Origin of the sequence: Rhodococcus indonesiensis, from assembly GCF_047782815.1 — a bacterium.
GTDB classification, from domain to species: domain Bacteria; phylum Actinomycetota; class Actinomycetes; order Mycobacteriales; family Mycobacteriaceae; genus Rhodococcus; species Rhodococcus indonesiensis.
The window spans coordinates 2,666,875-2,724,545 of the sequence record NZ_CP180630.1; the positions used below are offsets into that span (position 1 = coordinate 2,666,875).

Below are 57,671 nucleotides of genomic sequence, written 5' to 3' on the forward strand. Positions count from 1 at the left end.
CCCACAGCGGGCGCAGCGCCTGCTCTCGCGTGGCCTGCCCGGTGGCCGAGGCCGCGTCCGGTTCCGCGCCGCGGCCGGCGACGGTGAGGATCGCCGCGACCTGGTCGGCCGAGTCGAGGATGCGGGCGGCGCGCTCGGGCATCGAGTCCGGATAGCGGTGCCGCGCATGTTCGGCGATCTCGGCCGCGATCTGCTCCCGGGGGTCGGCGGCGCGGCCGCCGGCGCTCACGGTCAGCACCCGGCCCACCCTCGTCGCGGCGTCCCGCACCGCCTCGCGCATGGCGAACTCGGCCTCCCCGAGGCCGGGCTCGGCGGGCGGTTCGGGCACCGCCGGGACCGCGAACAGGGTCCAGCGCAGCACGTCCGGGCCCTCCACCGAGGGGACGAAGCCGAGACCGGGTGTGCCGGGTGCGCCCGCGAGCACGGCCTCGCCGGCCGCGACCGCGGCGCGGGCCAGCGCGGTGCCCGGGGGCAGGCCGCGGACGTCGCCGGGCGCGGGCAGCACCAGCCGGATCCCGTCCGCGCCGGCCGGGTCGGCCCGGCGCAGCGCGGTGAGCAGCACGGCGGCGCCGTCGACGGGGGAGTGTTCGGGCACGCCGGAGAGGTCGCCGGCGGGCTCGTCGTGGGAGACCACCAGATGCATCGGCGCCCAGGCGTGCAGGGCGTCGAGGACGTCGTCCGGCGCGGCGTGCCCGGCCAGCCAGGAACCGGCCCACACCGTCAGGGTCTGACCGGGGGAACTCACGGTTTCCGAGCATAGGCGCCGTACCGACGGCGGAGCATAGGCGCCGTCCCGACGGCGGAGCATAGGCGCCGTCCCGACGGCGGAGCATAGGCACCGTCCCGACGGCGGGGCCACGACCGGTCGGCGTGCCCTCCCGCCGCGGCGGCCACGGCGGCCCTAACGTTGCGCAGGTGAGTCCCGACATGTACGGCGGCGACATCTTCGCCGGCCATCCGCGCGCCCGTAGACCCGCAGTTCCCGAGGTGGCTGCCGAGAAGGACCTGGTGGTCGAGGACGCCGCGTCCGGGTGGTGTGGCGCGGTCGTCGGCTTCGAACGCACCTACGACGGCGACTTCGTCCGGCTCGAGGACGCCGCGCGGCGCACCCGGCTGTTCGCGCTGCGTCCGGCGGCGTTCCTCCTCGACGGCCGGCCGGTGACCCTGGTGCGGCCCACGGCGCGCCCCGCGACGGCCGGCCCCGCCCGGTCCGCGTCCGGGTCGACGAAGGTCGCCGGGCTGCGGGCGCGGGTCGCGCGCGGCAGCCGGATCTGGGTGGAGGGGGTGCACGACGCCGCCCTGGTCGAACGGGTGTGGGGGCACGACCTGCGCGTCGAGGGTGTCGTGGTCGAACAGCTCGAGGGCCTCGACAACCTCGGGGAGCGGCTCGCCGGGTTCGCCCCCGGTCCCGGCCGCCGCGTGGGGGTGCTCGCCGACCACCTCGTCACCGGTTCCAAGGAGGAGCGGCTGACGGCGAATCTCGGGCCGCACGTGCTCGTCACCGGGCATCCGTTCGTCGACGTGTGGCAGGCGGTGCGGCCGAAGGCGCTGGGCATCGAGGCATGGCCGACGATTCCGCGTGGGCAGGACTGGAAGACCGGGGTGTGCCGGGCGCTGGGGTGGGGCAGCCCGCAGGACGGGTGGCGGCGCGTCTATTCGGCGGTGTCGAGCTTCCGCGATCTCGAGGCACCGCTGATCGGGGCGGTCGAGCAGCTCGTCGATTTCGTCACCGAGCCCGCCGAGGACTGACCGCACGAGGCCCTGGCCTGGGGTTCCACCCGGGATGTCCGATTTGTGGTTGGATGGCGTCGTGTCGGCATTGATATGGCTGATCGCCGGGCTGGTGCTCGCCGCCGCGGAGGCGTTGACGGGCGATTTCGTCCTGCTGATGCTCGGCGCCGCCGCCCTGGCTACCGCGGGGGTGTCCGCCGCGACGGACCTGCCGGTGTGGGCCGACGCGTTGGTGTTCGCGGTCTCGTCGCTCGTGCTGCTGGGCGGGGTGCGGCCGGTGCTGCGCCGCCGCTACGCGCTGCCACCGGCGAAGGCGACGAACGTGGACGCCCTGCCGGGCAAGCAGGCGCTGGTGCTCGAGGAGGTGGCTGCGCACTCCGGGCAGGTGAAGCTGGACGGGGAGGTGTGGACTGCGCGTCCGCTCGACGTCACCGAGGTGTACCCGCCCGGCACGACCGTGACCGTGATGCAGATCGACGGCGCGACGGCCGTCGTGTGGAAGGGGCCGTAGATGGAAGCGCTGATCGTGCTCGCCGTTGTCGTGGCGTTCGTCGCGCTGGTGGTCGTCAAATCGGTGGCGCTGGTGCCGCAGGCCGAGGCCGCGGTGATCGAGCGGCTGGGCCGGTACTACCGGACGGTGTCGGGTCAGCTGACGTTCCTGGTCCCGTTCGTGGACCGGATCCGCGCCAAGGTGGATCTGCGCGAGCGGGTGGTCTCGTTCCCGCCGCAGCCGGTGATCACCCAGGACAACCTCACCCTGAGCATCGACACGGTCGTGTACTTCCAGGTGACGAACCCGCAGGCGGCGGTGTACGAGATCAGCAACTACATCGCGGCGGTGGAGCAGTTGACGGTGACCACGCTGCGCAACGTCGTCGGCGGCATGACCCTGGAGGAGACGCTCACCTCCCGGGACTCGATCAACGGCCAGCTGCGCGGGGTACTCGACGAGGCGACCGGCCGCTGGGGTCTGCGGGTGGCCCGGGTCGAGCTCAAGAGCATCGATCCGCCTCCGTCGATCCAGGAGTCGATGGAGAAGCAGATGAAGGCGGACCGGGAGAAGCGGGCGATGATCCTCACCGCGGAGGGGCACCGGGAGTCGGCGATCAAGACCGCCGAGGGTGACAAGCAGTCCCGGATCCTGTCGGCCGAAGGCGCCAAGCAGGCGGCCATCCTCGAGGCGGAGGCCGACCGCCAGTCGCGGATCCTGCGCGCTCAGGGTGACCGCGCCGCGAAGTACCTCGAGGCGCAGGGCCAGGCGAAGGCCATCGAGAAGGTGTTCGCGGCGATCAAGTCCGGCCGGCCCACCCCGGAGCTGCTCGCCTACCAGTACCTGCAGACGCTGCCGCAGATGGCGCAGGGCGACGCGAACAAGGTGTGGATGGTGCCGAGCGATTTCGGGGACGCCCTCAAGGGCTTCGCCCGGCATCTCGGTGCGCCGGGCGAGGACGGGGTGTTCCGCTTCGAGCCGAGCCCGGTCGACGAGCGGCTCCCGCGACCGGAGGAGGACACCGACGAGGTGGCCGACTGGTTCTCCACTGCGCGGGATCCGGAGGTCGCGCAGGCCGTCGCCGCCGCCGAGGCCGTCGCCCGCAAACCGGTCGATCCGGCGGTGCGCAACCCGACCGGCGCCGAGCGCCGGGGCGGTGAGCCCTCGTCGGCGGCGTTGCCGCCGTCGGAGCCGATCACGGGCGGATGGGTGCAGCCGCAGCCCGGGCAAAGGCACGGCGAACCCCAGTGACCGGAACCCGGGGATCCGGGCCTCGGGACCCGGACCCGGGGACCGCAGGGACGCTCAGGTGAGCAGGCCCCGTCCCACCCCGCACACCGCGACCGCCCACAGCACGCTGGTGAAGGTGCCGATGATGAACTGCTCCGAGGCCTGGGGTTCGCGCAGTTCGGGATAGCGCGCGAGGCCCTTGACGGCGAGCACGACGGCGATGCCCTCCGGCCATCCGGACAGGATCGCGGCGGCGACCGCCGCTCGCTCCAGCAGGCCGATCACCCGTCCGCCGCGCAGCGGTCCGGGCGGCGGTTCGGGTCCGGCCGGTGACGACGGGACCGGCCCCGCATCGGGTTGCCGACGGGCGATGCGGAACGAGGCCAGCACGGCGGGGGCGCCGCCGGTGACCGCCGCCGCGCTCGTGAGCACCAGGGTCGCGCCCAAGGCGACGCCACGGACCGCGGGGGTGGCGGTGGCGGCGAGCGCGGCACCGGCGAGTGCCGTCACGGCGAGTCCGGCGACGAGCCACACGGGTGTGCCGCGGCGCAGGCCCAGGGCCGGGGCCAGCGCGGCGACGGCGAGCAGAACCAGGGTGACGACGGTCAACGATCGGCCCTTTCCAGGAGACGGCGGGCGAGGGCGCGGCCGGCCGGTTCGGCCTGCCATCCGGCGGCGGCCAGACGCTGCGACACCGCCTGGGTGCTGATGCCGAGCCGCGCGGCGGCCTCGGCCTGGGTGAGCCCGCGGCGGACGAGTTCGACGGCCTCGTGTCCGGCATCGGACCGGCGGGTCACCAGCAGCGCCGTCAGGGTGAGGGCGGCGTCGGCGTCGGCGGCCGCGGCGGCGTCCGGTCCCTCCACCGCGACCCGGGCGGGCGCGTTCTTGGCGCGGTCGACGGCGCGGCGGGCATGTTCGAAGGCCGGTCCGCGGCCGGCGCGGGTCTGTGCCGGCAGGGGCTGTTCGACCGGGCCGACACCGATGCCGACGCTCCAGTGGCCGCGGCGGACGAGGTCGAGGGTGAGATCGACGACGACGGCCGGGTCGGCGGTGACGGCCTGCACCTCGTCGCCGGCGGTGCGTTCGAAGGGGCGGAGCAGCTCGGCGCCGCGCAGCTCGGTGAGCAGGTCCGCGACCCGGTCGACGTCCCGGCGGCTGCCGCGCTGGTCGACGGTCAATACGAACATTCATCAAGGATGGAGCCTTGAATGATAAAAATCAAGCTTCAGGACTTGATGACGCGGTGGCGGTGGCGGTGGCGGTGGTGGGGCGGGGCGCCGGGAGGCGGGACTCGAGCCACAGGCCCGAGGCGCCGACGGCGATGCACACCGCCGAGATCCCCAGGAGCGCGGGGTGGGTGCGTCCCGTCAGGGCGTCGCCGAGCAGGACCACCCCTATCGTGCCCGGCAGAATGCCGGCCGCGGTGGCCAGCGTGTACGGGGCCACCCGCACCGACGAGATCCCACAGCAGTAGTTGACCACCGCGAACGGCAGGGGCGCGATCAGCCGCAGCGACCCCACCGCCAGCCAGCCTCGCCGCGCCAGTCGCTCGTCGACCGCCTGGACCGTGGGGTGACTCAGATGCGTCTCGACCACCCCGCGGCCGATCGCACGCACCAGCAGCAGTGCCAGCACGGCGCTGACGGTCGTGGCGGCGACGGTCACCGCGATACCCGTGACCGACCCGAACAGCACCCCGGCGCTGAGGGTGAAGACGGTGCGTGGGAACGGAGCCACCGTCACCACGGCGTGGATCAGGAAGAACAGCAGCGGAAGCAGGGGCCCGGCCGCCTCGGCCCAGGCGCGTACCTCGGCGACGGACGGGTGGGGCAGGAGCAGGGCGACGAGCGCGAGGACGGCCAGCACGGCCGCCGCGGCGAGAATCCGCCGGTCCCGCAGCATTCTCGTCACGAACGGTCACGATACCGGGCTCCCGGGCTTCTCGCGCCGGGGTGCGCGGCCGCCGGCGGCCGGGGCGGGGTCCTTCGAGCCGACGCCTCGGCGCCCGGTAGATTCCTTAGGCGACGACATTATCGATCGCTAGGGAAATTGTGGTGATCCCCACAATAGGGGCGGCGTGTATGCGGCTAGCATCACAACGGAATCAGTTTAAGGTTTCCACGGCCGTGTTCGGCGAGCCCGCCCGCTGCGTACGAGAGGACCTCACGTGTCATTAGCTTCAGAAGCCGAGGATGCCGCGCGCGCCTACGCGCAGTGGCAGGAGGCGGTGGCGGGGGTGCTGGCCAAGTCCCGCCGCGTCGACCCCGCGGAGCTCGGACCGGAGCCGCAGCGACTGCTCGAGACCACCACCTACGACGACGTCGCCGTCGCCCCCCTCTACGGGGTGCGCGACGAACGTCCCGAGGCGCCGCTGCCCGGCTCCTTCCCGTTCGTCCGCGGCGGTTCCGCAGCCCGGGACGTCAACACCGGATGGCTCGTCAGCGCCCGCTTCGGCGACACACCGGGGGAGGTGAACGAACGCATCCTCGACGCCCTCGAGAACGGCGTCAGCGCCCTGTGGCTGCACGTCGGCGCGGACGGCATCGCGATCGCCGACCTGCCCGCCGCGCTCGACAAGGTCCTGCTCGACCTCGCGCCGCTCACCCTCGACGCCGGCGCCGACACCGCCGCGGCCGCCGGCGCCCTCTACGCGCTGCTCGATGCGCGCAGCGACGTCGCCGAGCGCGCCGCCGTGCGGCTGCACCTCGGTGCCGCCCCGCTGACCAGCGCCTTCTCGGGTCGCGCCGACGTCACCGTCGCCCAGGCCGTCGAGCTCGCCCACGCCGCCGCGGGGCGCGCCGAGACCGTGCGGGCCCTCACCGTCGACGGCACCGCATTCCACAATGCCGGGGCCGCCGACGCCGAGGAACTCGGTGCCGCCGTCGCCGCCGGACTCGAGTACCTGCGCGAGCTGACCGGCAGTCGCCAGTCCGCCGCCCGGGCGCTCGGCCAGATCGAGTTCCGGTTCGCCGCCACGGACGACCAGTTCCAGACCATCGCCAAGTTCCGCGCCGGCCGGCAACTGTGGGCCCGCATCGCACAGGTGGTGGGTGCGGCCGACGCCGGTCACGCCCCCCAGCACGCCGTCACCTCGGCCGCGATGATGACCCAGCGCGACCCCTGGGTGAACATGCTGCGCACCACCCTCGCCGCGTTCGGCGCCGGCATCGGCGGTGCGGACGCGGTCACCGTGCTCCCGTTCGACGTGGCCCTGCCCGCCGGTGCGCTCGGGGTGTCGGAGGCCTTCTCCGCGCGCATCGCCCGCAACACCCAGCTGCTGCTGCTCGAGGAGTCCAACCTCGGCCGCGTCCTCGACCCGGCCGCCGGGTCCTGGTACGTCGAGGACCTGACGGCGCAGATCGCGGCCAAGGCGTGGGAGTTCTTCCAGCAGATCGAGGCGGCCGGCGGCTACCGTGCCGCCCTCGACGCCGGCCTGATCGCCGAGCGGATCGCCGCCACCCGCGCCCGCCGCGAATCCGACATCGCCCACCGCCGGACCGCGGTGACCGGCGTCAACGAGTTCCCGAATCTGGCCGAGGCGCCGCTGCCCGCGGAGACCGCCGACGCCGGCGCCACCGTCGCCCGGTACGCCGCCGCCTTCGAGGCGCTGCGCGACCGCTCCGACGTCCACCTCGCCGCGCACGGCACCCGGCCCCGGGTGCTGCTCGCCCCGCTGGGACCGATCGCCGAGCACAACATCCGCACGACGTTCGCCGCGAACCTGCTCGCCTCCGGCGGCATCGAGACGGTCAACCCCGGCCCGCTGTCCGTCGACGACGACAGCATCGCCGCCGCCGTCCGCGACGCCGACGTCACCGTCGCCGTGGTGTGCGGCACCGACAAGCGCTACGGCGAACAGGCCGGCGCGGCGGTCACCGCCCTCCGCGACGCCGGCATCGGCACCGTCCTGCTCGCCGGGCCGGAGAAGGCCGTGAGCGAGACCGGCGGCGCCGCGCGCCCGGACGGGTTCCTCACCGCCAAGATCGACGCGATCGCCGCGCTGACCGACCTGCTGAACACCCTGGGAGCGTAAGTGAGCATCGAACACAAGATCGGCAGTTTCGCCGACGTCCCGCTGACGGATCCGGCGGCGCCGGGCCCCGCCGCCCCCACCGAGGAGCAGGCCGCGGCGCTCGTCGACTCGGTCGCCGCCGCCAACAACTACACGACCGAGCAGGTGGTGTGGTCCACGCCCGAGGGCATCGACGTCAAGCCCGTCTACACCAAGGCCGACCGCGACCGGATCGTCGCCGAGGGCTACCCGCTGGGCAGCTACCCGGGCGTCGAGCCGTTCGTCCGCGGCCCGTACCCGACGATGTACGTCAACCAGCCGTGGACCATCCGCCAGTACGCCGGGTTCTCCACCGCCGCCGAGTCCAACGCCTTCTACCGCCGCAACCTCGCGGCCGGGCAGAAGGGCCTGTCGGTGGCGTTCGACCTCGCCACCCACCGCGGCTACGACTCGGACCATCCCCGCGTGCAGGGCGACGTCGGCATGGCCGGCGTCGCGATCGACTCGATCCTCGACATGCGGCAGCTGTTCGACGGCATCGACCTGTCGCAGGTGTCGGTGTCGATGACCATGAACGGCGCGGTGCTGCCGATCCTGGCGCTGTACGTCGTCGCCGCCGAGGAGCAGGGCGTCAAGCCCGAGCAGCTGGCCGGGACCATTCAGAACGACATTCTGAAGGAGTTCATGGTCCGCAACACCTACATCTATCCGCCCAAGCCGTCGATGCGGATCATCTCCGACATCTTCGCCTACACCAGCGCGAACATGCCGCGCTTCAACTCCATCTCGATCTCCGGCTACCACATCCAGGAGGCCGGTGCGACCGCCGACCTCGAGCTGGCCTACACCCTCGCCGACGGCGTCGAGTACATCCGCGCCGGCCTCGACGCGGGCATGGAGATCGACAAGTTCGCCCCGCGCCTGTCCTTCTTCTGGGCCATCGGGATGAACTTCTACATGGAGATCGCCAAGATGCGCGCCGGCCGCCTGCTGTGGGCCGAGCTCGTCGAGAAGTTCCACCCCAAGTCGGCCAAGTCCAAGTCGCTGCGCACCCACTCGCAGACCTCCGGCTGGTCGCTCACCGCGCAGGACGTGTTCAACAACGTCGCCCGCACCTGCATCGAGGCCATGGCCGCGACCCAGGGCCACACCCAGTCGCTGCACACCAACGCCCTCGACGAGGCGCTCGCGCTGCCGACCGACTTCTCCGCCCGCATCGCCCGCAACACCCAGCTGCTGCTGCAGCAGGAGTCGGGCACCACCCGGCCCATCGACCCGTGGGGCGGCTCGTACTACCTCGAATGGCTCACCCACGAGCTCGCCAACCGCGCGCGCAAGCACATCGCGGAGGTCGAGGAGGCCGGCGGCATGGCACAGGCCATCTCCGAGGGCATCCCGAAGCTGCGCATCGAGGAGGCCGCGGCCCGCACCCAGGCCCGCATCGACTCCGGCCGCCAGCCGGTGATCGGCGTCAACAAGTACCAGGTCGCCGAGGACCACGAGATCGAGGTCCTCAAGGTCGAGAACTCCCGCGTGCGGGCCGAGCAGCTCGCCAAGCTCGAGCAGCTGCGTGCCGATCGCGACCCCGAGGCCGTGCAGGCCGCGCTGGACGCCCTGACCCGCGCCGCCGGCGCGACCGACGCCGGGCCGGACACGAACCTGCTGGCCCTGGCCATCGACGCGGCCCGCGCCAAGGCCACCGTCGGCGAGATCTCCGACGCCCTCGAGAAGGTCTACGGCCGCCACCAGGCCGAGATCCGCACCATCAGCGGGGTCTACCGGGACGAGGCCGGAAAGGCGGTCAACATCAGCACGGCAACCGAACTCGTCGAGAAGTTCGCCGAGGAGGAGGGCCGCCGGCCGCGCATCCTCGTCGCGAAGATGGGCCAGGACGGGCACGACCGTGGGCAGAAGGTGATCGCCACCGCCTTCGCCGACCTCGGCTTCGACGTCGACGTGGGACCGCTGTTCCAGACCCCCGAGGAGGTCGCCAACCAGGCGGCCGACAACGACGTGCACGTCATCGGCGTGTCGTCGTTGGCCGCGGGACACCTGACCCTGGTGCCCGCGCTGCGGGAGGCCCTCGCGGAGGTGGGCCGCCCGGACATCATGATCGTCGTCGGCGGGGTCATCCCGCCCGGCGACTTCGACGAGCTGTACCAGGCCGGTGCCGCCGCGATCTTCCCGCCGGGCACCGTCATCGCGGACGCCGCGGTGGGGCTGCTGCACAAGCTCGCCGACCAGCTCGGCCACGACCTGGGGGCCTGACCCGCAATGGGCAGCACCCCGGTCGACAGTCACACCCGCCGGCCCGCGGTCGACGTCGACGCCCTCGCCGAGGACGTCCTCGCCAACCGGCGGGCCGGGCTGGCGAAGGCGATCACCCTCGTCGAGTCCACCCGGGACGACCATCGGGAACAGGCGCAGCAGCTGCTGCTGCGCCTGCTCCCGAAGGCCGGCGGCGCGATGCGCGTCGGCATCACCGGCGTTCCCGGCGTCGGCAAGTCCACCTTCATCGATGCGCTGGGCATGTACCTGCTCGGCAAGGGGCACCGGGTGGCGGTGCTCGCGGTGGATCCGTCGTCGACCCGCACCGGCGGCTCCATCCTCGGTGACAAGACCCGTATGGCGCGGCTGTCGGTGCAGCGCGACGCCTACATCCGGCCGTCCCCGACGGCCGGCACCCTCGGGGGCGTGGCCAAGGCCACCCGCGAGACGATGGTGCTGCTCGAGGCCGCCGGGTTCGATGTGATCCTCGTCGAGACCGTCGGGGTCGGGCAGTCCGAGGTGACCGTCGCGAACATGGTGGACTGCTTCACCTTCCTGACCCTCGCCCGCACCGGTGACCAGCTGCAGGGCATCAAGAAGGGCGTGCTCGAACTCGCCGACCTGGTCGCGGTGAACAAGGCCGACGGCCCGTTCGAACGCGACGCGCGGGTCGCGGCGCGGGAGCTGGCCGGGGCCCTGCGGCTCGTGCATCCGCACGACGCGGTGTGGAAGCCGCCGGTGATCACCATGAGCGGCCTCGAGGGCGCCGGCCTGGACACGTTCTGGGACAAAGTCCTCGAGCACCGCCGGGTCCTCACCGAGGCGGGCCTGTTCGAGGAGAACCGGCGCCGCCAGCTGGTGGACTGGACCTGGACGATGGTGCACGACCAGCTGCTGCGCCGGCTCGAGACCAACCCCCGGGTGCGTGCGCTCCGTGGCGACGTCGAACGCGCCGTGCGCGACGGCTCGCTCACCGCAGCGTTGGCCGCCCAGCAGATCCTCGACGCGTTCGACGCCGCACCCTAGCCACCGAGGCCCTGGACCACCCAGGCCGCCGGATCGCCACCCCAGGCGCGGGCCGGGAACGGATAGTCCGGGTACTCGGCGAGCGCGGGCCGGGCCGTGGTCACCGCCGCGTGCGTGGCCACGGTCCGCGGCCCGGGACGTGCCGGTACCGGCGGCGGGTGCGGGTCCCGGCCGGGTGCCTGCAGCAGCCACGCCGCGGTGCGGGCCAGCGCGACCGCCACGTCGCGGCCCCGCCCGTCCCGGTGCCGCGCGGCCAGCGCATCGAGCACCGCGGCCGCCAGCAGGTAACCGCTCGCGTGGTCGAGCGCCTGCACCGGCAGCGCGCCGGGCGCGTCGCAGTCGCCCTCGGCCACCGCGATCCCGGACGCGGCCTGCACGATCGAGTCGAAGCCGCGGCGGTCCGCCCACGGCCCGGACCATCCCCACGCGCACACCCGGCCGTGCACGAGACCGGGCCGGATCGTGCCGGGCGCCCCGATCAGCGCGTCCAGCGCCCCGGGCCGGTAGCCGGTGAGCAGCACGTCGGCGTCGGCGAGCAGGCGGCGCCACGTCTCCCGGCCGGGACGAGCGTGCAGGTCCAGCAGCGCCGTGCGCTTGCCCTGCCCGTTCTCGGCGTGCTGCCAGGGGATCTCGGCGAGAGCGGGCGGATCGATGCGCAGCACCTCCGCTCCCAGCAGGCCCAGCGCGCGGGCCGCGACAGGCCCGGCGATCACCCGGGTCAGGTCCAGCACCCGGAGCCCGGCCAGGGGCCGCGCCGGGTCGTCGCCCGCGACGGTCCGGTCGGCGGTGTCGTCCCGCGCGAGAATCCGTACCAGCGGGCCCGCCGCCGCGGCCCGGCCCTGCGGGCTCGTGGCCCACTCGTGTTCGGTGCGCACCCGCACCGCGATCGCGTCGTGCCCGGCGGCTGCGTCCTCGACCGCCGCCGCCGGCAGCTGCCGCAGCCGGGCGGCGCAGCCGGCCCGGTCGGTGTCGTCGGGCAGTTCGAGGGCGCGGAGCAGGCGCGCCCGGTGATGCGGATAGTTCGCGTGGGTGCGCACCCACCCGTCGGCGGCGGGGAAGAACCCGGACAGCGCCGCGAACCCCGGCACGGGCCGGCCGGCCATGCGCAGCATCCGGTCCCCGGCGAACGACGCGGCGATCCGCTCCGGGTCGAGCCGCGCCCCCTGCGGAGCGAGTCCCTGGGTGCGGCGGTAGCGGTCGGCGGCCGCCGCGAATGCCGCCACCGCGCCCGTGGCGAGGTCGGCCACCGGCAGCCGGGCGGGGAGGAACCGCCCGGCCGGGGCGCAGTGGATGCCGGGCGCCGGCTCCACCGGGACATCGAGGCCGGCGGCGGCGAGAGCGGCACCGTAGGTGTCGAGCAGGGCGAGGGGGCGCATCGTGCGCCGAGCCTAGAACGGTGCTCGGCCGTCCGCGGCCGGTTCCCGCAGTTCGGGGCGGGCCGGCTCGAGGCGCTCGAGGGCACCGGCGGATTCGGCCCGGGTGAGCCGGGAGCGGCGCCACGAGACCGTGAGCAGCGCGATCCAGCCGGCCACGATCAGCAGGTACAGCAGCGTGGTGGCCGTGGCGGAGATCTCGAACGAGGTGAACAGCTTCTGCGCGTTGGTCAGCACGATGACGCCGCCGACCGCGGTGCCGAGCAGGGTGGCCGGTACCCGGCTGACCAGCCACGCCGCAATCGGGGCGGCGATGGCCCCGCCGAGGGCGAGACCGGCCACGACGAGCAGGTTGCCGAGCGATTCCCGGCCGAGACCGATGAGGAAGCCGATGCTCGCGGCGAGTGCGACGAGGAACTCGGAGGCGCTGACCGAGCCGATCACGGTCCGGGGGGCCGTCTTGCCGCGGGAGAGCAGGGTGCTGGTCGTGATCGGCCCCCATCCGCCGCCGCCGCTGGCGTCGATGAACCCGCCGAACAAGCCGAGGGGGGACAGGAACTTCGCCGAGTGCGGCGAGGTGCGGGCGTGCGCGACGGCGGGTGGCCGGACCGAGAACCGCAGCGCCACATAGACACCGATGGCGAGCAGGATCGTCGACGTCACCGGGATCGCGGCCTCGGTGGACAGGCTCGAGAGCACCGTGGCGCCGAGGAAGGCGCCGAACGCGCCGGGCACGCCCAGCTTCGCGACCACCCCCCAGTCCACGTTCCGGAACCGCCAGTGCGAGGCACCGGAGACGAGGGTGGTGCCGACCTCGGCGAGGTGCACGGCGGCGCTGGCATGCGCGGGACCGATGCCGCTGAAGATCAACAAGGTGGTGGCCGTGACCCCGAAGGCCATGCCGAGGGCCCCGTCGACGAGCTGCGCACCGATACCGACGAGCGTGAACACCAGAAGAGCGAACATGCAGAAGACTCCGACCACGAAGGAGCGAACCGGGGAGGGGAGAGGCGGCGCACGCCGCTCAGCAACACTCCTGGTCGAAGCACGCGCCCCGTCGGGTGGGCCAGAACGCCATCAACGCGAGCAGGGTGGCCGGAGCCGCCGCGATGCTCGTCGTCTGCACGTTCGTGTCCCTTCACCGGTCTGCCGTTCGCCGCTCATGCGACGATCCGTCCGAGCATAGCCGGTCGCGCGCGGTGGCGCCGTCATCGGGCGGCGTGTCGCCGATTCCCGCGACGGCGCCGCCGCGGTCACGGCAGGCGCCGGGCCGTGATCTCGAATCCGGCGCCGCGCAACCGGTCGGTCAGCACGTCCCCGAAGGCGGCCGCGGGGGTGAGCACCCCGCCCCCGGCGTGGAGGCGGTCGCCGCCGAGGACCAGCGACAGTGCCGACTCGCCGAGCATCACCGCGGTCGCCTTGTAGCCGGGGTCGCCCTGGGCGGCGACGCGGGCGCTGTAGCGGGCACCGGTGCTCGTCGTGGTGTAGAGGTCGATGGTGAAGAAGCCGCGCTCGCGGGCCGACTCGGACGGGCCCTGTCCCGGCGCGGGCAGCAGCTTGTCGAGCACGAACCGGGTCGGGGGGAACGCCAGTCCCGCCACCAACGCGCCGAAGCCCGCGGCGACACCGGTCGCCACGAGCGGCGACAGCCGCGACGAACCGACACTCATCGTCTCCCGGTAGCGGAAGCGCGGCCCGTACGCCCAGCCGGTGAGCGCGTTGCTGCGGCGCACCACCCGCGTGTTGTAGGGGCCCATGAAGAACGGCGCGAGCCGGCCGGACAGTTCGGGCGCGACGGACCCGCCGTCGACGGTCGCCAGGTCGTTCTGGCGCCCGAGGTCGGGTTCGCGGGACCGGTCCGGCGACAGCGAGTAGGGGGCGAGGGCGACCTTGCGGGCCGCGCCGTCCCGGCGTACCGCGTCCACCTGGGTGCGCATCGAGTCGATCGTGCCGCCGCTGACGCCGCCGCGCATGGCCCGCACCACCAGCGTCGTGTCGGTCAGATCCCCGGCGTCGTCCGCCTGCACGGCCCGGTGCAGTGCGTGCACGCCGAGATCGGAGGGAATGGAGTCGAATCCGCAGGAGTGCACGATGCGGGCGCCGGTGCGCCGGGCCACGTCGTCGAACCGGTCGATGCTCTCGCGGTGGAACAGCACCTCGCCGGTGAGGTCGACGTAGTCGGTGCCCGCCTCGGCGCAGGCCTGGACCAGCGGCAGCCCGTACTTGGCGTAGGGGCCGACCGTGGTGACCACCACGCGGGTGCGGGCGGCGAGCGCGGCGAGCGACTGCGGGTCGCCGGCGTCCGCCTCGAGTACCGGCCAGGCCTGCGCGGCGGGCCCGAGCTCGGTGCGGATGCGTTCGAGACGGGCGCGGGAGCGGCCGGCCAGGGCGATGCGCACCCCGCCAGGGGAGTGTTCGGCGAGGTAGGCGGCGGTGATCCGGCCGACGAAGCCGGTGGCGCCGTAGACGACGATGTCGAGATCGCGGGAGGCAGTCATGCGCCACACCCTACTGCCGGGTAAGTCAGGATGCGACGCGGGTCACACGGCGGCGCCGGAGCCACCACCCGAACCAGGACACAACGATGGTCACCGCGACGGCGGCCCGCACGAGTCCCACCGCCGAGTCGGGGTAGATCACCCCGGTCAGGTAGTGGTCGATGAACCCGCTCGGCGGCAGACCCTCCATCCCGGCGCGGCGGCGCGCCCAGTTCTCCAGATCGGTGAGCGGGCAGTCGAATCCGGCGAGGACGGTGGCGAACCCCCACACCACCGCCACCACGTGCAGCGCCAGCGTGCGGGGCCACCGCCACGCCAGGAAACCACCGAACGTCACATACAGCAGGAAGGCCAGGTGCACGGCCACGGTGACGTCGGCCAACAGCCGGTACGCCATACCGCCAGCCTATCCGGATCGGGCGGGGCAGCGGCCGTTCCGGACGACTACTCGTCCGCGTCGGTGCCCTTGACGACCAGGACGGGCACGGGCGCCTCGAGCAGCAACCGCTGCAGGCGCCGTTCCAGCAGGAACTTGCCGAGTGCATTGCGGTCGCGGCTGCCCACCACGAGACGTTCCGCGCCGGAGCGCTCGACCAGGTCGACCAGCGCGGCGACCGGGTCCCCGTCGTGCACCGCCGTCCGCAGTTCCCACCCGTCGGTACCCAGGGTGGCGGTGACGTCCGCGCGGACCGAGTCGAGTTCGCGCTGCCCGGACGCGCCGTCGTCGTCGACCGCGACGAGCACGAGGGTCGTGCCGTCGCCGTGGGCCGCCTCGCGGGCGGCCGCGGTGAGTGCGGCGTGTCCTTCCGGGGTGTCGGCGTGGACTACGGCAACGGGCATGGGGTCCTCCGGAGGCGGTGACGGCGTGTGCCCTCCAGTATCCCCGCCCCGGGACGCCCCGGTCGCTCCCGGCGGTGTGGAACTGGTCTCCACCTGCGCGGACGTGTCGGATGGATCTCACCCGGCCTGCCGGACGCGGTCACCACGGAGCCGGGCGGTAGTCCTTGAGGAAGCAGCCGTACAGGTCCACCCCCGCCTCGCCCTGCACGATCGGGTCGTACACGCGGGCCGCGCCGTCGACGAGGTCGAGCGGGGCGTGGAACCCCTCCTCGGCCAGGCGCAGCTTGGTGTGGTGGGGCCGTTCGTCGGTGATCCAGCCGGTGTCGACGGCGGTCATGAGGATCCCGTCGGCGCGCAGGTCCTCGGCGCTGGTGCGGGTGAGCATGTTCAGCGCGGCCTTGGCCATGTTGGTGTGCGGATGCCCGGCCCCCTTGTACCGGCGCCCGGCGAACTGCCCCTCCATCGCCGAGACGTTCACCACGTACGTGCGGCGGGCGGGGGAGGACGCCAGCGCCGGCCGTAGCCGGTTGACCAGGATGAACGGCGCCACGGAGTTGCACAGCTGCACCTCGAGCAGTTCCAGCGGCTCGACCTCGCCGACGGTCTGCACCCAGCTGTTGGTGTGCACCAGATCGGGCAGCAGCCCCCCGGCGTCGACCGCGACACCGGCGGCGATCCGGTCGGGCGTGGCCGACCCGGCCACCAGCGCGAGCGAGGTGAGCGACTCGGCGGTCAGTTGCGACGGCAGCGACCCGGCCAGCGCGGCCGGGTGCGCGTCCGAGGGTTTGCCGAAGGTGAGCACCTCCGGCCGCGGGCCGGCCGGCAGGGGCCCGGACTCGGCCTCGGCGAGGGCGGAGTACGCGCCGGGGGAGCGGCGCACGGTCTGGGCGGCGTTGTTGACGAGGATGTCGAGCGGACCCTGCGCGGCCACGTCGTCGGCCAGGGCCACGACCTGGGCGGGGTCGCGCAGGTCGATGCCGACGATCCGCAGGCGGTGCAGCCAGTCGGCGCTGTCCTCCATGGCGGCGAAGCGGCGGATCGCGTCGTTCGGGAAACGGGTCGTGATCGTCAGGTGGGCACCGTCGCGCAGCAGCCGCAACGCGATGTACATGCCGATCTTGGCGCGGCCGCCGGTGAGCAGCGCACGCCGCCCCGTCAGATCGGTACGGGCGTCCCGCTTCGCGTGGTTCTCCGCGGCGCAGCGCGGGCACAGCTGGTGGTAGAACGCATCGACGCGGGTGTACTTGTCCTTGCACACGTAGCAGGCTCGCGGCCGGATCAGCGTGCCCGCGCTCGCACCCGGCGCGTTCGAGCTCAACGCGATCCCGGCGGTCTCGTCGTCGATGCGGGTGGGCGAGCCGGTCGCCGTCGTCGCGAGCACCTGCCGGTCCGCGGCGACCTTGGCCCGGCGGGCCTCGTTGCGGCGCGCCCGCTTGAGCTTCTTGAACATGTGCCCCACGGCGCGCTGCACCGTCACCGAATCCGGGTGGTCGGCGTCGAGCTCACCCACGAGGGACAGGACGCGGAGGCAGGTGGCGAGGTCGGCCGGGTCGATACCCGACGCGTCGGTGTGCGAAGTCATGGGCCTGTTCGTCGTGTGGGGCGGTACGGACCGATGGTATCGGGCGGGCGACGCCGGCCGACCTCGTGGGACCTGTGGCTCTGCCCGCGACGCCGCGAACCTGGCAGGCTCGGGGTGCAAGCAATCCTCGACCCAAGGAGACGACGATGACCGCACGGCGCCGCCGGAAGTTCCGCGACCTGACCCCGGCGCAGCAGACACTCGTGCTCACCCTCGCCGCTGTGCAGCTCTCGCTCGCCGCGACGGCATGGGTCGATCTGGCGCGGCGCCCCGCGGATCGGGTCGCGGGCAGCAAGGCGAAATGGGCCGCGATCATCGCGGTGAACTGGATCGGCCCGATCACGTACTTCCGCCGCGGCCGGATCGGCTGAGCCACCCGCCGCGGGCGGCGAAGCGCCGCCCGTGGACGGCGAAGGCCCCGAACCTGCTCGGTTCGGGGCCTTCGGCGGCTGTCTCGACTCGGAGTGTCCGAGGGGGGACTTGAACCCCCACGTCCGTTAATAGGACACTAGCACCTCAAGCTAGCGCGTCTGCCATTCCGCCACTCGGACATGCTGATGCTCCCCGCTCCGCGGGTGCCGTTTCAGCGTAACCTACCCGGGCGCACCGTCCCAATCCGCTGGTCGACGGCTCGGCCGGCTCCGGGACGCGGCGACGATCCGGCGGCGCCCGGCGCGGCAACGGCGAAGGCCCCGAACCTGCTCGGTTCGGGGCCTTCGCCGTCTGTCTCAACTCAGAGTGTCCGAGGGGGGACTTGAACCCCCACGTCCGTTAATAGGACACTAGCACCTCAAGCTAGCGCGTCTGCCATTCCGCCACTCGGACCTGCTCCGCTCCCACGTCCGTGGGCGCTGTGAAAGAGTAACCCACCACGTCGCGGCGCCCAAATCGCCCCGCCCACCTGCGGGTTTGCCGGGATCGATGGTAGACAGGGGACCGTGTCCACAACATCGAATCCCGCCCAGCCGGCCGGCGGATCCCGCGCCGAGGCCGAAGTCGTCGACCTGGTGTCGCAGCTGATCCGCTTCGACACCTCCAACACCGGAGACCTGGCCACCACCCGCGGTGAACGGGACTGCGCGATGTGGGTGGCGGCACGGCTCGAGGAGGTCGGCTACACCACCGAGTACGTCGAATCCGGCGCTCCCGGCCGCGGCAACGTGTTCGCCCGCCTGCCGGGTGCCGACCCGTCCCGGGGTGCGCTTCTGCTGCACGGGCACCTCGACGTGGTGCCCGCCGAACCGGCGGACTGGAGCGTGCACCCGTTCTCCGGGGCCGTGGAGAACGGCTACGTGTGGGGGCGCGGCGCGGTCGACATGAAGGACATGGTCGGGATGATGCTGGCCGTCGCCCGCCGCTTCAAGGCCGAGAACATCGTGCCGCCCCGCGACCTGGTCTTCGCGTTCCTCGCCGACGAGGAGGCCGGCGGCACCTACGGCAGCCACTGGCTCGTGCGGCACCGCCCCGACCTGTTCGACGGCATCACCGAAGCCGTCGGCGAGGTCGGCGGGTTCTCCCTGACCGTGCCGCGCCGCGACGGCGGCGAACGCCGCCTCTACCTCGTCGAGACCGCCGAGAAGGGTCTCGGCTGGATGCGGCTGACCGCCAAGGGCCGCGCGGGCCACGGCTCGTTCCTGCACGAGGACAACGCCGTCACCGTCCTCGCCCAGGCCGTCGCCCGCCTCGGCACGCACACCTTCCCGCTCGTGCTGACCGAATCGGTCGCCGAGTTCCTCGCCGCCGTCGCCGAGGAGACCGGACTCGACTTCGATCCGGCCTCGCCGGACCTCGACGGCACCCTCGCCAAACTCGGGTCCATCGCCCGCATCGTCGGCGCCACCCTGCGCGACACCGCCAACCCGACGATGCTCGACGCCGGGTACAAGGCCAACGTCATTCCCCAGACGGCGCAGGCCGTCGTCGACTGCCGCATCCTGCCGGGCCGGCGCGCCGAGTTCGAACGCGCCGTCGACGACCTGATCGGCCCGGACGTCACCCGCGAATGGATCACCGACCTCGACTCGTACGAGACCACATTCGACGGTGACCTCGTCGAGGCGATGAACGCGGCCATCCTGGCCCACGACCCCCTCGGGCGGACCGTGCCCTACATGCTCTCCGGCGGCACGGATGCGAAGGCCTTCGCCAAGCTCGGCATCCGCTGCTTCGGGTTCGCCCCGCTCCAACTGCCCCCGGAACTGGACTTCGCCGCGCTGTTCCACGGGGTGGACGAGCGTGTCCCGGTCGACGCGCTGCGCTTCGGCACCCGTGTCATGGAACACTTCCTGCTGCACGCCTGAGCACACCAGCACCCAGAGAAAGGACCGGTATGGCCCACGACCCGTATGCGCCGCTGCCCGACCTGCCCACCTTCGATCTCACCAGCGAGGACATCACCGACGGTCGCCCGCTGAAGCCGGAACAGGCCAGCGGGATCTTCGGGGTGCCCGGCGGGCAGGACGTCTCCCCGCAGCTGTCGTGGTCGGGCTTTCCCCCCGAAACCAAGAGCTTCGTCGTCACGATGTTCGACCCCGACGCGCCGACCGCGTCCGGGTTCTGGCACTGGGCGGTGGCGAACATCCCGGCCTCGGTGACATCGCTGCCCGCGGGAGCCGGCGACGACACCGGCTCCGGGCTGCCCGAGGGCGCGGTCACCCTGAAGAACGACGGCGGCCTGCATCGCTTCCTCGGCGCGGCCCCGCCGCAGGGGCACGGCCCGCACCGCTACATCGTGGCCGTGCACGCTCTCGACGTGGACACCCTCGACGGGGTCGGCGCCGACTCGACCCCGGCGTTCCTCGGATTCAACGTGTTCTCGCACGCGATCGCGCGCGCGACGCTGCACGGCACGTTCGAGCAGTAGACCCGTTCGGCGGATCGCCTCCGCGCCGGAAACGGACAGGCACACACCGCCGGACGGGTGTGCCTGTCCGGCGGTGTGTGCCGGCCCGCCGCTCCGGGCGCGGCGGATCAGACGCGGACGCCCGCGCCCACCGCGTCGCCGATCGACGCGAACCCGGCTGCCCGCACCTTCCGGGCGAGGCCCTTGTGGATGCGGCGCGCCCAGAACGGTCCGCCGTAGATGAAACCGGTGTAGCCCTGCACCAGCGACGCGCCCGCGAGGATCCGCTCCCAGGCCTGCTCGGCGGTCTCGATGCCGCCGACCGAGATCAGCACCAGCCGGTCCCCGACCCGCGCGTGCAGCCGGCGCAGGACCTCGAGGGAGCGCTGCGCGACCGGGGGACCGGACAGCCCGCCGGCGCCGATCTCCGCGACCAGGGCGGGATCGGTGCGCAACCCGTCCCGCCGGATGGTGGTGTTGGTGGCGACGATGCCCGCCAGCCCGAGTTCGACGGCGAGGTCGGCGACCGCGTCGATGTCCTCGTCGGACAGGTCGGGGGCGATCTTCACCAGCACCGGCACGTGCACGGTGTCCAGCACCGCCGCGAGCAGCGGCCGCAGCGACTCGACCGCCTGCAGGTCGCGCAGCCCGGGGGTGTTGGGGGACGAGACGTTGACGACGACGAAGTCGGCGAGCGGGCCGAGCAGCCGGGCGCTCGCGGTGTAGTCCTCGGCTGCGTCCGCCGGCGCGACCACCTTGGTCTTCCCGATGTTCGCGCCGATGGGGACGGTGTGCACCCGGGTGCGCAGCCGGTTCGCGGCCTCCCCGGCGCCGTGGTTGTTGAAGCCCATCCGGTTGATCAGCGCCCGGTCCGCGGGCAGGCGGAACAGCCGGGGCGCCGGGTTGCCGGGCTGCGCCTGGGCGGTGACGGTGCCGATCTCGGCGAAGCCGAAGCCCAGGGGGCCCCAGGCGTTCACCCCGGCCGCGTCCTTGTCGAAGCCGGCCGCGAGACCGAGCGGGGCCGGGAACGTCACCCCGAACACCGTGTTGCGCAGCACCGGATCGTCGACGACGAGGACCTTGGCGATCAGCGCCCGCAGCGGCGGGACCCGGGTCGCGAGCCGCATCGCCGTGAACGCGAGGTGGTGGATCCGCTCCGGCGGCAGCAGGAACAGCAGTCGAAGGAACAAGCGATACACGGAACACTCCCTGCTGGCCCGGGCGGCGCCCGGGGTCGGCGTCAACGAACGGTGGGTTCGGGCACGTGGTGGCCGGTCTTGCGGCGGCGCAGCAGCACCCGGCGGCTGCCGTCGGGATACAGCCGCACCCGCGTCAGCTCCCACCCGTGGAATTCGGCCTGGATGGCCAGGCGCAGCGACGCGCTGACTCGCGAGACGTCGCGCGGCAGCCGCAGCGGCACGTAGTCGTACTCGTCGTTGCTGGTGTCCCAGCCCACCGGCATCCGCGTCCACCGGCCGCCCACATCGCGTGGACCTGCCATCACACACCCCCGATCGGGATCCTCTGCAGCCCGTCCCCGGTCCCGGATCCGATCACCAGGACGGCGCCGGCGGTGTCGACCACCACCGAGTTCGGTTGCCGCACCGTCGCGTACCGGCCTCGCTCCTGCGGAATCCCGGTCGACAGATCGTAGCCGACGACCTCGTTGCTCCCGGTCGAAGTGACCCACACGAGGTCGTTCGCGCTGTCGTAGGCGACGCCGTACGGGCCGTTCGGCACCGGATACCGCTGGCGCAGCACCAGCGGATCGAGCGTGTACACGTGCAGCTCCCCACCCCGGGTGTCGGTGACCAGCACCCGGCCGAACGGGTCGGTGGCCAGCTGCGTGGCACCCTCCCCGGCCCGCAACGCCAGGCCGAGATCACCGTCGGCGACATCGACCTCGGTCAGCGACGTCTGGCGACGGTCCAGCGCCGCCAGCTCCGAGCCCACGGCGGCGAGCGCGTCGACCGAGGCCAGGCCGGGAACGGTCTGCGTCGCACCCGACGCCGGGTCGACGAGAAGGGTGACGCCGGCCGCGGTGCCCACGGCCAGACGCCCGTCCGCCAGCACGGCCGCCGAGCGGGCCTCCCCGTCGACCGGCACCTCCGTGACGGTGCCCGACCGCACATCCACCCGGGCGACGACGCCGGGACCGGGGGCGAGGACCTCCCCGTCGGCACCGGGAAGCACGGTCACCGCCGCAGCGGGCAGGTCGACCTCGCGGGGCGCTGCCGCCGGGTCGGCGGCCCCCAGCAGCAGCAGCCGCGACCCGTCGCCGGCGAGCGCGGCGACCGTACTCGTGCCAGGATCGACGGCGAGGGCATCGACAGCGCGGCCGAGCGCCTGCACCGTTCCCGCCGGCGGGACGGCCGGCTCCGGCGCCACGGCCGGTGTCGCCGGGTCGATGGTGGGCAGACTGTCGCCGCTGCTCGAGGAGGAACACCCGGTGACCAGCGCCAACGCGAACCCCACCGCCGCGGCGGTCGCACGTGCTGCCGGTCTGCCCATCGTCTCGCTCCTCGTTGTCGCCCGGGGTCGGTGGCGTGCGGCACCGTCGCCGGCGGCGCACCCGACCCCCAGTGTTCCTGATCGCCGCGGCGGCGCCGCAGCCGCCTCGTCCACCCTCACCCCCGCCAGGAGGCCGATGTGACCTGGCCCACCGGTTCCGCCGACCGGCCCGCCGACGGCTTCGTCGTCGAATACCTCAGCCCGGGTGTGCACGCGCACGGGTTCGGTCGCACCGAGGAGGGCCGGCCGTTCTCGTTCCGGGTGCGCCGCGCCACCTTGCGGGTGGAGGTGTACCGGCCCGCGGGCGCGTCCACCGTGCCCACCGCCGCGGACGTGATCGCCCGGGCCCGGGCGTCGGTCGCCGAGATCGACCTCGGCGACGAACGCAGCGTGGCGGCGGCCGTGCGGGACACCGTCGCCCGCGCCCGGCCGTGCCGGTCACCGACGTGGCTCGACCGCCTGCTCGGATGGCTGCCCGGCCGGTGACGCCGCCGCGTCGCCGGCCCGCAGCGGCAGCACCAGCGGCGCGCCGGTCTCGGGATGTCGGTGGACCCGCACCGGGTAGTCGTACACGCGGGTGAGCAGCTCCCCGGTCAGCACCTGCGCGGGCGGGCCGTCGGCGGCGACACGGCCCGCGGCGAGCACGCAGACCCGGTCCGCGTACGCCGCGGCCAGATTCAGATCGTGCAGCACCACCACCACGGCCGTGCCGGCGTCGGCGCGGCGGCGCACCACCTGCATCACCGTCTCCTGATGACCCAGATCCAGGGCCGCGGTGGGTTCGTCGAGCAGCAGCGTCTGGGTGTCCTGCGCCAGCACCCGCGCCAGCGCCACCCGGGCCCGCTCACCACCGGACAGGGCCGGGAACGGCCGGTGCGCCAGGTGCGTGACGTCCGCCTCGGTCAGCGCCGCGGCCACCGTCGCCTCGTCGTCCCGGCTGCGTTCGGTGCGCGCCCAGGCCGCCCGGCCCATCCGCACCACCTGCAGCGCGGTGAAGGCGAACCCCACCGCGTGCTGCTGCGGCAGCACCGCCCGTCGTCGCGCCAGGGCGGCGGCCGAGAACTCGGCCAGGGGGCGGTCGCCGACCGTCACCGCGCCCGCGGCGACGGGTTGATCGCCGGCGAGCGCGGCCAGCAGGGTGGACTTGCCGGCGCCGTTGGGTCCGACGAGCGCGAGCACCTCCCCGACCCGCACCTCGAGGTCGACGCCGTCGAGGACGACGCGGTCACCGCGGCGGACGGCCACCTGCTCGGCGCGCAGCGTCACCGCGCCCTGCCCGGCGCGGGTGGGCACCTGCCGGTCCGGCCACGGCCGCGGCGTCACGCCCAGCCGCCCTGGCGTGCCCGGGTGCGGCGCAGCATCCAGAAGAACACCGGGCCACCGACCAGCGAGGTCAGCATGCCCAGCGGCAGGTCCGCGTTCGGCACCAGGGTGCGGGCGCCGAGGTCCGCGGCGAGCAGCACCACCGCGCCGCACAACGCGGCGGCCGGGATCAGCACGCGGTGCGCGGGCCCCAGCGCGATCCGCACCAGATGCGGCACCACGAGCCCGACGAACAAGATGATGCCGGTGAACGCCACCCCGGAGCACACCAGGACGGCGACGACGACGATCGCGGCCTGCCGCACCCGCTCGACGTCGACGCCGAGGTGGCGCGCGACGTGCTCGCCGAGGGAGAGCAGGTCCAGCTTCGGGGCGAGCACGACGGCCGCGACGACGCCGCCGAGCGCGAGCGGCGCGACCACCGACACGACCTCCCACGTGGCCCCACCCAGGCTGCCGAGCTGCCAGAACACGATCTGGTCGCGCGCGGCGGGGGTGGCGACGAACGTGAACAGGGCGATCAGCCCGCCGGCGAACGCGTTGACCGCCACCCCGGTGAGGATGACCGTGACCACCTCGGTGCGGCCCTCGGACCGCGACAGCACGTACACCAGGGTCGTGGTCAGCAGCCCGGTGACGAACGCGGCACCTGCCAGCGCCCACCCGGCGGTGAACGCCCCGCCCAGCACGATCGCCGCGCACGCGCCGACGGCGGCCCCGGCGGACACCCCGATCACCCCGGGCTCGGCGAGCGGATTGGCGAACACACCCTGCAGCAGGGCGCCCGCGCAGCCCAGCGACGCCCCCACCAGGACGGCGAGCACCACCCGCGGGAACCGCACCTCCCACAGGGTGACCTCGCCGGCCGGATGGGCCGGCAGCGGCCCGAGGTCGAGCCCGAGGCGGTGCAGCACGCTGCCGACCACCTCGGCCGGTGAGGTGGGCACCTGCCCGAGGCACGCCGAAAGCACCGCCAGCACCACCAGGGCGACCGTCAGACCGGCGACCACCGTCGCGGTGCGGCCGCGGTGGGCGGCGGGCAGCCGGACGGGGGCGGGGGAGTCGACGGCGCTCATGCCGGCGCGGCCGGGTAGAGCGCCGCGGCGAGCGCGGCGAGCACCCGGCCGGTGTCCGGGCCGAAGCCCAGCAGCACCGAGTCGGCCATGTCGACGATGTTGCCGTCGCGCCCGGCCGGGGTCTGGGCGACGCCGGGCAGCCGGGCGAGACCCTCCGGCCCGCCCACGGAGGCCAGGCTCTCCGTCATGATCAAGATCACGTCCGGGGCGGCGGCGATCATCGCCTCGCTGGTGATCGGGGTGAACTCGGACGTCAGGCCGGCGACGGTGCCCGCATCGCGGCCCCCCAGCGCCTCGACGAGCGCGTCCGCGCCCGACCCGGGACCGCCGAGCATCTTGATCGCCGACCCACGCAGATACAGGAACGCCACCGTCGGGGGCGCACCGTCGTCCGGCACCGCCGCGCGGGCCGCGGCGATCTCGTCGCCGGTGCGCTGCGCGAGGGCCTCACCCGCCGCGGGCACACCGAGCGCCCGGGCGACGAAGCGGATCTGCTCGCCCACGGTCGCCAGGGTGCGGCGCGGGTCGACGAACACCACGGGCACCCCGGTGGCCCGCAACTGTTCCTGCACCGCGAACGGCCCGACCGACGTGTCGGTGAGCACCACCGTCGGGGCCAGCGCCAAGATCGCCTCCGTCGAGAGCCCGTGCCCGCCGGGGGTGACGTTCGGCACCTGCTCGACGGCGGGGAAGCTCGCCGTCGACCGTCCCACCAGCCGGTCCCCGAGACCGAGCGCGAACACGGTCTGGGCGAGGGTGCCCGACCGGTCGGCCGTCACGATGCGGGAGGCGTCGGTGACGGTGACCTCGACCCCGTCGACGCCGCGGACCGTCACCGGCAGCGCCGGCACGGGAGCCTCCGCGATCGGCCGCGGATTCGGATCGCCCACCACGGCGGTGCGCGCCCCGGTCCCGCTCCCGGTCGGGGCGGTCGAACACCCGGCGAGCGCCGCGGCGAGCGCGAGCACCGCGGCGAGGAACGCGTAGCTGCCGCGTCGCGTCATGGCAGGGCGGCGGTCGTGCGGTACCGGTCCAGTTCGGCGGCCAGGTCGGCGAACAGGTCACCGTTGAGCCCGAACACCAGGTTCGCCTCGTCGATCACCGTGCGCCGCTGTTCCTCGTCGAGCGGCGCCGCGTCCAGCTTCGCCCGGTAGGCGTCCTTGAACGGCTTGGGTTTGGGAATGTCGTCGAAGATGTAGAACCGCAACCCGTCCCGGTCCAGCCCGTACGCCCGCTCGAGCATGCGCCGGATGATCTGACCACCCGACAGATCCCCCAGATACCGCAGGTAGTGGTGCGCCAGGAACACCTCCGGGCGCACCGCGGCCACCTGCTCGAGCCGCGCGACGTACCGCTGCGCCGCGGGTAGCGGCGCGATCGTCTCCCGCCAGCGCGGGCCCAGCAGGAACGTCAGGTCCGCCTCGAGCGCCGGCGTGCGCAGCAACGCGTCGTCCAGGAACGGCCCGGCGATCGGGTCATCCGCGTGACCGCGGCCGACCCGCTCGAGCGCTTCGTAGACGAACCACGACTGCGCGAGCAGCGCCGCATACCCCTGCCGGGTGAGCCGGCCGGCCAGCAGTTCGGTGACGAACTGCGCGTTCTCGGTGTCGCTGTGCGCCTGCGCGGTCTCCCGGCGGAGCCGTTCCGCGAACCCCGCGGCCTCGATCGCGGTCATCGACCGGTCCCTCCTCGTGCCCGCCGTCCGGTGCCGGTGCACCGACCTCGACCACAGGCTAACCTGACTCCGCCGCCGGGTTGCAGGCCCAGGTGCCCGACGTCACGCACTGACGTCGTCGAGCGCGGCCGCGATCGCCGCCGGCAACTCCAGCTCCTCCGCCACCAGCACCCCGGTCAGCTGCGCGAGATCCCGCGCCCCCACCACCGTCGACGCCACCCCCGTCCGGTCCCGCACCCACGCCAGCGCCACCGCCAGCGGGGAGGTCCCGAGCCCGTCCGCGGCCGTCGCCACCGCCTCGACCACTCGCGCCGCCGGCTCGGTCAGATAGCTGCGCACCTCCTCGGTGTGCAGGTCGTCGGCGCCCCGCGAGTCCGCCGGGATACCGTCGCGGTACTTGCCCGTCAACACGCCGCCGGCCAGCGGCACCGCCGCGAACACCCCCACCCCGTGGTGCAGGGCCGCCGGGATCAGCTCCTCCTCGACCCCGCGCGCGAGCAGCGAGTACTCCACCTGCGTCCCCACCAGCGGCGCGTGCCGCGTCGCCACCGACGCGGCCGTCGCCAGCTGCCACCCCAGGTATCCGCGCACCCCCACGTACCGGGCGCGGCCGCTGGTCACCGCGAACTCCAGCGCCGCCGCCACCTCGTCGACCGGCGTCCGCGGATCCCACGTCGCCACCTGCCACAGATCGAGATGGTCGGTGCCCAGGTCCCGCAGCGTGCGGTCGAGCTGCGTGAGCAGACCCGCGCGGGAGCAGTCCACCCGCCCCGCCCCGACCTTCGACGTGTCGATGCCCGAGCTGCCGGACACCACCAGCTGATCGCGCGGCACCACGTCGTCGAGCAGCTCCGCCAGGATCCGCTGCGCCACCCCGTCACCGTAGGCGGGGGAGGTGTCGACCAGGGTGCCGCCGGCATCGACGAACGCCGACAGCTGCGCTGCGGCCTCGTCCCCGTCCGTGCCGCGTCCCCAGCTCAAGGTGCCCAGGCCGAGCCGCGAGACCCGCAGCCCGCTCGCACCCACCGTTCTGTGTTCCATATCCGCCCGCGCCTCGTCACGATCCGACCGACGGGGTCGAGCCGCCGTCACCGCGACCGCCGCCCCTGACTCAGCACCCTAGTGCCGCGAGGCCGCGGAAACCGTTCCGCCGCGCCGCGTACCCTCGCCCAGGTGAAAATCGACCCCACCCCCGGCGACCGTCCCCACGAGCACCCGGAGGTCGCCGCGTGATCGGCGAATCCATGACCTGGCTGCAGGCCCTCGTCCTCGGTCTCGTGCAGGGCCTGACCGAGTTCCTGCCGATCTCGTCCTCCGGCCACCTGCGGATCGTCTCCGAGATCTTCTTCGGCACCGACGCCGGTGCCTCCTTCACCGCCGTCACCCAGCTCGGCACCGAGGCCGCCGTCCTGGTCTTCTTCGGCAAGGACATCGTCCGGATCGTCGCCGCCTGGTTCCGTGGCCTCGCCCACCGCGAACACCGCAGCGACCTCGACTACCGCATGGGCTGGTACGTGATCGTCGGCACCATCCCGGTCGGCGTCCTCGGCTTCCTGTTCAAGGACCAGATCCGCACCGGCGCCCGCAACCTGTGGCTCATCGCCACCATGCTCATCGTGTTCGCCCTCGTCATCGCCGCCGCCGAACGCTACGGCCGCAAGACCCGCAAGCTCGACGAACTCACCCTCCGCGACGGCATCGTCATGGGCTCCGCGCAGGCCCTAGCCCTGATCCCCGGAGTGTCCCGCTCCGGTGGCACCATCAGCGCCGGCCTGTTTCTCGGCCTGAACCGTGAGGCCGCCGCCCGGTACTCGTTCCTGCTCGCCATCCCCGCCGTCGTCGCGTCCGGCCTGTTCAGCCTCCCGGACGCGTTCGAACCCGCGGGGGAGGGCCTCAATGCCTCCGGCGCCCAGCTGTTCGTCGCCACCGCCGTCGCGTTCGCCGTCGGCTACGCCTCCATCGCCTGGCTGCTCAAGTTCGTCGTCGACCACTCGATGTACTGGTTCGTCGGCTACCGCATCGCCCTCGGCGCCCTCGTCCTGGCCCTGCTCGCCACCGGCACCATCTCGGCCACCTGAGACCGCGACCCCGCCGGGCCCGCTCGTCGGGCGCCCGGCCCATTAGGCTGGCTTCATGACGGTCATCCTGCTGCGGCACGGGCGCTCGACGGCGAACACCTCCCGGGTCCTCGCCGGACGCACCCCCGGCGTCGAACTCGACGAGGTCGGCCACATCCAGGCCAAAGGCCTCGTCGCGCGGCTCGCCGGCCTCACCATCGCCGAGATCGTGCACTCGCCGCTGCTGCGCTGCCACCAGACGGTGACGCCCCTCGCCGCCGACCGCGGCCTGACTCCCCTCGTCGACGACCGCCTCGTCGAGGTGGACTACGGCCGGTGGACCGGCCGCGAACTCGGCGAACTCCTGCAGGAACCGCTGTGGAAGGTGGTCCAGCAGCACGCCTCGGCCGCCGTGTTCCCCGACGGCGAAGGCCTCGCGCAGGTCCAGGCCCGCGCCGTCACCGCCGTCCGCGAACACGACAACCGTCTCGCCGCCGCCCACGGGGGTGACGTCGTCTGGATCGCCTGCACCCACGGCGACGTCATCAAGTCCGTCCTCGCCGACGCGCTCGGCACGCACCTCGACGGCTTCCAGCGCATCGTCGCCGAGCCCGCGTCCCTGAGCGTCGTCCGCTACACCGAGACCCGTCCGTTCGTGCTGCGCGTCAACGACACCGGCGCGGACCTGTCCGGGCTCGCACCGCCCGCCCAACCGGCGCCCGCGCCCGGCGGGGAGGTGGCCCCACGCGGCGGATAATGGGGGAGCGACACCGGATGGATACGACAACGAGGAGGTGCGATGGCCCGCGCGATACATGTCTTCCGGACCCCGGACCGGTTCGTCGCCGGCACCGTCGGTGAACCCGGCGACCGGGTGTTCTATCTGCAGGCCGTGCACGCCTCCCGGGTGGTGAGCGTGATGCTCGAGAAGCAACAGGTGCAGATCCTCGCCGACCGCATGGGTCTGCTGCTCGAGGAGGTGCACCGCCGCTTCGGCACCGACCTGCCCGAGGACCCGGATGTCGACATCAGTCCGCTCGTCACCCCCATCGACGCGGAGTTCCGCGTCGGGACCATGGGTCTGGGCTGGGACGCCGACAGCGGCAACGTCGTCGTCGAACTGCTCGCCGTCACCGACACCGAGGTCGACGAGTCCGTCGTCCTCGACGACGCCGAGGAAGGACCGGACGCCGTCCGTGTCTTCCTCACCCCCCAGCAGGCCCGCGACTTCGCCGCCCGCTCCGAACTCGTCGTCGCCGCCGGCCGCACCCCGTGCCCGCTGTGCGGCGAACCGGTCGGCGGCGGCCACATCTGCGTCCGCACCAACGGGTACCTGCGCACCGAGGGCTTCGACCCGGCCGCCTGGCTCGGCGAGGAGACCTGACCCGGTGGGCAGCCCCGACGTCCGCACCGTGCTCACGGACGGCGAGCTCACCGTGGTCGGCCGCGTCGTGCACGCCAGCAACGCCACCCTCGTGTGCGACGCCACCCTCGGCGCGACCACCGTGCGCTGCGTATACAAACCCGTCCGCGGCGAACGGCCCCTGTGGGACTTCCCCGACGGCACCCTCGCCGGCCGGGAAGTCGCCTCCTACCTCGTCTCCGAAGCCCTCGGCTGGGGCGTGATCCCCACCACCGTGCTGCGCGACGGACCCTTCGGGACCGGCATGGTGCAGCAGTGGATCGACACCCCCGAGCCCACCGATCCGCCCGACCCCACCGGCCGTCTCGACCTGGTCGACCTGTGCCCGACCGACGCGGTCCCCCCCGGCTGGCTGCCCGTCCTGCGTGCCCGCGACCTCGACGGCACCGACGTCGTCCTCGTCCACGCCGACGACCCGCGCCTGCAGCGCATGGCCGTGCTCGACGTCGTCCTCAACAACGCCGACCGCAAGGGCGGGCACGCCCTCGAAGGCGTCGACGGCGGCGTGTACGGCGTCGACCACGGCATCTGCCTGCACCAGGAGAACAAGCTGCGCACCGTGCTGTGGGGCTGGGCCGGCAGCCCGATCGACCCGTCGCTCCTGGTCGACCTCGACAAACTCGCCCGCGAACTCGACGGCGAACTCGGGCGGCAGCTGGGCACCCACATCACCGACCGCGAGGTCGCCGCCCTGCGCGCCCGCATCGCCGCCCTGCTCCGCCGCCCCGTCATGCCTCGCCCCGTCGGCGAGCGGCGCATCCCCTGGCCGGCGTTCTGAGGACCCGGCCTCCGTCCGGAGCGCTCTGCGCCCTCCACTAGGCTCGTGCGCATGCTGTCATGGTCCGACATCGCGCTCCCGTCCGTCCCCGGCCAGGGCCCCCCGCTGCGGCTCTACGACACCGCGGACCGCGCGGTCCGCCCCGTCACCCCGGGTCGCACGGCCACGATGTACGTCTGCGGCATCACCCCCTACGACGCCACCCACCTCGGCCACGCCGCCACCTACCTCGCCTTCGACCTGGTCCACCGGGTGTGGCGCGACGCCGGCCACGACGTGCACTACGTCCAGAACGTCACCGACGTCGACGACCCGCTGTTCGAACGCGCCGCCCGCGACGGCGAGGACTGGATCGTGCTCGGCATGCGAGAGACCGCGCTGTTCCGCGAGGACATGGAGGCGCTGCGCGTCCTGCCGCCCCGCGACTACATCGGCGCCGTCGAATCCGTCGGTGAGGTCGTCGAACTGGTCGAGAAACTCGTCGCCTCCGGCGCCGCCTACATCGTCGACGACGCCGAGTACGCCGACGTGTACTTCCGCGCCGACGCCACCGAGCAGTTCGGCTACGAGTCCGGCTACGACCGCGCCACCATGGAACACTTCTTCGCCGAACGCGGCGGCGACCCCGACCGCCCCGGCAAACGCGACCCGCTCGACGCGCTGCTCTGGCGCGCGCAACGGCCCGGCGAACCGGCCTGGCCGTCCCCGTTCGGCGACGGACGTCCCGGCTGGCACATCGAATGCGCCGCCATCGCCCTCAACCGGATCGGCAGCGGCTTCGACGTCCAGGGCGGCGGCAGCGACCTGATCTTCCCGCACCACGAGTTCTCCGCCGCCCACGCCGAGGCCGTTACCGGCGAGCGCCGCTTCGCCCGGCACTACGTGCACACCGGGATGATCGGCCTCGACGGCGAGAAGATGTCCAAGTCCCGCGGCAACCTCGTCTTCGTCTCCAAACTCCGCGGCCAGGGCGTCGACCCCGCCGCCATCCGACTGGGTCTGCTCGCCGGGCACTACCGCACCGACCGGGCCTGGACCGACCAGGTCCTCGCCGACGCCCAGGCCCGCCTCGCCCTGTGGCGCAACGCTGCGGCCCTGCCGTCCGCAGCTTCGGTCGACGACACCGTCGCCCGGCTGCGCCAGCACCTCGCCGACGACCTCGACACGCCCAAGGCCCTCGACGCACTGGATGCGTGGGCGAAGTTCGCGGTCGAGCGCGGCGGCGACGACCCCTCGGCGCCCGCCGTATTCGCGGACGCCGTCGACGCCCTGCTCGGCATCCCACTGCGATAGAGCGCCTTTCGAGTGTGCACATCTCGTCGCGACACGCCGAGGCGTAACGACGAGATGTGCACGCCCGACCCTCTATACATGGGTGACGGATGAGAGCGAGAGGTGCGGGGGCAGGTGCAGAGTGACCGCTGGGTCGAGGTCAGTCCCTCCCCGTTCGACCACGAACGCGAAGGACTCGAACGGATCAAGGAGATCCTTCCCGACGCCCCACCGTTCCGGGCGTGGTCGAACTTCGAGTTCCGCGACAACCGCGGCCGCTGGCACGAGGTGGACCTACTGGTCCTCGCCCGCGACACCCTGTACCTGATCGAACTCAAGTACTACAGCGGCATCTTGCGCGGCAACGACCACGTATGGACGCGCGGCAATCGCTCCGAGGATTCGCCGCTGCTCCTCACCCGTAAGAAGGCGCAGTACTTCTCGTCGCTGCTCAAGGACCGATTGGCGGAGAAGACCGGGCAGAAGAACCTCAAGGGCATCATCCCGTTCGTGCAGGAACTCGTGTACCTGCATCATCCGGACTTCGTGTGCGCACTGCCCACCAGTTCCAAGATCAACCTCTACGGCATCGACGGAAACGACGACCGCAGTCGACTGCCAGGGATCAGCGAGCGGCTCCTCGCCCCGGCCAAGCACGGGCCGGTGTCCGAGGAGAAGTCGCTGCTCATCCGCGACCTCATGGCCGCGATCGGCCTCGCCCCGCGCCGCCAACGCGAGGTCGGCTCATGGGTGATCGACGACCAACCCCTCGGCGACGGCGACGGCTGGCAGGACTGGCCCGCCTTCCACCACGTCGACATGGAACGCGCCGCCCGCATCCGCTTCTACCTGCCCAAACCCGGTGCCACTTCCGCGGAGGAACACGCCCGGGGGCGCGGGGTCGAGCACGAATACAAGCTGCTGTCCCGGCTCAAGCACGACGGCCTCCAGGTCCCTGTCGACGTGGTCAAGGACAAGGAACTCGGCATCGGCCTGGTGTTCCCGAAATCCGATACCGACGTGCGCCTGGACCTGTGGCTCGCCGACCACCACGGCGAGATGACCCTCGAACGGCAACTCGAGTTGCTCACCGAGGTGGCCGAGGTCGTCCACTATGCGCATCGGCACCGGGTGGTGCACCGCACCCTCAATCCGCGGGCGATCGTGGTTCGCGACCGCAAGTCCGGTCCGCAGACGCAGGTCACCGACTGGGACACCGCCGGGGTGCTGCCCGCCAACGCGGAAACCGGGGTGACTCGCCTGTCGGCGGGACCGCTGAGCCTGATGGCGGGCAGCCTGAGCGACCAGGCCAAGTTGTTCACTTCCCCCGAAGGTGTGAACCCCATCGACCCCGCCCGCATGGACGTCTTCGGGCTCGGTGCTCTCGCGTTCTACCTGCTCACCGGCGGGCAGTCACCGGCGACGGAACGCGGCGAACTGCTCGACCGGTTGCGCCGCGACGGCGGTCTCGACCTGGCGGTGGAACTGCCGCAGGTCCCGTCGATTCTGCGGCAATTCGTGCTCGACGCCACCGATCCCAGCCCCGCAGAACGGATCTCGTCGGTCGCGGACTTCCTCGAGCGACTCGAAGCGGTGCGCTCGGATCTGTTCCGCGCCGAAGGCGAAACAGATCCGCTCGAAGCGAAGCCGGGCGACGAACTCGGTGACGGCCGCTTCGTCTACAAACGCCGCCTCGGTGCGGGGTCGACCGCGGTCGGCATCCTGGTGGTGGACCGCAAGGCCGGCGACCACGAGCGTGTCCTCAAGGTCGCGCGCGACGACGAGGCCGCCGCCCGCCTGCACGCCGAAGCGCAGGTGCTCGGCAAACTCGACGACCCCCGCATCGTGCAGCTCGCCTCCGAAGAGAACGTCGGCGGCCGCACCGCCCTCGTCGTGCACTACGCGGGCCGCACCACCCTCGCGGAGGAACTGGCCGCCAAGGGTGGACGGTTGTCGATCGACCTGCTCGAACGCTGGGGCACCGACCTGCTGCAGGCGCTCGTCGCCCTCGAACGGGCCGGGGTGGTGCACCGCGATCTCAAGCCGTCGAATCTCGGTGTGCATCAGTCCAGTCCGCGTGCCGACGCGCATCTTCGACTTTTCGATTTCTCGATGGCCGGGGTGGATCTGCGCAACACCGACGCCGGAACCCCGCCCTATCTCGACCCGTTCCTCGGAGTCGGTGGCCGCACCCAGTACGACACGTCCGCCGAACGCTACGGCGCCGCCGTCGTCCTGTTCGAGATGGCGACCGGCGCCGCGCCGCAGTACGGGCCCGACCCGCAGGCGAACCCCGCCACCGTCGACGACGACGTCACCATCGAACCCGGCATGTTCGAGTCACCCGTGGCAGCCGGTCTCACCGCATACTTCACCTCTGCGCTGTCCCGCGATGTCGCTACCCGCCCCGACACCGCCGAGGAGATGCTCCGCGACTGGCGACGGGTGTTCACCGACCTCGACGCCGCTCCGGCGAAGCCCGAGACGTCCGCTCGCGCAGCGAAGGTCGATGCGACCACCACCCTCGTTGCCGCGGGGTTGAGTGCGCGCGCCGTGTCGGCGCTCGCTGCGGCCCAGGTCACCACGATCGGCGAATTGCTGGCGCTCGACTCCACCCGGCTCAACCGCCTGGTCGCGAAGGAAGCGAAGGCCACCCGCACCGAGATCCGCGACCGGCACCGTGCGTGGGTGAAGGAACTCGGCCGATCCGCCGCTAAGCCGCCGGCACAGCAGGGTCTGCTCGGTCTCGACGACGCCGTCGCCCTGTTGGTGTCGGCGGTCGGCACGGGGCGGGCCAGTACTCGTCGCAGCGCCGCGGAACTGCTCCTCGGAGTCACCGGCACCTTCGACGCGTTCGCGTCGGGCAACGAACTGGCCTCGGCGCTGAAGAAGAGCAGCCCCCGCGGAAACCAACTGCTCAAGGAACTGCAGTCCGACTGGGCCGAGAATCCGGCCACCCGGGAACTTCTCGACGAACTCCTCGACCTCGCCGACCAGGTCATCCGCGATTCCGGTGGGGTAGTGGCGATCTCCACGCTCACCGCCGAGATCCGGGCGAGGCTGCCCCAGGCTCCGGCCGGTGCTGCCGACGCTCTGGCCCCGCGTCTCGCGGAGCGCGCCGCGGCGGGGTTGCTGCGCGTGGCGTTGGATCGACTCACCGAGCACGAAACTGCGGATGGCGCCCGCCGGTGGGTGCGGCGCCGCCACGGCGGCCGACTTGCCCTGATCGCCGACGACGAACTCCTGCTCGCCGGAGCCGAAGCCGCGGCCCGCCGCGCCGACGACCTCATGGTCGCCACCCCGATGTCCCAGGTCGTCCCGATGGGTACCGCGGCACGTGAGCTACGCGGCGCGTTCACCCGCGCCTACACCGCCGCGGCCGGACCGGACGTGCCGGTACCGCTGCCCCCGGACGGGCGGCTCGTGCGCTTGGCGGCCGCGATCTCCAAGTTCGCCGCAGTGTCCGGCCGCGGGGAACTCCACAGCCGCAGCCTCGGCCCGTCCGATGCGCTGAGCATCGCCCTCGCCGGCCTCGCCCAGACCGAAGCGCTGTCGCCGACGGAGATCCGGGCTCGCGTCGCTGCACGGTTCCCGGAACTCGACCGGCTTCCCGGCCGGCCTGCTCTCGACGCGTACATCGACCGTGCCGGGCTCGGTCTCACCTGGGACGGCACCGCCTACCGCTACGAGCAGGCCGCGCCGCCGAGCGAAACCTCCCTGCACACCCGCACGGCCACGCACACCGGTCCGCCCGCTGGCACAGTCGCGTCCGCCGCGATCGGCGACGGTGGCGCCGCGCGGAACTCGCTGGTGACGCGATCCCTGGCCGAGAACGGCTTCCTGGTCTTCGGGGTGCCCGTCCGCCGACCCGGCGACCACCAGATCGTCGCGCAGGAACTCGTCGACGCCCACGACGCCGAGGCCGTCGACGTCACCGGAGCAATCATCGACGCGATGCGCACCTTTTCGTCGGAGCGCGGTGTGTCGTGGGATCTCGTGCGAAGCGCCGATGCTGCCGCGCCGGGAAGCAAGGACGCGCGAGGCCTGCGTGCGGTGCTCGAACAGGTGATGCCGCGCGTGTGCGCCGGCCTCGAGGATCGGGTGTTCGGCGACGCCGCGCAGCCCACACCGTTGGTTCTCACCGAGCTGTCGCCCCTGGCCCGTTACGGCTACCTCGACGTGTTGGCGCGGTTGGCGGATCTGTCGGCGCCGCGCCGACGTCCGGTGTGGGTGGTGTTGCCGCAGATGCGTGGCCAGCGTGGCGCGTTGGTGGATGGTCAGCCGATCCAGTTGGGTTCGCCCGGTGGACAGTTCGTTGTGTACCCGGTTTGGAAGACCGGGGCTGTTGAGAGCGAGAAGGTGTGATGGCGGACTTTTCCGCGACCGAGTTGGTGAAGGCGCTGCGCAAGCAGGTCACGGTTCTCGAGGACGATCTGCGTGCCCGCGTCGACGGTGCGGACGTCGACACCCGCCAGCCCGGGGTGGAGCAGCGGTGGCGCGCCGAGTACACCGCCGCGCTGCAGGCACAGCGGACGGCCGCGTCGTGGCAGGCCTGGCGCGACGAAAGGGTGACGCAGGCCGCGGTCGATTGGGTGCTGCTGACAGTGTTCGCGCGCTACTGTGAAGACCACGCACTGGTGTCGAAGGCGTGGATCGGCGGCCCGGACGCGGATGCGCGGCAGCAGGCACTCGACGCCCGACACGCCTATTTCACCGAGTTCCCGGAGCACACCGACCGCGAGTGGCTCGAAACGATCATCGCGCATTTCGCCAAGATGGAAGCCACCCGTGGGCTGGTCGACAGCTACTCGCCGATGCACCAGGTGGCGCCGTCGGGTGACGCAGCGCGCGGTCTTCTTGAATTCTGGTGGGACAAGGACGCGTCCGGCGAACCTTTGTGGAGCTTCGCCGGTGTCGATACCCGTTTCCTGGGTGACGTGTACCAGGACCTCTCAGAATTTGCGAAGAAGACGTACGCGCTGCTGCAGACGCCGGAGTTCGTAGAGGAGTTCATCCTCGACCAGACCCTCGAACCGGCACTAAAGGAGCGCCCCCTCGAGGGCTTCACGGTGATCGACCCGACCTGCGGGTCCGGTCACTTCCTGCTGGGTGCGTTCCACCGACTGCTGGAGCGGTGGGAGAACGAGGCCCCCGGACTCGGTCGTCGCGTGTTGGTGCAGAAGGCACTCGCTTCTGTATTCGGTGTGGACATCAACCCGTTCGCTGTGGCGATCGCGCGGTTCCGGCTGATGGTCGCAGCCTTGGACGCGAGTGGGGACAAGTCGATCGAGAGGTTGATCGACATCGAGTTGAACCTCGCGGCGGGTGACTCGTTGCTATGGGGTGCGCGGCAGCAGGCGCTCGCGGACGACCTGTGGTCCACGGGATCCGAGCAGATGGCGTACGCGACGGAGAACGCGGACGCGCTCAAGGCGATCCTGCAGCGGGAACACGATGTGGTGGTGGGTAATCCGCCGTATATCACCGTCAAGGACTCGGCGCTCAACGCGACCTACCGGAAACTCTACTCGACGTGTCATCGACAGTATGCGCTGACTGTGCCGTTTATGCAGTTGCTTTTCGACTTGGCCAAGAATGATTCTGACGGCAAGCCAGGGTGGGTCGGACAGATCACCTCGAACTCGTTTATGAAGCGAAAGTTTGGGGTGAAGCTTATCGAGGACTTCCTGCGCACAAGGGATTTGAGAGAAGTGGTTGACACTTCCGGCGCCTACATACCCGGGCACGGTACTCCAACAGTGATTTTGGTCGGGCGCAACTGTTCTCCGCTCGGTGAAACTGTTGGTGCAGTATTGGGTATTCGTGGTGAGCCTGGGCGGCCGACGGACCCGTCCAAAGGAATTGTGTGGTCTGAGATCGTGAACCACGTGGGCGATCGTGAGTATGAGAGTCGGTGGATCAGCGTAACCAGGGTTTCTCGGGGAGTCTTGTCAACATATCCATGGAGTCTCACGGGCGGTGGTGCAGCAGCGCTCCAGTTAGTGGTGGAACAGTCGTCAGTAGGTACGCTGGGGAGACTTGTCCGGCGTGTTGGCTACTTTGGAGACAGTCACGCTGACGAGGTGTTCTTCCTCCCAACGGAGTATGCGCGCAGGCTAGGTTCGCCGAACCAATATCTACGTGCGGCATCGCGCGGCGAGGATATTCGTGACTGGGATGCTATCGATTCTGAGACGGCCTTCATCCCGTACGATGAATCGGTATCTCTGCTGCCCCTCGATTCTCTTACCGCAGAAGTGCGCATCGTGCTTTGGCGGGTGCGGGAAGTGCTGGGAAGCCGGTCTACTTTTGGCGGAGAGACCTACTATTCGAGTGGTCGTGCTTGGCATGAGTGGCACCAACTTCCTCGTGACGTCAACGCGAGCAAATCGGCTGTTGTATTTTCGGATATCGCTACGCACAACCATTTTGCGTATGACCGCAGTTCGCTCGTTTTCAACCGCCACGCGCCGGTGATCAAGTTGCCGGAGGGGGCGAGCGAGGACGATCACCTGCGGCTGCTCGGGGTGCTGAACAGTTCGGTGGCGTGCTTCTGGCTCAAGCAGAACAGCCACAATAAGGGCAGCACGGTCGACAACAGTGGCGCCCGGACGACTCTGGACCAGTGGGAGAACTTTTTCGAGTTCACCGGCACCACCCTCAAGGATTTTCCGCTCCCATCGTCTTACCCTCTGGAACGCGCTCGCACTCTCGACTCCCTCGCCCAGGAACTGGGCGCACTCACCCCAGCTGCCGTCGCGGCGACCGGGGTACCTACCGCCGACGCGTTGAAACACGCGCGTGCAGAGTCCGAGCGGATCCGCGCACTGATGATCGCGCACCAGGAGGAACTCGACTGGGAGTGCTACCGCCTCTACGGCCTCATCGACGAAGACCTCACCTCCTCAGGTGAGCTACCCGAAATTGCACTGGGGGAGCGGGCATTCGAGATTGTCCTCGCGCGCGCCGTCGAATCCGGTGAGCACACGGCCTGGTTCGAGCGGCACCGCTCCACTCCGATCACCGAGATTCCGTCGCACCTACCCGCCGATTACCGCGATCTCCTGCAGAGACGCCTTGATGTGATCGCGGCGAATCCGGGCATCCGTTTGCTTGAGAAGCCGGAGCACAAGCGGCGCTGGGCTTCGGAGCCGTGGGACAAGCGCGTCACCGAAGCGCTGCGTGACTGGCTGTTGGATCGCGTCGAAAGGCGCGACCTGTGGTTTGAAGGTGACCACCCCACCCCGCGCAGCGTCGCGCAACTCGCCGACCGACTCGACCGGGACGAGGACTTCGGTCAGGTGCTGCGGTTGTGGGCCGGCAACAATGAGGTGTCCACCTCTGCGGCATTGGCCAAGCTTCTCGATGAGGAGGGTGTCCCGTATCTGGCAGCGTTGCGGTACAAGCCGTCGGGCCTCATCAAACGTGAGGCTTGGGAACGCACCTGGGATCTTCAGCGGCGTGAGGATGCGGGGGAGAAGCTCGACAGCCCGATTCCGGTGCCGCCGAAGTACAAGCCCGCGGATTTCCTCAAGACCTCGTACTGGTCGCGGCGTGGAAAACTCGATGTGCCCAAGGAACGGTTCATCTCCTACCCGAACGCGAACCGCGACACCGACCCGACGATGCTCCTCGGTTGGGCGGGGTGGGATCACGCCGAGCAGTCGCTCGCGCTCGCCGGACTCGTCGATGAACGCATCGCGACCGACGGCTGGGATCAGGCGAGTCCCGAGAAGCTGGCTCCGATGCTGGCGGGCCTCGCCGAACTGTTGCCGTGGGTGCGGCAATGGCACGGCGAAATCGACCCGGAGTACGGCGAGTCGGTGGCCGACACCGTCGAGGAAGTGCTGCGCGCGCACTGCGCGGAACTCGGTCTGACCATCGAGGATCTTGCGTCGTGGCGGCCGCCCGCAGCCACCCGGGGTCGTCGCACACCCAAGAAGGCAACGAAAGAGACCGAACCGAGGTAAGTCGGGTGGGGGCGTCCCCGGTGCGCGGGGTGCGTGGCCCGACTCCTCGCGGGTTGGGCCACGGGGTTCCGGTAGAGGCCGTGAAGAGTATCGAGAAGCGGACGCCCTGCGGGCGGCTGCGCCCAACCGATCGGAGACCCTACGGGTCCCTGTATTGCCTTCGGCCCCTTCCCCAACGCTGCCCGGTCACCATGCCCCGATAGACCATCTCGGCCAGCACTTCTGGCCCCACGTCGGAAGTGACGTGCGGCTTGCGCTGGACCCGGTCGTTCGTGTCGACCCTCACGATCGGGTGCTCCACCGCCAGAATGGAGACGAAGGATACTGGCGCCCAGTCGGTTTCACGCACGGGAATGTCACCCCTGCGCGCAGCGTCGAAGCGCTGACGTCGGACCGCGGGAGATGAGCGACGAATGCCCGACGTGCCGCGGCTACCGGACCGGCCCGCGCACACGTCGCAGCGAAACACCTCGAGCCTCTCGACCGGAAAGGTCGAGAGGCTTGGTAGGTCAGAACGTCGGTGAGGACCCCGGCGGGGTGAGAATGAGGCGGTCGGCGTCGAATGCCGAACCATGAGAATTGCGCCCTGGGGGCGTGTGGATAGACTCCACCCTACGGTGCATGACAGTTCCGTTCTGTCGTGTGCCCAGACCCCGGTTGGTGTTGGTAGCACCTTCCGGGGTCGACCTGTGTTCAGGCCGGTGCAGGGATGGTCCCACGGGTGGTGGGGAGCGTCAACCTCGAACGCATGTTCGTGTCGCGGGAATTCTCTCGATGGTGCTCGTTGAGCTTCCCTGAGCCTCGTCGCTGGCCCGTACACCTTCGTTGTGTCGACGTGTTGATGTTGAAAGTCTGGGAGGATGTGCGGGTTGTGACCGTTCGCACACCCATTCAGGTCTGATCACCCAGCTACAGCTACGTTGACACGAGGTCGCCGAGATCTCCAGGTTTCGCTTGGTCGCTGACTCCCGACACCGGAGACCTTACTCATTCAGCGACTTCGATACCCGATTCGGTGGGAACACAGTTCAAGAGCGCTTTTGAAACATGGCCTAGCGGCGTGATGAAGTAGTGCCATGACTGAGCGCAGCAACGATGACCGCAACGGGCACGACCAGGCAGGCAACGACGGACCTATTTTTGCCCCCAGTCAGCAGCTAGAACCCGAGCTGTCCGCGTCGCTCCACAGTCACGGTTTCGAGATTGTCGACTGCGAGGAGTCGACAATTCTGCGGGTGAGACGCAAGCAGTCTAATGTGCGGTCTTTCTTGTATCGGGACCTTGCGCTTCCCACTGGTGAGGCCACCCGACTATCTCGGCAGTTGGCGAGCCGCCCCCAAGCGCTATCGGACCACTTCGGATACTTTTCCAATGACGGATACTTCGAACTGATGGTCAGCGTGGGCACCGTGAAGCGTGGGGTATTCGATCAATTTGCTTCTAGATCGGTGTCGCGACTAGCAGCAATTGGCGATCCGTGCGAGCACGACTCCTTCAAATTTCAAGCGATCGAAGCTCGGGATTACCCCGACCTTTATCCTCGACAGCGGTTCGGGGCTAGTGAATTAGCAGAATCTCTAAGCGCTTCAGTGATCCATGTCAGCGATAGCGATTCGGGGGTATGTATCGAATTATCCCCGCAGTCGCCTTGCGGCGTGTTGTTCGGGCTCCCGAACTATCGAGCGGGACGGATTCAACTAGGATTCTCGATCAAGATTAAACTAGATTCAAATAGTAGTGCGGCTGGTTTCGTTGACAGGGCCCACAGTCTAGCTAACTCATTTATGTACGAATTGGCCGTGAGGAATCGGCTGATTTGTGAACCGATCGGCCGAGGCGCCTATGAGCGCGACGAGAGTCCCCGTCTGCGTGATCCAGGGATTAACGAGGTGCGATTTCCCACATCGAAGATTGACTCCGAGGTTGCTGAATTATACTCATTCGCCGAGCTCGCTAACGATAATCTACCCCTAGCATTTCTCTCATTCTATCAAGTGCTGGAGTATTTCTTTCCACAGGCGGTGCGGAAAGATCAAATTCGAAAAATGAGGCGGGAGATATCTGATCCTAGGTTCTCTCTGCGTTCGGACGCCGACCTAGTTCGAGTTATTGGAATCGCGGAAAAGGCTGGTCGATACAAAGAGTCTGATCAGATTTCAACATTGCTAGAAACAGCGGTGAGGGTCGAGCGCCTGCGCGAATTTCTCCACCAAGCAGGATACGAAAATCATTTTGGAAAAAGGGGTCCGATATCAGGAGTGTGTCCAATAACGATAGGAATTCAACAAGAAAGCCTCCCCCGACAGGTTGCGGAACGAGTGTACCAGCTGAGAAACAGGATCGTGCACGCGAAGGACGATCCTAAGTACATCGAACAAAAAGTTCTCCTACCGCGAAGCCGAGAAGCCATGAAATTGAAGCCTGATGTCGAGTTGTTGCGACTATTGGCACAAGAAGTGATTCTAGACTCGCAGATTTGATCGGATTGCACGAGAAGATCGCGATCAATGGTGTCCAGAGCGCTTGGACTTGGGTCATTCGGTACCTCTCCTGTCGACTACGGTCTCGCTGCGCCTACGCGCAGATCCGAGGCGTGGCTGGAAGCTGGGTGGTGCCCGGTAACGTCGCCGTCCTTTGGCAGGATGAACTTCACAGCGACTTCCACCACGGCCGCTGTCTCGAGAACCATGAAGGAGGGGCGGAGTAAGCGTGAGCATTCTGCTGCGGGACGTCATCGACATTCCTGAACGCGTCGGCGCCGACGACTACGTGCTGCGTCTGACCGACAGCACCGACAACGACGCACACATCCGCGCCGCCGTCGACTCCTACGTGCTCACCGACTCGCTCAAAGACAACTTCGCGGCCGCGATCTCTCTCATCTCCGACGCGATCACCAAGAACACCTCCCGCGGCGCCTACCTCGCCGGGTCGTTCGGCTCCGGTAAATCGCACTTCATGGCGGTGCTCTACGCCCTCCTCGGCAATCACCCGGCGCTGCGCACCGAACGGTTCCGCGACCTCACCGACCGCTATGACGCCAGTATCGCCGGCAAGAAGATCCTCAGCCTCACTTACCACTTCCTCGGCACCAAGTCGATGGAAGAAGCGATCCTCCGCGGTTACGTCGACCAGATCCGCCGGCTCCATCCCGAAGCACCGCTGCCGGCTCTGCACGTGTCCGACACCCTCCTCGCCGACGCCGAGTACCTGCGCGAAAAGATGGGTGATGAGCGGTTCCTCTCCGGACTCGGCAACGACAGTGCGGACGGCGACGACGCGTGGGGCGGACTGGTGTCCGACACTTGGACCCTCGAGCGATACCGGGCGGGGCTCGTCGCCCGCGCGGAGAGCGAGGAGCGCAAGGAACTCGTCTCCGCGCTGGTGCGCAACTACTTCTCGTCGTTCCTCGAGCAAGCCGAATACGTCGACCTCGACCGCGGCCTGAGCGTCATCTCCGAGCACGCCAGAGAACTCGGCTACGACGCCGTGGTGCTGTTCCTCGACGAACTGATCCTCTGGCTGATCTTCTACGTGCGCAACAACGAGATCTTCAGCCGCGAATCGCAGAAGATCACCAAACTCGTCGAAGGCTCCGGCAACCCGCGCCCCATCCCGCTGGTCTCCTTCATCTCTCGGCAGATGGACCTGCGCAAGTGGCTCGCCGATGCGGGTGCCTCCGGCGCCGAACAGGACGCCACCGACCGCGCCCTGCAATACCAGCAGGGCCGGTTCCGCACCATCGAACTCGGCAACGACAACCTCGCCGAAGTCGCCAACATCCGTCTGCTGCAACCGAAGAACGCCGACGCCAAGCAGATCCTCGACGATGCGTTCCGCTCCGTCACCCGCAGCCCCGACGTATGGGACGTGCTGCGTGATTCGATGAACACCACCGAGGAGCATCGCGGCGCCTCCGAACAGGAATTCCGGCTCACCTACCCGTTCTCCCCGGCGCTGGTGGCCACGCTGCGCGAACTCGCCTCGGTGATGCAACGCGACCGCACCGCCCTGAAGGTGATGCAGCGCATGCTCGTCGAACGCCGCGACACCCTCACCACCGCCGACCTCATCCCCGTCGGCGACGCTTTCGGTCCCATCGTCGACGGTGATGAACCGATCGACGGTGTCGCGTCCACCCTGTTCAAAGCGGCCGACTCCCTCTACCACGACAAGCTGCTGCCGCTGCTGCTCACCCGCCATCAGGTGACCCAGGAGCAACTCGACACCGACCCCGACTCGGTGCCCGCCGGGTTCCGCGCCCACGACCGTATCGCCAAGACCCTGCTGCTGTCTGCGATCGCCCCGAAGGTGCCCGCGCTGCGCGACATCACCGCGTCCCGGCTCGCTGCGCTCAACCACGGCTCCATCAAGACCCGCATGAAGGGCGGGGAAGCCCGCGTCGTCCTCGGCGTGGTGCGCGAATGGTCCAAGGACGTCCCCGAGATCACCGTCTCCGAGGGCACCAACCCGATCATCCGGGTGCAACTGTCCAACGTCGACTACAACTCCGTCCTCGAACGCATCCGCGGCGAAGACAACACCGGCAAGCGCAAGGTGCTCATCCGCACCCTCGTCCACCAGGCGCTCGGTGTCGACACCAAACAGGACGACCTCGCCGGCGGCGCCACCCGCACCGTCATCTGGCGCGGTTCCCGCCGCGAAGTGGACGTGGTGTTCGGCAACGTCCGCGACGCCTCGTCGGTGCCCGAACAGAACTTCGACAACCGGCCCGGCACGTGGCGGCTCGTCGTCGACTACCCCTTCGACGAGGGGGAGTTCTCCGCGGCCGACGACATCGCCCGCATCGACCGACTCCTCGCGGGCGGCGACCGGCACACCATCGTGTGGCTGCCGAAGTTCTTCTCCGACGAAGCCAGACAAGACCTCGCGCTGCTCGTCAAGCTCGACTGGCTGTTCGGCGGCACCGGGGATCGCTGGCAGGAGAACACCGATCACCTGTCGCCCGCCGACCGGGCGCAGGCCCGAGGCATCCTCGAAAACCTCTACCGTGGAACGCTCAACGCCTTCCAACGCCTCCTCGAGCAGGCCTACGGTATCGAAGCACCCGACCCGAAATACTTCGTCGACGACCCCGGCCACACCGAGATCCTCGTTTCCCTCAGCAAGGACTTCAGCCCGAAACTGCCCACTGCGCTGAACCTGCGGGACGCCTTCGACAAGGTCGTCGACCAGGCATTCGCGGCGCTGTACCCGAACCATCCGCAATACCCCAGCCCGGGCGACGAGGTCACCACTCGTCACTACGAGATCGTGCGTGGTTTCGTCGAGGAGGCGGTCGCGGATCGTCAGGGTCGGGTACCTACCGCCGGCGCCGAACGCAAGGTTGCGCAGCGCATCGCCGCGCCGCTGAAGGTGGGCAAGGCGACCGAGGACCACTTCCTGTTCGGTGAAGACACCTTCGCGTACTGGGCCGGCGAACTCGACCGCGCGGCCGCCGAAGCGGACCGCGTCACCGTCGGCGCGCTCCAACATCGCATCGACGCCGTCAGCCCCGCATGGGGTCTGCGTCCCGAAGCCCGCGACCTGATCGTCGCCGCATGGGCGTTGCTGCGGAAACGCGCCTGGTTCGAGGCGGGCGCGCCCGTTCCGGCACCGCCGCTCGGTCGGATGCGCGAAAGCATCGAACTGCGCGCCGAGGAACTGCCCGAACAGGCAGCATGGGACGCCGCCCGCACCACCGCCACCTACCTGCTCGGCTACACCATCCCGCGTACCTTTCTCACCGGCGCGAACGTCGCCGACTTCGCACAACAGGTGCGAGCCAGGGCGGGGGAGAAGACCTCGGACCTGCGTCAGCTCGTCGACAGGCTCGCCGACGCCCACAGCGCCCTGAAGCTGGACGTCACCGACACCGACCGCATCAGCGTCGCCCGCGCGCTCGTCGACTACCTCGACACTCTCGCCTCCACCGCCGGCAACGTTGCGCTGATCGACCTGCTCGCCACCACACCGGTGCCGGGTTCCGCGGAATCCGCGGGGCGGATGCGGACCGAAGCCGCCCACGACGCCGCAGCGCTGCGGGGCTTCCAGTGGAGACTGATCGGAGCTTTGCTTGCCGGGGCCGAAACCGGCGGTGAGCGCGGAGAATCTGCGCGGGTGATCGTGAAGAAGCTCGAGGAGCTGATCACCACCCCCGGCGTCTCCCTGGCCGACGAACTCAACCGCACCGAGACCCGCGTGGTCGAGTGGGTGGTGAGCGAACGCGTCGACGACGATCCCGATGACGACGCTGACGACGAAGTCGACGACGACACTTCCGATGACGAGGTCGTCACGGACCCCGACGAGGTGATCCTCGACTACATCGTCGACATCGAGTCCGTCACCAAACGACTGCGTGCAGCCCACAAGAAGCACGGCAAGCGTCTGCACGTGAAGTGGTGGGTGGAGTGAACACCCTCACCGCCACTCGTCCGATCATCACCGCCAAGCTCGCGAAAGCCGTCGAAAAGCGTTACAAGAGCGGTGTTCTCGGTCTCCGCGCCGCGCCTGCGTGGGACGGCGGCACCTTTCACCACGACGGAACCCCGGTGACGGTCGTGCCGTGCCCGTCCACCCTCGCGGTGTGGGAAGCCCTCGAATCCCGCGCCGACGACCAGTGGCTCGTCATCCTCACCCCCGTTGACGACAAGGATCTCGGCGACGGGGTGCTGGCCCACCTCATCGACGGCCGGCTCCTCAGCCCCGACCCGTGGGACGCGCTGCGCTCGACGTTCGCGGCCACCACCATCGAACCCGCCCTCTACCGCGTACCCAACGACCGGGCATTGGCTCTCGGATTGCTCGCGGCGATTCCCACCGCCGCGATCACCCCCGCACCGGGTGGTGTGCTCACCCGCACGCACGTGATGTCCACCCTCGCGCGCGCCGTACTCGCGATCACCGACGATCCCGCCACCGAGATCGACACTTTGGCGATCCTCGAATGGAGCCGTCGTTCCGACGTGACCGACAACCTCGCCCGCCTCCGCGTAGACGGTGGCCCCGAGGTGATGAAGGCCGTCGCGGAGTGGCTTGCCGAACGAGCGGGAAGACTCGGCAAGTCCGTGGCAGCGCTGCTGCAGTCCCAGCGGATCACCGAGCTGGTGCCACTCGGACTTCTCGCCGGGCTGGTCACCGACCCCACCAGCACCCTCGAGCGGGGACTGTTCCTCGGCGAGTACGGACTCCGTCGCCTCGACATCGAGGACCTCGAAGCCTGGCACGACGACACCTCCGGGCTCGTCGTCGGCACCCTGATCGAACGGGAACGGCGGGCGGTCCTCGAATCCGCAGCCGCGCACGTGCGCGAATTGAACATCGAACATCTCGCCGAGCGGTCCGAACTGCTTCCCCAGGGACTCACCGCGCGCCTCGAGGAGCTCGCGAGGGCGATCGAGGTTGCCCTGCCCGGCGACGCCTCGTACGGACCGAAGCAGGGCGGCATCGACGGCGTTGAACTGGCATGGCAGCAGGTCCTGCAGCACATGTCGGCGCGCACCTCCACGTCCTGCCGAGCTGCCGAAGCGGCCGTGCGGTTACTACGGTGGCTCACCGTCGACACCCCCACCGCGGGCGGGCTCGACGTGCTCACCCGCCGGTACGTCGATGTGGACGGCTGGGTCGACGCCGCTCTCGTGACGGCGCATCGAGGTTCGGATCATCGGCGTCTGGCCGAGGCGATCACCCGGGTCATCGCCCTGGTCACCGCGCGCCGTCGCGGTCACGACCGCCGGTTCGCCACCGCTCTGGCAGACACGCCGCACCCCACCGGTGCGCTCGTCGAACAGTTGCTGCCGGCCGTGGTGCTGCCCCTGGCCAAATCGGCGCCCACGCTGCTGATCGTGGTCGACGCGCTGCCCGTCGCGGCCGCAACGGAACTTGCTGCGGCCGCTGCGGAAGTCGGTTGGACTGAGGCGGGTGTGCTCGGATCCTCCCGTCGGACGGGTGCGCTCGCAGTCCTGCCCACCCTCACCCAACGCAGCCGCTGCTCGCTGCTAGCCGGTGAGCTGCGGGAAGGAAGCGACGCGGCCGAGCGCACCGGCTTCCTAAAGCTGCTGCGTGATGCGAAGTTGGAGGCGGCCCCCGGGCGCACCGACCCGATCTTCCACAAAAAGGCACTCGACACCGTGCCCGCCGGTGCGGACCTGGCCACCGACGTCGCCAACGCCATCGCCGACACCACCGGCCGTCCACTCGTGGCCGCGGTTCTGAACTTCGTCGACGACACCCTTCACCACACCGACCCGGGTGGAACCGACTGGGACATCGACACCATCACCCACCTGCGCGCCCTCCTGCAGGCCGCGCAGCGGGCCGGTAGGGCGGTGATCATCACCTCCGACCACGGGCACATCATCGAGCGTCGCACCTCCGTCAAACGCAACCGGGTCACCGTGTACGGGCAGCGCGCGCACGGGGATCTCGACCGCGTGGAAGACGGCGAAATCCTGGTGCGTGGACCGCGGGTGCTCACCGAGAGCCGGGCCGTGGTGCTCGCCGTCGACGACGACATCCGCTACGGCCCCGTCAACGCCGGCTACCACGGCGGGGCCAGCCCCACGGAGGTGGTGGTGCCCGTGCTCGCCCTGCACACCGGCGAGTGTCCCGACACGCTCACCGCCCTCGATGCCGTCGAACCGCACTGGTGGCACAGCCCCGTCCGGATCGACATCCCCGAGGCGAGCTCCGCACCGGCTGTGAAGCAGGCGGCACCAACCTTGTTCGACAGCGACGAACCCGCCGCCCCCGACACCGGGACGGACGTGACCGCGCAGGTGCTCGCCACCACCGTCTTCGCCGATCAGATCCGTCTGGCAGGCCGGATCGTGGTGCGCGAAAACCAGATTCGCGCGTTGCTGGCCGCGTTGCTCGCGGCTCCCGCGCGGGAGGTGACCACCGCTCAGGCCGCGGCCCTCCTGGGACTGACCCCGAGTCGTGTCGGTGGTGCGCTGCTGCAGGTCAAGCGAGTGCTCGACGTCGAAGGTTACGAGGTGTTGCTGCTCGACAGTGGTGTCGTCGGACTCGACGAAGCGGCGCTGCGCGAACAGTTCGGGATCGAATCGTGAGCGCGGCGGTGTCGCCACGGAGGCGACGAGAGATCCTCGACGCGCTGCGACGCGGCACCGTCCCCGCGAACGGTCTCGACCAGCTCGCCGTCGGGCTTGGCCGGTTCGAATCCGAACTCGACGCCGAGCTCGAGGTGGTTGCCAGCGGGGGAGCGATGTTCAAGGCCGTGCGCGGCGACTACGGCTCCGGCAAGACGTTCTTCGCCCGCTGGCTCGCCGACCGCGCCACCAAACGCGGGTTCGCCGTCGCCGAGGTGCAGATCAACGAGATCGACACGCCGCTGCACAAGCTCGAAACTGTGTACCGGCGCAGCATCGAATCCCTGCGTACTGCCTCGATTCCGCCGTCCGCGCTGCGTCCGATCCTCGACGCGTGGCTGTTCACCATCGAGGACGACGCGACGCAGCAGGGCGCGAGTGTCGACGACCTGCTCGAACGTCGCCTCGCCGACGTCGCCGCGCGCGCACCGGTGTTTCCCATGGCGATTCGTGCCTACCGGCAGATGGTGGCCGAGGGGGACAACGACGGCGCCGACGGGCTGGTCGCGTGGCTCGGCGGCCAACCGCACGTCGCGGCGTCGGTCAAGCGCCGCGCCGGCATCAAGGGCGACCTCGATCATTTCCTGGCACTCGGCTTCCTACGCGGACTACTCGCGGTACTTGCCGACGCCGGCAACGCCGGTCTGCTGCTGGTGCTCGACGAGGTCGAGACGTTGCAGCGGGTGCGCTCCGACGCCCGCGCCAAAGCACTCAACGCGCTGCGCCAGTTGATCGACGAGATCCACGACGGGCATTTCCCGGGCCTGTATCTGCTGATCACCGGCACACCGGCGTTCTTCGAGGGTCGGCAGGGCATCCAGTTGCTGCCGCCGCTCGCCGACCGCCTGCACACCGACTTCTCCCGCGACCCGCGCTTCGACAACCCGCGCGCCCCGCAACTCAGGCTGACCGGCTTCGACCTGGATCGGCTCGTCGAGCTCGGTGGACGGGTGCGGGATCTGTTCTGTAGCGGAATCGACTCCGCCGAACGTGTGCGGGCGACCGCAGACGACGAGTTCCTCCGCCGCTTCGCCGGTGCGGTCGCCGGCAGTCTCGGCGGTCGCGTCGGGATCGCGCCGAGGTTGTTTCTGCGCAAACTCGTCGACGTCCTCGACGTGATCGAACTGCACCCGAACTTCGACCCGTACACCGATTACGAGATCAAGATCGGGGCATCCGAGTTGTCGGAGGCCGAACGGGAGGTCGTGTCGGCGGACGAAATCGAGTTGGACCTATGACTCGGCCCGCAATCCCGACTATCGCGCGTGCGCTCAACGATCCAGACCTCCGGGCGCGGCGGTGGGAAGAGGCGAGACGGGCACCGTCGGTTCTGGAACTGAACCGGCTGATCTGGCGCATCAGCAGTCGGGAACAATGCACCGATCGACTTCCGTACCTCGATCCGACCTACGGCGGTGTCGACGCGGACGTCATTCTGTTGCTCAAGGCACCCCAAGCCGACGCAGATCCGAGACGAGGAGCGGGTCGGTTGATCTCGCTCGACAACGACGACGAAGTGGCCGCGACACTATTCGAGATGTTCCGCGAACTCGGGATCGAGAGGCGTCGGTGTGTTGCGTGGAATATCTGCCCGTTCGAGATCCGCAAGTTCAATCCCGACGACGCCGAGCTGGCGAAAGGGAAGAAGTACTTCCGGTCCTTCACCGAACTGATACATTGCCCGCAAACCGTTCTGGTGCTGGGCAGCAAAGTTGGGGACGGGTGGAAGAAGCATTCGTTCGATGATGTAGTGCCTGGTGCGCACGTGGTCTTCGGCCCATCGCCGTCCCCTCCGCGAATCAACCGGCCCGGCGCTCGAGACGAACTCCGTGCTGCCCTGGTCGGAGCATTCGGTTGAAACGTCCGGTCACGGTGTGGCGGCAGGTGCGCGGCGATCGCCGTCGCGGATCTACTTGCGGCTGCGGACGACGGGCCGATGAACGAGTGGGTGTCTGGGTGCGACGGGCTATGCGTTCGCCAATCGCTGGACGGCTAGCTGGTTGAGAGAGACGTGACGTTCTGCAGCTTCGATTGCGAGACGTCGATGCAGCTCGGGGGAGGTGCGAACGTAGATGGTACCGCTGTAGGAACGTTCGGCGAAGGGTTGCGGCACGGTTTCGCCGTTGGTGATCATATCGCCGATCACACTCTCGACGAGACGGACAAGGCCGGCCAATGCTTCGCTCTGATCGCTTTCGAGCCACGACAACCCCGGGAACTCCAGCACGGTGGCCACGTACTCGTCGTCGTCCGGCGACCACTGAACTCGGTAGCTGTAGTGACGTGCGTCCGGTCGGCTCATGACTCCTCTTCCATCTTCTCGATCGCTGCCAACACCTGTTTGACCTGGTACGGCTTGGCCTCCCCGTTCTTGCCGCGCTGGATGTTCACGCGTGGATCGCCCGGCCACGGTGTTCGAAACACGGCGTGACTACCCCCATCGTGGCGAGGTGGCCCGAAGACTTCCACACACAACCGATGCAGATCCTCGTAGCGGACGTTCCGGGGATTTTGGGCGATCCTCGATCGAAGCTTCTCTGCTTTCGACACCTCTCAAGGCTAGCGTATGCGCTAGCGCCACGCGGGAGTGAAGTTGCTGTTGACAGCCCTGACGCGAATGATCGACGAGTGTCCCCGAACCCGCATGTGATCGAGCGATTCGATTCATGACCGACAGCGCATTCACCCTCCTCCATCCCGGCGTGCAGTACCACCTCGTCAACACGCTGCGTTGGGACGGCCTTCGCCCCACTCAAGCTGTCGCCGTCGAACCGATCCTCGCGGGCGAGGACGCCCTCGTCCTCGCCCCGACCGCGGGAGGCAAGACCGAGGCGGCGGCTTTCCCGCTGCTCTCGGCGATGGCCGAGCACGATTGGCAGGGCACGTCGGTGCTCTACGTGTGCCCGCTGCGGGCACTGCTCAACAACCTCCAACCACGCATGCACACTTACGCCCAGTGGCTCGGCCGCACCGCCGCCGTGTGGCACGGGGACGTCGGCCAGTCCGCGCGACAGCAGATCCTGCGGGACCGCCCCGACATCCTGCTCACCACACCGGAATCGCTCGAGGCGATGCTGGTGTCCACCAAAGTCGACCCGCGCGTGCTGTTCGCAGGGCTACGAGCCGTCGTCGTCGACGAGGTTCACGCGTTCGCCGGCGACGACCGGGGCTGGCACCTCCTCGCCGTGCTGGAACGGCTCGCGCGCATCGCCGGCCGTCCCCTGCAGCGCATCGGGCTGTCGGCGACGGTCGGCAATCCCGACGAGCTACTGCAATGGTTGCAGGGTGGGACTCCGGGCCGGCCTCGTCGCGTAGTCAACCCAGCAGTTCCCGCTGCGGCCACGCCACCTGAGATCACCGTCGACTACGTCGGCTCGATCGACAACGCCGCCAAAGTCATCGCTGCCCTGCACCAGGGCGAGAAGCGCTTGGTGTTCGTCGACTCGCGACGCCGCGCCGAAGAACTCGGTGCGGCCCTGCGCGAACGGGGAGTGACCACCTTCCTGTCGCACTCGTCGCTCTCGGCTGCCGAGCGGCGCCGGTCCGAAACGGCGTTCGCCGAGGCACGGGATACGGTGATCGTCGCGACCTCGACCCTCGAACTCGGTATCGACGTCGGCGACCTCGACCGCGTCATCCAGATCGGTTCGCCACGCACCGTCGCATCGTTCCTTCAGCGTCTCGGCCGCACCGGACGCCGCCCAGGCACCACGCGCAACTGTCTGTTCCTCGGCGTCGACGACGAACAGGTACTGCTCACCCTGGGCATGCTCGAATGCTGGTCGCGCGGATGGGTGGAGCCGATTGTCGCACCCCCGTCCCCGCGGCACATCGCGGCGCAACAGATGCTGGCGCTGTGCCTGCAGGAACACCGACTCGGAGAGAGGAGCTGGCGGGACTGGTGGGGTTCTCTGCCGATCTTCGACGAGCACGCCGACGAGATCATGGCGTTCCTCCGCGCGCAGGGCTTCTTCGAGCGCGACGGGAGCTTCCTGCACATCGGACCCGAGGCCGAGCGCCGATTCGGACGGCGATACTTCTCGGACCTGACGGCCGTCTTCAGCGCCCCTCCCGAGTTCACCGTGCTGGCCGGACGCAACGAGGTCGGCACCGTGGGCACCGATCTGCTGGTCGAAGAGGTCGACGGCCCCCGCGTGCTGTTGCTCGGTGGTCGCTCGTGGAGGGTGACTCATATCGATTGGCAACGGCGCCGGTGTTTCGTCGAACCCGTGGACGGCGGCGGGAAGGCCAAGTGGTCCGGCACAGGCGGTGGGGTGTCCTACGACATCACACAGGGCATGCGCGCAGTGCTGCTCGGCACCGTACCTGCAGGAGTGACACTGACCCGACGCGCGGAAACGGTGCTTGCCGAACTACGGCAGGGCTACGCCGACAGCGTTGATCCGGATGCCTCCGTGCTCACGATGCCGACTGAGGGCTCGGGTCGGTGGTGGACCTGGGCAGGAACCGCGGCCAACCGCACTTTGCAGGCGTCGCTTCCGACGCTGGTCGATCCCCGTCAGCGGGTCGACGAGAAGTCCTTGCGTCTCCTTCCGAACATCACCCCGGCAAACGTGAGTGTGGCTCTGGCCGATCCTCGTTGGACCTTCCCACACGTCGCGCAGAGCGCCGTGGCCGGACTGAAGTTCTCCTCCGCACTACCACCGGGACTCGCCGAGGAAACCCTGGCAGTGCGGCTCGCGGACGAACCGCATGCCCGAGCAGTCATTGCGACGTGTCGCCGGATCCATCGGACCGACCACGACGACTAAGTGTATGAGGCCATGACGTTGGTGACACCGGCGCGGAGCTTGCTCGCGGGCGGTCGGTCGCCGACGGCAGTGTGGGGTCGATGGTAGTTGTAGTGCACGTTCCACACGTGCAGGGCCTCCGATCGTTGCTGTTCGCTGGTCCAGGTGCGGGCGTAGAGGAACTCTTCGGCCAGGATCCGGTTGTAGCGCTCGACCTTGCCGTTGTGCCGTGGGGTGTACGGGGTGATTCGCTGATGCCGAGCCCCGTGCAGCACCTTCGCGAAGTCCTTCGCGCGGTAGCAGGACCCGTTGTCGGTCACGATGCGGTGGATGTGGCCGATGCCGTGAGCGGCGAAGAACACCCGGGCCCGGTGCACGAACCCGATTGCGGTCGAAGCTTTCTCGTCGGGCAACGCTTCGGTATACGCCAGGCGGGAGAACCCGTCCACAGCCGAATGCAGGTACACGTAGCCGGCGCGGGCCCCGGCAGCCTTGGCGCGTTCGACCCTCTTGGCGTGCTCGCTGCCGCGACCGTGCACGCGCCAGCCGCCGCCATCGGGGATCCGACCGACCTTCTTGATGTCGACGTGCACCATGTGGCCGGGCCAATGCGCGACGATCCGCCGGGGTTCGCGGTTGCTGTCTCCGGTCGGGTCGAGGAACCTGCGTCGGTTCAGACCGAGGTGCGCCAGGTGCCGGCTGACGGTGCGCACCGAGATCGGGCACCCGTCGGTGGCCAGTTCGAGGGCGATGCGCCGTGCCGACCACTTCTTCTCACGCCGTAGCTGCTCGATCCGGACCACCACCTCGGCGGCGGTGGTGGTGGGTTGGTGGTGCGGCACGCTGGGGCGATCGAGCAGACCCAACTCACCGAACTGCCGGTGGCGGTGTGCCCATTTGCTGGCACAAGCGCGGGAGATGCCCATCTCGGCGGCGACGTGGGAGATCGGACGGGTCTGACACCGCTGCACGAGACGGCGGCGACCCTCGACGGACAGCGGGGCGTTACGGTGGAGCACGGACGGGTTCTTCCTGTTGGCGGATGCGTTGGTGGTACTTCTCATCCTGCCGCGGAAGACCCGTCCGCTTCGCTCAGCCCCCGCCTGGCCTGGTGTCTACAACGTCATGACCCGCAACAGCTAACCGAGGGCTGATGTGTCCCAGACGGTAGCGTCGCCGTAATAGACGAACAGCAAGGTTGAGTGCCGTCGTTCGGACCGTCCTCCGTCTCGGCCGCCTCGCCGCTGAACGGCGAGTGAATTGTGCCGAGATAGTTGAATTTGATTTCTGGAAGGGGCATCGACGGTTCCTCTTCGATTGCTCTTGTCTTGCTTGGGTGGGCCTTTGGTCTACCGGTCGGAGCTCCGCCTCTGGTGGCCTGACGCGGTCATGCTAGTTGGACGCAGCGGCTGCACTCGAACGGTCTACGCGATCGTGTGGTCAGCATCAGGTAGTTTGCGGTGAACTGCATGCGTGTTCGACGGAGTTCGGAGGTCAAGATGGTCCGTGCGCGCCGAGCCGGGGTCCATTTGCATACCGGTGCTCCCGCGAGCAAAGCACGTACGCCCGTGTGGGGTGCCCGGGACATCAAGAGTGCCGTCGTCGATCCGGATGCACCCCGAAAAAGTGCACCGCGAGCGCGGCCCGCGAAGTGCAGTTGGTGCGGTTCGCCGAACGCTCGTGCCGGATCCAATCCCAAACGCTGCAAACGTTGCGTCAGACATGAAAGCACCATCGCTACAGCGGAGAAGTATCTGGCCTCCAAGGGGCTGCGTCCGCTCAGTGGTTCCTTCGCTTCGGACAGCCCAGAAGAGGAACAACACCGCAGAGCCGCTGCGAAGGCACGTACCGCACTCAACAATGTGCGTCGACAACCGTCGAAGAAGAACTCCGGCAAGACCCCTGAGAAGTCTTGCTCAAGTCAACCCGACGCCAAGCGTACCGCCAAGGTGCCGGCGACCACCGGCGTGACACCCAAGAAGAAGCCGAAGAGGAAGACGAAGACTACAGGGAATGCGGCGATACCCGATCCGACTGTCGACCGACGAATTCTCGCATCGGTGCAGTTGCGCATTCGAGACGAAAAGAAACAAGGCTACGACCAAACGTCGAGCGGTCGAGCGCGCCTTGCCGAACTCCGCGAAATGGAACGCAGATTGCAGCGCCGTCTTGCGAACCGAGGTGATATTCCCGACGTGACGTATCGACACTGAGGAATGTACAAAGTGTGCTGACCGTCGTCGCTGTGTACCGCTGCCGTCAAGGTTCTTCCTGGTCATCCGTGATGCACGATGTCGCGCCGCACAACCGGTACGTCTTTCCTTACCGGCTTTGGGGGAGGGGTGCCACTGGTTCCGCCAGCGGCCACGCACCACCGATCGCGTTACTCGCGGCCCGTGGGCGCCGGTGGATCGGTCCTGCGGACCGGCACGACAATTGCTCGAGAGTGCGGAGCTCGTCCGAATTCGGAAGCCATTGTGCCCCAAGGTGTCCGAGACGATCCCACACTTGTCGCCGTAGCTCCCAGTGAGTGCGGACAGGAGTGCCTTTACGTACCGGTCGGTCAGCTCCTCGGCGTCCACGTCGCCTTTGATTCGAGAGCGCGCAGCGCCGACGACCGGGTGGCGACGAACGATATGTGGCGTAGTCGGGAGGCCCGCCCCGATGTCGGCGGCCACCGGTCCGCGACGCGCCACAATGGCACCGGAAGAATCCGAGCGCAGCGGAACCATGTGAAAAACCGAATATCAACTCGTCTCGATACCTGTCCGGCTCCCACAGCCCAGAGACAAAACCAGCCCGACGCACCGGAGCAGAGGTGGACACGCCGACTCCCCGCACTGAACGGGGAGCGCCCGCACCCCTACGCGAACTCGAGCGCCCCCTCCACCGGCGCCGGCACCCGCCGCGTGCCCGGCGACCCCAGGGCGGCGGCCAGATCCGACCCGTCGTGCTCGGCGAGCAACCCGCCCTCCGACCACACCAGCAGCGTCGCCCCGACCGTGTGCTCGGCCACCGAATGCGCCAGATCGTAGTGCGCGCACGCCGGCACCCCGGCATAGGTGATCCACAGGTCGTAGCCGGTCATGAACAGATCCAGATCGAACTGCACACTCAACCCCAGCAACTCCGCCCGCCCGTTGTCGTCCACCCCGGCGAACGCCTCGTCCAACGCCAGCAACCGCGGCGCCTGCGGATCCGCCGAATCCAGCATCACGTGCGCCGCCGCGAACAACGGCAGATGCAGCGACACCGACTGCTCACCCCCCGACAACGCCGAATGCCGCGCCACCGTCAACCGATCCTCCGCGCCGTCCGCCCCGATCAACCCGAACGAGAACACCCGCCACCGCCGGTAGTCCAGCGTCGTCGCCAGGATCTCCGGATACGACCGCTCCGGATGCGCCGCCCGCTCCGCCCGGATCCGCGCCGCGAAATGCGCCCGCACCCGCGCCAGCTCCTCCGGCCCCAGCGCCGAGACCTCCCGATCCAGCAGCCGGCACACCGCCCGTGCCTGATCGTCGAGATGATCGGCCAGCACCCACCGCACGCCCACCGTCGTCCCCGACGACATGCGCCGCTGCCGCATCTCCGCCCCCATCCGGGCGATCAGCTCCCGCGCGTCCTCGGTGCGCTCGTGGATCTGCTGCGCCAAGCCCGCCAACAGCGCATCCTCGAGGATGCGCCGCTCCGCGTCGGTCAACAGCAGCTCCTGCTCCCGCCGCGCCGCCCCGATCCGCACCGCGAACTCCGCCACCGACGAGAACCCCTGCTCGTCCTGCACCCGCACCACCGTCAACCCCTCCGGCGCATCCCACTGCAGCCGATAGTCC

Annotated in this window: 46 protein-coding genes and 2 tRNA genes (2 of these 48 only partly in view); 24 read left to right on the forward strand and 24 right to left on the reverse strand. The window is 70.0% G+C overall.

Translation table 11 applies throughout. The features are described from left to right. Positions 1-745 carry the 5' portion of a hypothetical protein gene (locus tag ACM26Y_RS12510; protein WP_416063555.1) on the reverse strand. 65 nt of this gene lie to the left of the window's left edge, so 745 of the gene's 810 nt are visible here — the first part of the coding sequence; its start codon is at positions 743-745; the stop codon falls past the left edge of the window. A gap of 182 nt (positions 746-927) precedes the next feature. Between ACM26Y_RS12510 and ACM26Y_RS12515 the strand changes: the two genes are divergently transcribed. The 3 genes from ACM26Y_RS12515 (at position 928) to ACM26Y_RS12525 (ending at position 3,472) form a co-directional block, all read left to right on the forward strand. Continuing rightward, positions 928-1,749: a DUF3097 domain-containing protein gene (locus tag ACM26Y_RS12515; protein ID WP_416063663.1), complete on the forward strand. Its 822-nt coding sequence runs from the start codon at positions 928-930 to the stop codon at positions 1,747-1,749. Positions 1,750-1,810: 61 nt separating this feature from the next. Next, the gene (locus tag ACM26Y_RS12520) at positions 1,811-2,242 is read left to right on the forward strand and encodes an NfeD family protein (protein ID WP_003934930.1); all 432 of its coding nucleotides are present in this window, start codon (positions 1,811-1,813) and stop codon (positions 2,240-2,242) included. After that, a complete protein-coding gene (locus ACM26Y_RS12525) occupies positions 2,243-3,472 on the forward strand; it encodes an SPFH domain-containing protein (protein ID WP_416063556.1) in 1,230 nt (409 codons plus the stop codon). 54 nt (positions 3,473-3,526) lie between these two features. Here the strand turns inward: ACM26Y_RS12525 and ACM26Y_RS12530 are convergent, their stop codons facing one another. Genes ACM26Y_RS12530 through ACM26Y_RS12540 form a run of 3 tightly spaced genes read right to left on the reverse strand, consistent with a single transcriptional unit; the run spans position 3,527 to position 5,362 of the window. Beyond that, positions 3,527-4,060 carry a hypothetical protein gene (locus ACM26Y_RS12530; protein ID WP_003934928.1) on the reverse strand — a complete coding sequence of 178 codons (534 nt, stop codon included), beginning with the start codon at positions 4,058-4,060 and terminating at the stop codon, positions 3,527-3,529. Continuing rightward, positions 4,057-4,638: a hypothetical protein gene (locus tag ACM26Y_RS12535; protein ID WP_054374267.1), complete on the reverse strand. Its 582-nt coding sequence runs from the start codon at positions 4,636-4,638 to the stop codon at positions 4,057-4,059. Before ACM26Y_RS12535 ends, ACM26Y_RS12530 begins: the two co-directional genes overlap by 4 nt. Before the next feature lie 31 nt (positions 4,639-4,669). Next, the gene (locus ACM26Y_RS12540; protein WP_416063557.1) at positions 4,670-5,362 is read right to left on the reverse strand and encodes a TVP38/TMEM64 family protein; all 693 of its coding nucleotides are present in this window, start codon (positions 5,360-5,362) and stop codon (positions 4,670-4,672) included. 256 nt (positions 5,363-5,618) lie between these two features. Here ACM26Y_RS12540 and mutA point away from each other — a divergent pair, with 256 nt between their 5' ends. From mutA to meaB, 3 genes are read left to right on the forward strand one after another with little or no spacing between them, the layout of a single operon-like run. Then, on the forward strand, positions 5,619-7,484 hold the full coding sequence (gene mutA, locus ACM26Y_RS12545) for a methylmalonyl-CoA mutase small subunit (RefSeq protein ID WP_416063558.1): 1,866 nt from the start codon (positions 5,619-5,621) through the stop codon (positions 7,482-7,484). Then, positions 7,485-9,731 carry a methylmalonyl-CoA mutase gene (scpA, locus tag ACM26Y_RS12550; RefSeq protein ID WP_416063559.1) on the forward strand — a complete coding sequence of 749 codons (2,247 nt, stop codon included), beginning with the start codon at positions 7,485-7,487 and terminating at the stop codon, positions 9,729-9,731. Positions 9,732-9,737: 6 nt separating this feature from the next. Beyond that, positions 9,738-10,757, forward strand: coding sequence for a methylmalonyl Co-A mutase-associated GTPase MeaB (meaB, locus tag ACM26Y_RS12555; protein WP_003934923.1), 1,020 nt, complete (start codon positions 9,738-9,740; stop codon positions 10,755-10,757). Here meaB and ACM26Y_RS12560 read toward each other — a convergent pair. The 6 genes from ACM26Y_RS12560 to ACM26Y_RS12585 form a co-directional block, all read right to left on the reverse strand. Continuing rightward, positions 10,754-12,133 carry a CoA transferase gene (locus ACM26Y_RS12560; RefSeq protein ID WP_416063560.1) on the reverse strand — a complete coding sequence of 460 codons (1,380 nt, stop codon included), beginning with the start codon at positions 12,131-12,133 and terminating at the stop codon, positions 10,754-10,756. The genes meaB and ACM26Y_RS12560 overlap by 4 nt on opposite strands. 12 nt (positions 12,134-12,145) lie before the next feature. Further along, positions 12,146-13,096: a sulfite exporter TauE/SafE family protein gene (locus ACM26Y_RS12565; protein WP_289379110.1), complete on the reverse strand. Its 951-nt coding sequence runs from the start codon at positions 13,094-13,096 to the stop codon at positions 12,146-12,148. A 287-nt stretch (positions 13,097-13,383) separates the two neighbouring features. Beyond that, positions 13,384-14,628 (reverse strand): saccharopine dehydrogenase family protein, encoded by a 1,245-nt coding sequence (locus ACM26Y_RS12570; protein ID WP_416063561.1) that lies wholly within the window; start codon positions 14,626-14,628, stop codon positions 13,384-13,386. A 25-nt stretch (positions 14,629-14,653) separates the two neighbouring features. Next, a complete protein-coding gene (locus ACM26Y_RS12575) occupies positions 14,654-15,025 on the reverse strand; it encodes a DUF2784 domain-containing protein (protein WP_416063562.1) in 372 nt (123 codons plus the stop codon). A gap of 47 nt (positions 15,026-15,072) precedes the next feature. Next, positions 15,073-15,468 (reverse strand): universal stress protein, encoded by a 396-nt coding sequence (locus tag ACM26Y_RS12580; protein ID WP_003934918.1) that lies wholly within the window; start codon positions 15,466-15,468, stop codon positions 15,073-15,075. Between the two features lie 139 nt (positions 15,469-15,607). Next, complete coding sequence (locus tag ACM26Y_RS12585; protein ID WP_003934917.1) at positions 15,608-17,050, reverse strand: SDR family oxidoreductase; 1,443 nt, start codon at positions 17,048-17,050, stop codon at positions 15,608-15,610. A 146-nt stretch (positions 17,051-17,196) separates the two neighbouring features. On the opposite strand from ACM26Y_RS12585, the gene ACM26Y_RS12590 reads away from it, so the two are divergent. Continuing rightward, positions 17,197-17,421, forward strand: coding sequence for a PLDc N-terminal domain-containing protein (locus ACM26Y_RS12590; RefSeq protein WP_003934916.1), 225 nt, complete (start codon positions 17,197-17,199; stop codon positions 17,419-17,421). A 94-nt stretch (positions 17,422-17,515) separates the two neighbouring features. Here ACM26Y_RS12590 and ACM26Y_RS12595 read toward each other — a convergent pair. Both ACM26Y_RS12595 and ACM26Y_RS12600 read right to left on the reverse strand, forming a co-directional pair. Next, positions 17,516-17,601 (reverse strand) — tRNA-Leu (locus ACM26Y_RS12595). 188 nt (positions 17,602-17,789) lie between these two features. Then, positions 17,790-17,875 (reverse strand) — tRNA-Leu (locus ACM26Y_RS12600). Positions 17,876-17,988: 113 nt separating this feature from the next. On the opposite strand from ACM26Y_RS12600, the gene ACM26Y_RS12605 reads away from it, so the two are divergent. Both ACM26Y_RS12605 and ACM26Y_RS12610 read left to right on the forward strand, forming a co-directional pair. Continuing rightward, positions 17,989-19,350 (forward strand): M20/M25/M40 family metallo-hydrolase, encoded by a 1,362-nt coding sequence (locus tag ACM26Y_RS12605; RefSeq protein ID WP_416063563.1) that lies wholly within the window; start codon positions 17,989-17,991, stop codon positions 19,348-19,350. A 29-nt stretch (positions 19,351-19,379) separates the two neighbouring features. Continuing rightward, the gene (locus ACM26Y_RS12610; protein ID WP_003934914.1) at positions 19,380-19,913 is read left to right on the forward strand and encodes a YbhB/YbcL family Raf kinase inhibitor-like protein; all 534 of its coding nucleotides are present in this window, start codon (positions 19,380-19,382) and stop codon (positions 19,911-19,913) included. A gap of 107 nt (positions 19,914-20,020) precedes the next feature. Here the strand turns inward: ACM26Y_RS12610 and ACM26Y_RS12615 are convergent, their stop codons facing one another. Genes ACM26Y_RS12615 through ACM26Y_RS12625 form a run of 3 tightly spaced genes read right to left on the reverse strand, consistent with a single transcriptional unit; the run spans position 20,021 to position 22,403 of the window. Beyond that, positions 20,021-21,091, reverse strand: coding sequence for a quinone-dependent dihydroorotate dehydrogenase (locus ACM26Y_RS12615; protein WP_416063564.1), 1,071 nt, complete (start codon positions 21,089-21,091; stop codon positions 20,021-20,023). Between the two features lie 41 nt (positions 21,092-21,132). Continuing rightward, complete coding sequence (locus tag ACM26Y_RS12620) at positions 21,133-21,393, reverse strand: DUF5703 family protein (RefSeq protein WP_017682199.1); 261 nt, start codon at positions 21,391-21,393, stop codon at positions 21,133-21,135. Further along, positions 21,393-22,403 (reverse strand): hypothetical protein, encoded by a 1,011-nt coding sequence (locus tag ACM26Y_RS12625; protein WP_416063565.1) that lies wholly within the window; start codon positions 22,401-22,403, stop codon positions 21,393-21,395. Before ACM26Y_RS12625 ends, ACM26Y_RS12620 begins: the two co-directional genes overlap by 1 nt. Positions 22,404-22,541: 138 nt before the next feature. On the opposite strand from ACM26Y_RS12625, the gene ACM26Y_RS12630 reads away from it, so the two are divergent. Further along, on the forward strand, positions 22,542-22,889 hold the full coding sequence (locus tag ACM26Y_RS12630; protein WP_416063566.1) for a hypothetical protein: 348 nt from the start codon (positions 22,542-22,544) through the stop codon (positions 22,887-22,889). On the opposite strand, the gene ACM26Y_RS12635 is transcribed toward ACM26Y_RS12630, so the two are convergent. The 5 genes from ACM26Y_RS12635 to ACM26Y_RS12655 all read right to left on the reverse strand — a co-directional run bounded on the left by ACM26Y_RS12635 (position 22,842) and on the right by ACM26Y_RS12655 (position 27,518). Next, positions 22,842-23,726, reverse strand: coding sequence for a heme ABC transporter ATP-binding protein (locus ACM26Y_RS12635; protein ID WP_416063567.1), 885 nt, complete (start codon positions 23,724-23,726; stop codon positions 22,842-22,844). The genes ACM26Y_RS12630 and ACM26Y_RS12635 overlap by 48 nt on opposite strands. Continuing rightward, a complete protein-coding gene (locus ACM26Y_RS12640; RefSeq protein WP_003934908.1) occupies positions 23,723-24,802 on the reverse strand; it encodes a FecCD family ABC transporter permease in 1,080 nt (359 codons plus the stop codon). The genes ACM26Y_RS12635 and ACM26Y_RS12640 overlap by 4 nt, the downstream gene beginning before the upstream one ends. Then, positions 24,799-25,806 (reverse strand): heme/hemin ABC transporter substrate-binding protein, encoded by a 1,008-nt coding sequence (locus tag ACM26Y_RS12645; RefSeq protein WP_416063568.1) that lies wholly within the window; start codon positions 25,804-25,806, stop codon positions 24,799-24,801. Before ACM26Y_RS12645 ends, ACM26Y_RS12640 begins: the two co-directional genes overlap by 4 nt. Further along, a complete protein-coding gene (locus ACM26Y_RS12650) occupies positions 25,803-26,477 on the reverse strand; it encodes a heme oxygenase (biliverdin-producing) (protein ID WP_003934906.1) in 675 nt (224 codons plus the stop codon). The genes ACM26Y_RS12645 and ACM26Y_RS12650 overlap by 4 nt, the downstream gene beginning before the upstream one ends. Before the next feature lie 102 nt (positions 26,478-26,579). Continuing rightward, positions 26,580-27,518 carry an aldo/keto reductase gene (locus ACM26Y_RS12655; RefSeq protein ID WP_003934904.1) on the reverse strand — a complete coding sequence of 313 codons (939 nt, stop codon included), beginning with the start codon at positions 27,516-27,518 and terminating at the stop codon, positions 26,580-26,582. Between the two features lie 191 nt (positions 27,519-27,709). Between ACM26Y_RS12655 and ACM26Y_RS12660 the strand changes: the two genes are divergently transcribed. The 12 genes from ACM26Y_RS12660 (at position 27,710) to ACM26Y_RS12715 (ending at position 50,945) form a co-directional block, all read left to right on the forward strand. Continuing rightward, a complete protein-coding gene (locus ACM26Y_RS12660; protein WP_289382244.1) occupies positions 27,710-28,555 on the forward strand; it encodes an undecaprenyl-diphosphate phosphatase in 846 nt (281 codons plus the stop codon). Between the two features lie 55 nt (positions 28,556-28,610). Continuing rightward, entirely contained in the window at positions 28,611-29,291 is a 681-nt protein-coding gene (locus ACM26Y_RS12665) for a histidine phosphatase family protein (protein ID WP_416063569.1), read from the forward strand. A 42-nt stretch (positions 29,292-29,333) separates the two neighbouring features. Further along, on the forward strand, positions 29,334-29,918 hold the full coding sequence (locus ACM26Y_RS12670) for a DUF3090 domain-containing protein (RefSeq protein ID WP_003934901.1): 585 nt from the start codon (positions 29,334-29,336) through the stop codon (positions 29,916-29,918). 4 nt (positions 29,919-29,922) lie between these two features. Beyond that, positions 29,923-30,735 carry an SCO1664 family protein gene (locus ACM26Y_RS12675; RefSeq protein WP_416063570.1) on the forward strand — a complete coding sequence of 271 codons (813 nt, stop codon included), beginning with the start codon at positions 29,923-29,925 and terminating at the stop codon, positions 30,733-30,735. 51 nt (positions 30,736-30,786) lie between these two features. Then, the gene (mshC, locus tag ACM26Y_RS12680) at positions 30,787-32,028 is read left to right on the forward strand and encodes a cysteine--1-D-myo-inosityl 2-amino-2-deoxy-alpha-D-glucopyranoside ligase (RefSeq protein ID WP_203010698.1); all 1,242 of its coding nucleotides are present in this window, start codon (positions 30,787-30,789) and stop codon (positions 32,026-32,028) included. Positions 32,029-32,142: 114 nt separating this feature from the next. Next, on the forward strand, positions 32,143-36,372 hold the full coding sequence (gene pglW, locus ACM26Y_RS12685; RefSeq protein WP_416063571.1) for a BREX system serine/threonine kinase PglW: 4,230 nt from the start codon (positions 32,143-32,145) through the stop codon (positions 36,370-36,372). Continuing rightward, the gene (gene pglX, locus ACM26Y_RS12690; protein ID WP_416063572.1) at positions 36,372-39,977 is read left to right on the forward strand and encodes a BREX-2 system adenine-specific DNA-methyltransferase PglX; all 3,606 of its coding nucleotides are present in this window, start codon (positions 36,372-36,374) and stop codon (positions 39,975-39,977) included. Before pglW ends, pglX begins: the two co-directional genes overlap by 1 nt. A gap of 1,076 nt (positions 39,978-41,053) precedes the next feature. Continuing rightward, on the forward strand, positions 41,054-42,457 hold the full coding sequence (locus ACM26Y_RS12695) for a hypothetical protein (RefSeq protein WP_416063573.1): 1,404 nt from the start codon (positions 41,054-41,056) through the stop codon (positions 42,455-42,457). Positions 42,458-42,686: 229 nt separating this feature from the next. Further along, on the forward strand, positions 42,687-46,394 hold the full coding sequence (locus ACM26Y_RS12700; protein WP_416063574.1) for a DUF6079 family protein: 3,708 nt from the start codon (positions 42,687-42,689) through the stop codon (positions 46,392-46,394). Beyond that, on the forward strand, positions 46,391-49,048 hold the full coding sequence (gene pglZ, locus ACM26Y_RS12705) for a BREX-2 system phosphatase PglZ (RefSeq protein WP_416063575.1): 2,658 nt from the start codon (positions 46,391-46,393) through the stop codon (positions 49,046-49,048). Before ACM26Y_RS12700 ends, pglZ begins: the two co-directional genes overlap by 4 nt. Continuing rightward, complete coding sequence (gene brxD, locus ACM26Y_RS12710) at positions 49,045-50,325, forward strand: BREX system ATP-binding protein BrxD (protein ID WP_416063576.1); 1,281 nt, start codon at positions 49,045-49,047, stop codon at positions 50,323-50,325. Before pglZ ends, brxD begins: the two co-directional genes overlap by 4 nt. Then, positions 50,322-50,945: a hypothetical protein gene (locus ACM26Y_RS12715; RefSeq protein ID WP_416063577.1), complete on the forward strand. Its 624-nt coding sequence runs from the start codon at positions 50,322-50,324 to the stop codon at positions 50,943-50,945. Before brxD ends, ACM26Y_RS12715 begins: the two co-directional genes overlap by 4 nt. Positions 50,946-51,053: 108 nt before the next feature. Here ACM26Y_RS12715 and ACM26Y_RS12720 read toward each other — a convergent pair whose 3' ends face one another. Next, positions 51,054-51,389, reverse strand: coding sequence for a type II toxin-antitoxin system HicB family antitoxin (locus ACM26Y_RS12720; protein ID WP_003934890.1), 336 nt, complete (start codon positions 51,387-51,389; stop codon positions 51,054-51,056). Beyond that, positions 51,386-51,637: a toxin HicA gene (locus ACM26Y_RS12725; RefSeq protein ID WP_037216603.1), complete on the reverse strand. Its 252-nt coding sequence runs from the start codon at positions 51,635-51,637 to the stop codon at positions 51,386-51,388. The genes ACM26Y_RS12720 and ACM26Y_RS12725 overlap by 4 nt, the downstream gene beginning before the upstream one ends. A gap of 116 nt (positions 51,638-51,753) precedes the next feature. Here ACM26Y_RS12725 and ACM26Y_RS12730 point away from each other — a divergent pair, with 116 nt between their 5' ends. Further along, on the forward strand, positions 51,754-53,859 hold the full coding sequence (locus tag ACM26Y_RS12730) for a DEAD/DEAH box helicase (RefSeq protein ID WP_416063578.1): 2,106 nt from the start codon (positions 51,754-51,756) through the stop codon (positions 53,857-53,859). On the opposite strand, the gene ACM26Y_RS12735 is transcribed toward ACM26Y_RS12730, so the two are convergent. Beyond that, complete coding sequence (locus ACM26Y_RS12735) at positions 53,856-54,857, reverse strand: IS481 family transposase (RefSeq protein ID WP_416063579.1); 1,002 nt, start codon at positions 54,855-54,857, stop codon at positions 53,856-53,858. The two genes, ACM26Y_RS12730 and ACM26Y_RS12735, sit on opposite strands and share 4 nt — an antisense overlap. 549 nt (positions 54,858-55,406) lie before the next feature. Here ACM26Y_RS12735 and ACM26Y_RS12740 point away from each other — a divergent pair. Continuing rightward, positions 55,407-56,051 (forward strand): hypothetical protein, encoded by a 645-nt coding sequence (locus ACM26Y_RS12740; protein WP_416063580.1) that lies wholly within the window; start codon positions 55,407-55,409, stop codon positions 56,049-56,051. Between the two features lie 650 nt (positions 56,052-56,701). Here ACM26Y_RS12740 and ACM26Y_RS12745 read toward each other — a convergent pair. Further along, on the reverse strand, positions 56,702-57,671 hold the 3' end of the coding sequence (locus ACM26Y_RS12745) for a TIGR02680 family protein (RefSeq protein WP_416063581.1). Its footprint extends 3,182 nt past the window's final position; the window shows 970 of its 4,152 coding nt (coding positions 3,183-4,152); the start codon falls outside the window, past its right edge — the gene reads right to left on this strand; the stop codon is at positions 56,702-56,704.

What these genes read in the sequence shown, in the direction of transcription:
- ACM26Y_RS12515 (WP_416063663.1), top strand. Translation starts at nt 928, where the DNA reads ATGTACGGCGGCGACATCTTCGCCGGCCATCCGCGCGCCCGTAGACCC.
- ACM26Y_RS12525 (WP_416063556.1), top strand. Translation starts at nt 2,243, where the DNA reads ATGGAAGCGCTGATCGTGCTCGCCGTTGTCGTGGCGTTCGTCGCGCTG.
- ACM26Y_RS12535 (WP_054374267.1), bottom strand. Translation starts at nt 4,638, where the DNA reads ATGTTCGTATTGACCGTCGACCAGCGCGGCAGCCGCCGGGACGTCGAC.
- meaB (WP_003934923.1), top strand. Translation starts at nt 9,738, where the DNA reads ATGGGCAGCACCCCGGTCGACAGTCACACCCGCCGGCCCGCGGTCGAC.
- ACM26Y_RS12560 (WP_416063560.1), bottom strand. Translation starts at nt 12,133, where the DNA reads ATGCGCCCCCTCGCCCTGCTCGACACCTACGGTGCCGCTCTCGCCGCC.
- ACM26Y_RS12565 (WP_289379110.1), bottom strand. Translation starts at nt 13,096, where the DNA reads ATGTTCGCTCTTCTGGTGTTCACGCTCGTCGGTATCGGTGCGCAGCTC.
- ACM26Y_RS12570 (WP_416063561.1), bottom strand. Translation starts at nt 14,628, where the DNA reads ATGACTGCCTCCCGCGATCTCGACATCGTCGTCTACGGCGCCACCGGC.
- ACM26Y_RS12575 (WP_416063562.1), bottom strand. Translation starts at nt 15,025, where the DNA reads ATGGCGTACCGGCTGTTGGCCGACGTCACCGTGGCCGTGCACCTGGCC.
- ACM26Y_RS12580 (WP_003934918.1), bottom strand. Translation starts at nt 15,468, where the DNA reads ATGCCCGTTGCCGTAGTCCACGCCGACACCCCGGAAGGACACGCCGCA.
- ACM26Y_RS12585 (WP_003934917.1), bottom strand. Translation starts at nt 17,050, where the DNA reads ATGACTTCGCACACCGACGCGTCGGGTATCGACCCGGCCGACCTCGCC.
- ACM26Y_RS12590 (WP_003934916.1), top strand. Translation starts at nt 17,197, where the DNA reads ATGACCGCACGGCGCCGCCGGAAGTTCCGCGACCTGACCCCGGCGCAG.
- ACM26Y_RS12610 (WP_003934914.1), top strand. Translation starts at nt 19,380, where the DNA reads ATGGCCCACGACCCGTATGCGCCGCTGCCCGACCTGCCCACCTTCGAT.
- ACM26Y_RS12620 (WP_017682199.1), bottom strand. Translation starts at nt 21,393, where the DNA reads ATGGCAGGTCCACGCGATGTGGGCGGCCGGTGGACGCGGATGCCGGTG.
- ACM26Y_RS12625 (WP_416063565.1), bottom strand. Translation starts at nt 22,403, where the DNA reads ATGGGCAGACCGGCAGCACGTGCGACCGCCGCGGCGGTGGGGTTCGCG.
- ACM26Y_RS12640 (WP_003934908.1), bottom strand. Translation starts at nt 24,802, where the DNA reads ATGAGCGCCGTCGACTCCCCCGCCCCCGTCCGGCTGCCCGCCGCCCAC.
- ACM26Y_RS12645 (WP_416063568.1), bottom strand. Translation starts at nt 25,806, where the DNA reads ATGACGCGACGCGGCAGCTACGCGTTCCTCGCCGCGGTGCTCGCGCTC.
- ACM26Y_RS12650 (WP_003934906.1), bottom strand. Translation starts at nt 26,477, where the DNA reads ATGACCGCGATCGAGGCCGCGGGGTTCGCGGAACGGCTCCGCCGGGAG.
- ACM26Y_RS12655 (WP_003934904.1), bottom strand. Translation starts at nt 27,518, where the DNA reads ATGGAACACAGAACGGTGGGTGCGAGCGGGCTGCGGGTCTCGCGGCTC.
- ACM26Y_RS12665 (WP_416063569.1), top strand. Translation starts at nt 28,611, where the DNA reads ATGACGGTCATCCTGCTGCGGCACGGGCGCTCGACGGCGAACACCTCC.
- ACM26Y_RS12670 (WP_003934901.1), top strand. Translation starts at nt 29,334, where the DNA reads ATGGCCCGCGCGATACATGTCTTCCGGACCCCGGACCGGTTCGTCGCC.
- mshC (WP_203010698.1), top strand. Translation starts at nt 30,787, where the DNA reads ATGCTGTCATGGTCCGACATCGCGCTCCCGTCCGTCCCCGGCCAGGGC.
- pglX (WP_416063572.1), top strand. Translation starts at nt 36,372, where the DNA reads ATGGCGGACTTTTCCGCGACCGAGTTGGTGAAGGCGCTGCGCAAGCAG.
- ACM26Y_RS12695 (WP_416063573.1), top strand. Translation starts at nt 41,054, where the DNA reads ATGACTGAGCGCAGCAACGATGACCGCAACGGGCACGACCAGGCAGGC.
- ACM26Y_RS12715 (WP_416063577.1), top strand. Translation starts at nt 50,322, where the DNA reads ATGACTCGGCCCGCAATCCCGACTATCGCGCGTGCGCTCAACGATCCA.
- ACM26Y_RS12720 (WP_003934890.1), bottom strand. Translation starts at nt 51,389, where the DNA reads ATGAGCCGACCGGACGCACGTCACTACAGCTACCGAGTTCAGTGGTCG.
- ACM26Y_RS12730 (WP_416063578.1), top strand. Translation starts at nt 51,754, where the DNA reads ATGACCGACAGCGCATTCACCCTCCTCCATCCCGGCGTGCAGTACCAC.